Annotated in this window: 59 protein-coding genes (1 of these 59 running past the window's edge); 8 read left to right on the top strand and 51 right to left on the bottom strand. The window is 42.9% G+C overall.

What is annotated here, in order from left to right:
- The 3 genes from asnS to K1I56_RS00285 form a co-directional block, all read right to left on the bottom strand.
- Positions 1-1339: the 5' portion of an asparagine--tRNA ligase gene (gene asnS / locus K1I56_RS00295; RefSeq protein ID WP_155199679.1), read on the bottom strand. 8 nt of this gene lie to the left of the window's left edge; only the first 1339 of its 1347 coding nucleotides appear in the window; it begins with the start codon at positions 1337-1339; the stop codon falls past the left edge of the window.
- A gap of 148 nt (positions 1340-1487) precedes the next feature.
- Positions 1488-2666: a pyridoxal phosphate-dependent aminotransferase gene (locus K1I56_RS00290; RefSeq protein ID WP_003014756.1), complete on the bottom strand. Its 1179-nt coding sequence runs from the start codon at positions 2664-2666 to the stop codon at positions 1488-1490.
- Between the two features lie 16 nt (positions 2667-2682).
- A complete protein-coding gene (locus tag K1I56_RS00285) occupies positions 2683-3030 on the bottom strand; it encodes a cell wall elongation regulator TseB-like domain-containing protein (RefSeq protein ID WP_223324651.1) in 348 nt (115 codons plus the stop codon).
- A 357-nt stretch (positions 3031-3387) separates the two neighbouring features.
- Between K1I56_RS00285 and K1I56_RS00280 the strand changes: the two genes are divergently transcribed.
- Entirely contained in the window at positions 3388-3834 is a 447-nt protein-coding gene (locus K1I56_RS00280) for a MarR family winged helix-turn-helix transcriptional regulator (protein ID WP_003001765.1), read from the top strand.
- 118 nt (positions 3835-3952) lie between these two features.
- Here the strand turns inward: K1I56_RS00280 and yaaA are convergent, their stop codons facing one another.
- Entirely contained in the window at positions 3953-4678 is a 726-nt protein-coding gene (gene yaaA, locus K1I56_RS00275; protein ID WP_195529200.1) for a peroxide stress protein YaaA, read from the bottom strand.
- A gap of 66 nt (positions 4679-4744) precedes the next feature.
- Here yaaA and K1I56_RS00270 point away from each other — a divergent pair, with 66 nt between their 5' ends.
- The 3 genes from K1I56_RS00270 to K1I56_RS00260 all read left to right on the top strand — a co-directional run bounded on the left by K1I56_RS00270 (position 4745) and on the right by K1I56_RS00260 (position 7247).
- Positions 4745-5245: a DUF1836 domain-containing protein gene (locus K1I56_RS00270; protein ID WP_049498294.1), complete on the top strand. Its 501-nt coding sequence runs from the start codon at positions 4745-4747 to the stop codon at positions 5243-5245.
- The gene (gene trhA, locus K1I56_RS00265; RefSeq protein WP_003011253.1) at positions 5220-5867 is read left to right on the top strand and encodes a PAQR family membrane homeostasis protein TrhA; all 648 of its coding nucleotides are present in this window, start codon (positions 5220-5222) and stop codon (positions 5865-5867) included. Before K1I56_RS00270 ends, trhA begins: the two co-directional genes overlap by 26 nt.
- Before the next feature lie 63 nt (positions 5868-5930).
- Positions 5931-7247, top strand: coding sequence for an aminotransferase-like domain-containing protein (locus tag K1I56_RS00260; protein ID WP_223324650.1), 1317 nt, complete (start codon positions 5931-5933; stop codon positions 7245-7247).
- Positions 7248-7496: 249 nt separating this feature from the next.
- Here K1I56_RS00260 and K1I56_RS00255 read toward each other — a convergent pair whose 3' ends face one another.
- The 14 genes from K1I56_RS00255 to K1I56_RS00190 all read right to left on the bottom strand — a co-directional run bounded on the left by K1I56_RS00255 (position 7497) and on the right by K1I56_RS00190 (position 21224).
- A complete protein-coding gene (locus K1I56_RS00255) occupies positions 7497-7745 on the bottom strand; it encodes a hypothetical protein (RefSeq protein ID WP_223324649.1) in 249 nt (82 codons plus the stop codon).
- A 91-nt stretch (positions 7746-7836) separates the two neighbouring features.
- Entirely contained in the window at positions 7837-9591 is a 1755-nt protein-coding gene (locus K1I56_RS00250) for an ABC transporter ATP-binding protein (protein WP_223324648.1), read from the bottom strand.
- The gene (locus tag K1I56_RS00245; RefSeq protein WP_223324647.1) at positions 9578-11332 is read right to left on the bottom strand and encodes an ABC transporter ATP-binding protein; all 1755 of its coding nucleotides are present in this window, start codon (positions 11330-11332) and stop codon (positions 9578-9580) included. The genes K1I56_RS00250 and K1I56_RS00245 overlap by 14 nt, the downstream gene beginning before the upstream one ends.
- 1 nt (position 11333) lies before the next feature.
- On the bottom strand, positions 11334-11999 hold the full coding sequence (locus tag K1I56_RS00240) for an MmcQ/YjbR family DNA-binding protein (RefSeq protein ID WP_223324646.1): 666 nt from the start codon (positions 11997-11999) through the stop codon (positions 11334-11336).
- Between the two features lie 103 nt (positions 12000-12102).
- On the bottom strand, positions 12103-12738 hold the full coding sequence (locus tag K1I56_RS00235) for a copper homeostasis protein CutC (protein ID WP_223324645.1): 636 nt from the start codon (positions 12736-12738) through the stop codon (positions 12103-12105).
- 21 nt (positions 12739-12759) lie between these two features.
- Positions 12760-13362 (bottom strand): hypothetical protein, encoded by a 603-nt coding sequence (locus tag K1I56_RS00230; RefSeq protein WP_223324644.1) that lies wholly within the window; start codon positions 13360-13362, stop codon positions 12760-12762.
- A gap of 120 nt (positions 13363-13482) precedes the next feature.
- Positions 13483-14439: an ABC transporter permease gene (locus tag K1I56_RS00225; protein WP_021153355.1), complete on the bottom strand. Its 957-nt coding sequence runs from the start codon at positions 14437-14439 to the stop codon at positions 13483-13485.
- Positions 14439-15500, bottom strand: a complete 1062-nt coding sequence (locus K1I56_RS00220) for an ABC transporter permease (protein ID WP_049489017.1) — start codon at positions 15498-15500, stop codon at positions 14439-14441. Before K1I56_RS00220 ends, K1I56_RS00225 begins: the two co-directional genes overlap by 1 nt.
- A complete protein-coding gene (locus K1I56_RS00215; RefSeq protein ID WP_223324643.1) occupies positions 15493-17028 on the bottom strand; it encodes an ABC transporter ATP-binding protein in 1536 nt (511 codons plus the stop codon). Before K1I56_RS00215 ends, K1I56_RS00220 begins: the two co-directional genes overlap by 8 nt.
- A gap of 135 nt (positions 17029-17163) precedes the next feature.
- On the bottom strand, positions 17164-18225 hold the full coding sequence (locus tag K1I56_RS00210) for a BMP family lipoprotein (protein WP_023918305.1): 1062 nt from the start codon (positions 18223-18225) through the stop codon (positions 17164-17166).
- A gap of 75 nt (positions 18226-18300) precedes the next feature.
- On the bottom strand, positions 18301-18690 hold the full coding sequence (locus K1I56_RS00205) for a cytidine deaminase (protein WP_049498278.1): 390 nt from the start codon (positions 18688-18690) through the stop codon (positions 18301-18303).
- The gene (gene deoC / locus K1I56_RS00200; RefSeq protein WP_021153359.1) at positions 18677-19339 is read right to left on the bottom strand and encodes a deoxyribose-phosphate aldolase; all 663 of its coding nucleotides are present in this window, start codon (positions 19337-19339) and stop codon (positions 18677-18679) included. Before deoC ends, K1I56_RS00205 begins: the two co-directional genes overlap by 14 nt.
- A gap of 17 nt (positions 19340-19356) precedes the next feature.
- Complete coding sequence (locus tag K1I56_RS00195) at positions 19357-20634, bottom strand: pyrimidine-nucleoside phosphorylase (protein ID WP_201087727.1); 1278 nt, start codon at positions 20632-20634, stop codon at positions 19357-19359.
- Positions 20631-21224 (bottom strand): class I SAM-dependent methyltransferase, encoded by a 594-nt coding sequence (locus K1I56_RS00190; protein WP_070594890.1) that lies wholly within the window; start codon positions 21222-21224, stop codon positions 20631-20633. The genes K1I56_RS00195 and K1I56_RS00190 overlap by 4 nt, the downstream gene beginning before the upstream one ends.
- A gap of 90 nt (positions 21225-21314) precedes the next feature.
- Here K1I56_RS00190 and coaA point away from each other — a divergent pair, with 90 nt between their 5' ends.
- The 3 genes from coaA to K1I56_RS00175 all read left to right on the top strand — a co-directional run bounded on the left by coaA (position 21315) and on the right by K1I56_RS00175 (position 23153).
- On the top strand, positions 21315-22235 hold the full coding sequence (gene coaA / locus K1I56_RS00185; protein WP_070466090.1) for a type I pantothenate kinase: 921 nt from the start codon (positions 21315-21317) through the stop codon (positions 22233-22235).
- A gap of 96 nt (positions 22236-22331) precedes the next feature.
- The gene (gene rpsT, locus K1I56_RS00180; RefSeq protein ID WP_003007640.1) at positions 22332-22580 is read left to right on the top strand and encodes a 30S ribosomal protein S20; all 249 of its coding nucleotides are present in this window, start codon (positions 22332-22334) and stop codon (positions 22578-22580) included.
- Between the two features lie 66 nt (positions 22581-22646).
- Positions 22647-23153 (top strand): DNA topology modulation protein, encoded by a 507-nt coding sequence (locus K1I56_RS00175; RefSeq protein ID WP_223324642.1) that lies wholly within the window; start codon positions 22647-22649, stop codon positions 23151-23153.
- A gap of 33 nt (positions 23154-23186) precedes the next feature.
- On the opposite strand, the gene ldcB is transcribed toward K1I56_RS00175, so the two are convergent.
- The 16 genes from ldcB to hemW form a co-directional block, all read right to left on the bottom strand.
- Positions 23187-23966, bottom strand: a complete 780-nt coding sequence (gene ldcB, locus K1I56_RS00170) for an LD-carboxypeptidase LdcB/DacB (protein ID WP_070587317.1) — start codon at positions 23964-23966, stop codon at positions 23187-23189.
- Positions 23967-23975: 9 nt separating this feature from the next.
- The gene (locus K1I56_RS00165; RefSeq protein WP_223324641.1) at positions 23976-25763 is read right to left on the bottom strand and encodes a TcaA second domain-containing protein; all 1788 of its coding nucleotides are present in this window, start codon (positions 25761-25763) and stop codon (positions 23976-23978) included.
- A gap of 66 nt (positions 25764-25829) precedes the next feature.
- Entirely contained in the window at positions 25830-26966 is a 1137-nt protein-coding gene (locus K1I56_RS00160) for a DUF6574 domain-containing protein (RefSeq protein WP_223324640.1), read from the bottom strand.
- Between the two features lie 323 nt (positions 26967-27289).
- Entirely contained in the window at positions 27290-27574 is a 285-nt protein-coding gene (locus tag K1I56_RS00155; protein ID WP_129824572.1) for a rhodanese-like domain-containing protein, read from the bottom strand.
- 13 nt (positions 27575-27587) lie between these two features.
- Positions 27588-28079, bottom strand: a complete 492-nt coding sequence (locus K1I56_RS00150; RefSeq protein WP_223324639.1) for a prolyl-tRNA synthetase associated domain-containing protein — start codon at positions 28077-28079, stop codon at positions 27588-27590.
- 12 nt (positions 28080-28091) lie between these two features.
- Positions 28092-28676, bottom strand: a complete 585-nt coding sequence (locus tag K1I56_RS00145) for a uracil-DNA glycosylase family protein (RefSeq protein WP_045759544.1) — start codon at positions 28674-28676, stop codon at positions 28092-28094.
- Between the two features lie 52 nt (positions 28677-28728).
- Positions 28729-30135 (bottom strand): dipeptidase PepV, encoded by a 1407-nt coding sequence (gene pepV, locus K1I56_RS00140; RefSeq protein WP_223324638.1) that lies wholly within the window; start codon positions 30133-30135, stop codon positions 28729-28731.
- Between the two features lie 34 nt (positions 30136-30169).
- The gene (locus K1I56_RS00135; protein ID WP_003001591.1) at positions 30170-30775 is read right to left on the bottom strand and encodes a nitroreductase family protein; all 606 of its coding nucleotides are present in this window, start codon (positions 30773-30775) and stop codon (positions 30170-30172) included.
- A 148-nt stretch (positions 30776-30923) separates the two neighbouring features.
- Positions 30924-31766: a metallophosphoesterase family protein gene (locus K1I56_RS00130; protein WP_223324634.1), complete on the bottom strand. Its 843-nt coding sequence runs from the start codon at positions 31764-31766 to the stop codon at positions 30924-30926.
- Positions 31767-31861: 95 nt separating this feature from the next.
- Positions 31862-33694 (bottom strand): excinuclease ABC subunit UvrC, encoded by a 1833-nt coding sequence (gene uvrC, locus K1I56_RS00125; protein ID WP_223324632.1) that lies wholly within the window; start codon positions 33692-33694, stop codon positions 31862-31864.
- A 198-nt stretch (positions 33695-33892) separates the two neighbouring features.
- Positions 33893-34876: a CPBP family intramembrane glutamic endopeptidase gene (locus K1I56_RS00120; RefSeq protein ID WP_021153375.1), complete on the bottom strand. Its 984-nt coding sequence runs from the start codon at positions 34874-34876 to the stop codon at positions 33893-33895.
- A complete protein-coding gene (locus tag K1I56_RS00115; protein ID WP_223324792.1) occupies positions 34873-35493 on the bottom strand; it encodes a TIGR01906 family membrane protein in 621 nt (206 codons plus the stop codon). The genes K1I56_RS00120 and K1I56_RS00115 overlap by 4 nt, the downstream gene beginning before the upstream one ends.
- The gene (locus K1I56_RS00110) at positions 35486-36256 is read right to left on the bottom strand and encodes a TIGR01457 family HAD-type hydrolase (protein ID WP_070506200.1); all 771 of its coding nucleotides are present in this window, start codon (positions 36254-36256) and stop codon (positions 35486-35488) included. Before K1I56_RS00110 ends, K1I56_RS00115 begins: the two co-directional genes overlap by 8 nt.
- Positions 36257-36943, bottom strand: a complete 687-nt coding sequence (locus K1I56_RS00105) for a hypothetical protein (RefSeq protein ID WP_021153378.1) — start codon at positions 36941-36943, stop codon at positions 36257-36259.
- Positions 36933-37688, bottom strand: coding sequence for an acyl-ACP thioesterase domain-containing protein (locus tag K1I56_RS00100; RefSeq protein ID WP_223324627.1), 756 nt, complete (start codon positions 37686-37688; stop codon positions 36933-36935). Before K1I56_RS00100 ends, K1I56_RS00105 begins: the two co-directional genes overlap by 11 nt.
- Before the next feature lie 3 nt (positions 37689-37691).
- Positions 37692-38822 (bottom strand): radical SAM family heme chaperone HemW, encoded by a 1131-nt coding sequence (hemW, locus tag K1I56_RS00095; protein ID WP_223324619.1) that lies wholly within the window; start codon positions 38820-38822, stop codon positions 37692-37694.
- Positions 38823-39140: 318 nt separating this feature from the next.
- Between hemW and K1I56_RS00090 the strand changes: the two genes are divergently transcribed.
- On the top strand, positions 39141-40664 hold the full coding sequence (locus K1I56_RS00090) for an ATP-binding cassette domain-containing protein (RefSeq protein ID WP_223324617.1): 1524 nt from the start codon (positions 39141-39143) through the stop codon (positions 40662-40664).
- A 449-nt stretch (positions 40665-41113) separates the two neighbouring features.
- Here the strand turns inward: K1I56_RS00090 and proC are convergent, their stop codons facing one another.
- The 17 genes from proC to K1I56_RS00005 all read right to left on the bottom strand — a co-directional run bounded on the left by proC (position 41114) and on the right by K1I56_RS00005 (position 57069).
- Positions 41114-41929, bottom strand: a complete 816-nt coding sequence (gene proC, locus K1I56_RS00085; protein ID WP_195529671.1) for a pyrroline-5-carboxylate reductase — start codon at positions 41927-41929, stop codon at positions 41114-41116.
- A 3-nt stretch (positions 41930-41932) separates the two neighbouring features.
- Entirely contained in the window at positions 41933-43180 is a 1248-nt protein-coding gene (locus K1I56_RS00080; RefSeq protein WP_223324611.1) for a glutamate-5-semialdehyde dehydrogenase, read from the bottom strand.
- 10 nt (positions 43181-43190) lie between these two features.
- On the bottom strand, positions 43191-44300 hold the full coding sequence (proB, locus tag K1I56_RS00075) for a glutamate 5-kinase (protein WP_223324605.1): 1110 nt from the start codon (positions 44298-44300) through the stop codon (positions 43191-43193).
- 74 nt (positions 44301-44374) lie between these two features.
- The gene (locus K1I56_RS00070) at positions 44375-45265 is read right to left on the bottom strand and encodes an RluA family pseudouridine synthase (protein ID WP_003001835.1); all 891 of its coding nucleotides are present in this window, start codon (positions 45263-45265) and stop codon (positions 44375-44377) included.
- A complete protein-coding gene (lspA, locus tag K1I56_RS00065) occupies positions 45255-45716 on the bottom strand; it encodes a signal peptidase II (RefSeq protein WP_223324600.1) in 462 nt (153 codons plus the stop codon). The genes K1I56_RS00070 and lspA overlap by 11 nt, the downstream gene beginning before the upstream one ends.
- Before the next feature lie 3 nt (positions 45717-45719).
- The gene (locus K1I56_RS00060) at positions 45720-46622 is read right to left on the bottom strand and encodes a LysR family transcriptional regulator (protein ID WP_003001728.1); all 903 of its coding nucleotides are present in this window, start codon (positions 46620-46622) and stop codon (positions 45720-45722) included.
- A 127-nt stretch (positions 46623-46749) separates the two neighbouring features.
- Positions 46750-48156 (bottom strand): 6-phospho-beta-galactosidase, encoded by a 1407-nt coding sequence (lacG, locus tag K1I56_RS00055; protein WP_223324595.1) that lies wholly within the window; start codon positions 48154-48156, stop codon positions 46750-46752.
- Positions 48157-48258: 102 nt separating this feature from the next.
- Positions 48259-49959: a lactose-specific PTS transporter subunit EIIC gene (locus tag K1I56_RS00050; RefSeq protein ID WP_223324593.1), complete on the bottom strand. Its 1701-nt coding sequence runs from the start codon at positions 49957-49959 to the stop codon at positions 48259-48261.
- A complete protein-coding gene (locus K1I56_RS00045; protein ID WP_003007713.1) occupies positions 49959-50276 on the bottom strand; it encodes a PTS lactose/cellobiose transporter subunit IIA in 318 nt (105 codons plus the stop codon). Before K1I56_RS00045 ends, K1I56_RS00050 begins: the two co-directional genes overlap by 1 nt.
- 34 nt (positions 50277-50310) lie before the next feature.
- A complete protein-coding gene (locus K1I56_RS00040) occupies positions 50311-51144 on the bottom strand; it encodes a PRD domain-containing protein (protein ID WP_070506210.1) in 834 nt (277 codons plus the stop codon).
- A 451-nt stretch (positions 51145-51595) separates the two neighbouring features.
- Positions 51596-52576 (bottom strand): tagatose-bisphosphate aldolase, encoded by a 981-nt coding sequence (gene lacD / locus K1I56_RS00035; RefSeq protein ID WP_070587281.1) that lies wholly within the window; start codon positions 52574-52576, stop codon positions 51596-51598.
- A 1-nt stretch (position 52577) separates the two neighbouring features.
- On the bottom strand, positions 52578-53507 hold the full coding sequence (locus K1I56_RS00030) for a tagatose-6-phosphate kinase (RefSeq protein ID WP_021153393.1): 930 nt from the start codon (positions 53505-53507) through the stop codon (positions 52578-52580).
- Between the two features lie 10 nt (positions 53508-53517).
- The gene (lacB, locus tag K1I56_RS00025) at positions 53518-54033 is read right to left on the bottom strand and encodes a galactose-6-phosphate isomerase subunit LacB (RefSeq protein WP_003002763.1); all 516 of its coding nucleotides are present in this window, start codon (positions 54031-54033) and stop codon (positions 53518-53520) included.
- A gap of 16 nt (positions 54034-54049) precedes the next feature.
- Positions 54050-54475 (bottom strand): galactose-6-phosphate isomerase subunit LacA, encoded by a 426-nt coding sequence (lacA, locus tag K1I56_RS00020; RefSeq protein ID WP_003007724.1) that lies wholly within the window; start codon positions 54473-54475, stop codon positions 54050-54052.
- Positions 54476-54677: 202 nt separating this feature from the next.
- Complete coding sequence (locus K1I56_RS00015; RefSeq protein WP_049498245.1) at positions 54678-56153, bottom strand: PTS galactitol transporter subunit IIC; 1476 nt, start codon at positions 56151-56153, stop codon at positions 54678-54680.
- Positions 56154-56251: 98 nt separating this feature from the next.
- Positions 56252-56557, bottom strand: a complete 306-nt coding sequence (locus tag K1I56_RS00010; RefSeq protein ID WP_003002828.1) for a PTS sugar transporter subunit IIB — start codon at positions 56555-56557, stop codon at positions 56252-56254.
- A 35-nt stretch (positions 56558-56592) separates the two neighbouring features.
- Positions 56593-57069 (bottom strand): PTS sugar transporter subunit IIA, encoded by a 477-nt coding sequence (locus tag K1I56_RS00005; RefSeq protein WP_223324591.1) that lies wholly within the window; start codon positions 57067-57069, stop codon positions 56593-56595.
- Between the last annotated feature and the right edge of the window lie 233 nt (positions 57070-57302).

Below are 57302 nucleotides of genomic sequence, written 5' to 3'. Positions count from 1 at the left end.
TGATACGGTGCAACATGCGTGGGAATGGAATGGCTTCACGGATGTGTTTTGTACCAGCTGCGAAGGTTACCATACGCTCGATACCGATACCAAATCCACCGTGTGGAACTGTACCGTATTTACGAAGGTCAAGGTAGAATTCATATTCTGTGCGATCCATGCCAAGTTCATCCATTTTTGAAACGAGGGCATCGTAGTCTTCCTCACGCATAGAGCCACCGATGATTTCTCCATATCCTTCTGGAGCAAGCAAGTCTGCACAAAGCACGCGCTCTGGATTTCCAGGAACTGGTTTCATGTAGAAGGCCTTGATAGCTGCTGGGTAGTTCATGACAAATGTTGGCACACCAAAGTGGTTTGAAATCCAAGTTTCATGTGGTGAGCCGAAGTCATCACCATGTTCCAAATGCTCATAATCCGCATCTTCATCATTTTCATGCTCTTGCAAGAGATCAATTGCTTCATCATAGGTGATCCGTTTGAATGGTTCCGCAATGTAGCGTTTCAAGAGCTCTGTATCACGTTCCAAGGTTTCCAAAGCTTGAGGAGCACGGTCCAAAACACCTTGAAGAAGAGCTTTGACATAAGCTTCTTGCAAGTCAAGTGACTCATCGTGGGTCAAGTATGAATACTCAGCATCCATCATCCAGAACTCTGTCAAGTGACGACGAGTCTTAGATTTTTCGGCACGGAATACTGGACCAAAGTCAAAGACGCGACCAAGGGCCATCGCACCAGCTTCCAGATAAAGCTGACCTGATTGGCTCAAGTAGGCTGGTGTTCCGAAGTAGTCTGTTTCAAACAATTCAGTTGAATCTTCCGCCGCATTTCCTGAAAGAATGGGGCTATCAAACTTCATGAAGCCGTTCTTATCGAAGAACTCATAAGTTGCATAGATAATAGCATTACGGATTTGCATGACAGCAACTTGCTTGCGTGAACGAAGCCACAAGTGACGGTTGTCCATCAAGAAGTCTGTACCGTGTTCTTTTGGAGTGATTGGGTAATCTTGTGATTCACCGATCACTTCAATATCTGTGATATCGAGCTCATAACCAAATTTAGAACGCTCGTCTTCTTTAACAATCCCTGTTACAAAGACAGAGGTTTCTTGGCTCAAGCGTTTGATGGTATCAAATTTTTCAAGACCCACTTCTTCTCCGAATTTTTCGATAAAGTTTGGTTTAAAAGCCACACCTTGGAAAAAAGCAGTACCGTCACGCAATTGCAAGAAAGCAATTTTTCCTTTACCTGATTTGTTGGCCACCCAAGCACCGATGGTCACTTCTTGACCAACGTAGTCTTTTACTTCGATGATAGTAATCCGTTTTGTCATCATTCATCTTCCTTTTCTCGTTAAACTTGTCCGAAGACATTATCTTCTTAATTGTATCATAAAAAGGCTTTCAGTGCTAGGTTCTACCTGTGAAAACCAGATTTTTTTTAAAGAAAAAGATCCTCAGCTCATTACTAAGGATCTTGTAATTTTATTTTTCCATAAAGGCCTTGAGTCGGCGAACAGCTTCTTTGAGGGTATCCAAATCTGTTGCATAAGACAAGCGAACATTTTCAGGGGCACCAAAGCCAGCTCCCGTTACTAAAGCAACCTCTGCTTCTTCTAAAATTGCTGTGGTAAATTCCGTCACATCCGTATAGCCCTTCATCTCCATGGCCTTCTTGACATTTGGGAAGAGATAGAAGGCTCCTTGAGGTTTGATGGCTTCAAAACCAGGTACTTCATTCAACAAAGGATAAATAGTATTCAAGCGCTCTTCAAAAGCTTGACGCATGATCTCAATAGAAGATTGATCTCCTGTGAGGGCTTCGATTGCAGCATATTGGGAAACGGTTGTTAAGTTGGAAGTTGTTTGGCTGATCACCTTGGCCATGGCTCCAATAATCTCAGGATCACCCACTGCAAAACCAACCCGCCAACCAGTCATAGCATAGGTTTTAGAAACTCCGTTAATCACGATGGTTTGCTTGCGAATCGCTTCTGACAAGCTAGAAATGGGCGTAAAGGTATTGCCATTATAGACCAATCGCCCATAGATATCGTCTGCCAAAATCAAGATGTCATGTTCGACAGCCCAATTTCCGATTGCCTCGAGTTCTTCTTTACTGTAGATCATTCCTGTTGGATTGGATGGCGAGTTCAGCAAGACCACCTTGGTCTTGTCTGTCCGTGCTGCTTCCAGTTGCTCTACCGTAGCCTTGAAGTGATTTTCTTCTGTTGTTTGGAAAGTAACAGGTGTGCCTTCTACCATCTTGACCTGGTCTACATAAGAAACCCAGCAAGGGGTTGGAATGATGACTTCATCTCCTGGATTAATGACAGAAGTAAAGAAGGCATAGAGGATAAACTTGGCACCAGTACCGACCACTACTTCATTACGGTTCACAGCATAGCCATAAAACTCTTTCATATAATCGCTAATGGCATCCTTCAATTCTGGAAGTCCAGATGCGACCGTATAAAAGCTAGCGCGACCATCCTCAATGGATGCGACTGCTGCTTCTTGAATATTTTTTGGAGTCGCAAAGTCAGGTTGACCCAGGGTCAAACTTAAGATATCACGACCTTCTGCCGCCAAAGCTTTGGCACGCGCATTTGCAGCCAAGGTCACACTTTCTTCCATTTCCAATACACGATTTGATAATTTCATATTTCCTCCTCAAATCTTAAAAAACACCGGTGACTTTCCCAGTCTTGAAATCCACCACATAATAGGAGCTCCCAGCCTTGACTTCCCAGATCGGTTTGCCTTTAAAGCGTCCAAAAGTGACACGATCAATCGCGTCCTGACTCTTCTCTTTGACGACGGAAGCTGCCTCTTTGGAGCTAACTCCTTCTTTCAAAGGGTAGGTATAGACTGCTTCATCCGCCTGCCCCACCAAAACCGCTAGATCTTGCCCCTCTTGGTCCTTGCCAATAAAGGAAAGATAGGCTTCTCTGCCATGAAAGAAACTCTCCGTCTCAATGGTCGCAATCGAAGAGTGAGACAGAGCTATTTTTCTTGCTTGTGCCATTTGATCCTGCAAGCGATCAGAAGTTTTTTCAGCAAGAAATAGCCAAGAAAAAAGGACCGTCAACACTAAGATACAGATTCCTATTATATGTTGCCATATGATAAAAAGATTATTTTTCTGTTTCACTCCCCCATTATACACCAAAGCCACCTAGAATTCTATAGATTTTCAAGAAAGAATTGTTACTAATATTTCATACCTGTTACAATGTTTTAGTATAAAATTGTTTGATAAACAAACTAAAATTAACACCTTGTATATTTTATGTTCATAGTTCAATAAATTTGTCACAATTTTGTAACTAATTTGAAAATAAAATTAAACGACAGAAACACTATTTATTGATAAAATATAGATATGGAAAATTTAAAGAGATTATTCAAAGAAGCAAACGTAGATTTAAAAACCATGATCGTCTTCCACAAGGCAGAACGATTGATCCGTGCGTCTGAGGCTCATATCTTTAAAAAGCACCAGTTGACACCAACTCAATTCTCTGTACTTGAGACCTTGTACAGCAAAGGCGATCTCCGCATTCAAGATCTGATTGATAGCATTCTTGCGACCTCTGGAAATATGACTGTGGTTATTCGCAATATGGTCCGCGATGGTTGGATTACACGCGAAACCGATCCAGAAGACCGCCGTGCTTATCTAGTATCTATTACAGATGCCGGTCGTAAAAAGATCGAAGAAGCTCTTCCAGATCATATCAAAAATATTCAACGCTTGATGCAAGTCTTTAATAGTGGCGAGCAAGCTGAGTTGACAGAACTCTTGAAGAAATTCAAACATATCGCCTAAGCCTACTGCTCAAGACGATTCTGACTCCAAAATCCTCTATTTTGGAGTTTTCATCGTGCATTCTCTTTATCTAACAGATCAAAAAAATATTCCTGACGCTTCTCAGGAATATTTTTATTTATTCTTTCACAAAGACCCATTCCTTCTCTTGCGATAAATCCTTACGATAAGAGAAACCTGCCACTTCTAGTGATTTCAGATCTTCTAGCTGGGTGATTTCTTTCTTCATCATAGCTGTCACCATGGCCCCACGTGCTTTTTTTGAAATCGTCGAGTGAATCTTCAGTGTCCCACCACGATTCTCCATGAATTTGATCCGAGTCATTCGCTCACGAATAGCTTTTGAGAAGACCTGTTCAAACTCAGAAGACAAAAGGGATAAGATCTGTTTCTCACCTTCTACTGCCTGATCATAGTCCTCTTTCCAGAATGCCTTTAGAGACTTTCCAGCTGGTTTTAGCTTCATCATAAAATCTAAGCGATGGGGAGCAATTCCTTCATAGGCAGGTAGTACACCGTATAAAGCAGTCGTGATCAACAAATGTTCCTGCAGATAAACCTGCTCTTTTTGGGATAAGTCTTGACGCTCGATACTACGGTACATGAGGCCATCAAACAGTTCCAAAGCAGGATAGGTTTTAGCACTCCCAGCTAACAGAGCCTCAATTCTTTCTTTTTCTACTAGGGCTCTTTCTTCTGAGATGCCGTAAAAGGTCGCTAATTCTTCTAGGGAGAATGCCTTCAAAGCTTGAAGGATGGTTTTTGTGTTCTCTGACAAGGGTTGGGGCTCGACGATACGAGCCTGTTCGTTCAGTTCTTTGGCGGATGGAATTAATAGTTTCATAGGTCTATTGTACCATATTTTTCAAATTTTCTTGACAAGAGTTTTTATAAATGTTATTATCTAGTTATGAAAACTAGATTAAAGAAAGGTGAAGATTTCGTGTCCACTTTTTCCTATCCAACGTGGGAGCAACTGCCTGAGCTAGATCTCTATCTCGATCAGGTCCTTCTTTATGTCAATAAAACCTGTGCACCTGTTCTCTCTTCTTCTGACAAGGGCTTGACGGCTGCCATGATCAACAATTACGTAAAACATGGCTATGTCGAAAAACCAGATAAGAAGAAATACCAGCGTAGACAGGTGGCTCGCTTAATCGCTATTACAACCTTAAAAACGGTCTTTTCTATTCAGGAGATCGCTTCTACCTTAAATTTCTTGCAGGACCAGGCGAGTTCAGATCTTCTCTATAATAGCTTTGTCGCTTATCTCAATGAGCAAAAAGAGCCGATCGCTCCTATCATTCGCTCTGCCTGTCAGACCGTTCAACTTTATCTAGAAACCCTATCTTATATTCAACCAGTAAAAACGGAGGAAGAAACTGATGAATTACACCATGAAACTAAGTAAAAAATTATCCTTTGGAGAAGAGATCGCCAATAGCGTAACCCATGCTGTTGGCGCCCTCCTCATGCTGATCTTGCTTCCGATCTCTGCAGTCTATAGCTTTGAACAACACGGTCTGCTCAGTGCTTTTGGAACTTCTATCTTTGTGATCAGTCTCTTTTTGATGTTTCTGTCTTCGACCGTCTACCATGCTATGTCTTACGATTCACCTCAAAAGTATGTACTTCGCATTATCGACCATTCCATGATCTACATTGCGATCGCAGGTAGTTACACACCGGTTGTCCTCACCTTGATGAACAACTGGATGGGCTACAGCATTATCTTGATCCAATGGGGGACCACCATCTTTGGTATTCTCTACAAAATCTTTGCCAAAAAAGTCAATGAAAAGTTCAGTCTCGCTCTTTACTTGATCATGGGCTGGTTGGTCATCTTTATTATTCCCCAAATCGTTAGCCAAACCAATCCGATCTTCTGGGGTCTCATGCTCATGGGCGGTCTGTGCTACACGGTTGGAGCTGGCTTTTATGCTAAGAAAAAACCATATTTCCACATGATTTGGCACCTCTTCATCCTGGCAGCTTCTGCTCTTCAGTATTTAGCCATCGTTTACTTTATGTAATACGCTCACCACTCTTATGAGTGGTTTTTTTGTGATTTTTTCTGTACAATAGTAAAAAACTGTATGGGGACAGTCAAGATGAAGACGAGCAAATACCAACAAATTATTCATGTTCTAAAAAAAGCCATTCAAGATGGCGAACTGGAGACTGGAGAGAAAATTCCTTCTGTTCGCCAGTTAGCCGGTCAATTTTCTTGTAGCAAGGACACAGTGCAACGAGCCTTGCTGGACTTGACTTACCAGCACTTCCTCTATGCTAAGCCTCAAAGTGGCTACTATGTTTTGGAGCAAGAACCTGATCGACATGAGGATCTTCCACTAAAATTAGAGAAAGACCGCAACCAAGCTTTCGAGGACTTCCGGACCTGTATCAACGAAACCTTGATTGGACGGGAGAATTATCTCTTTAATAACTTTTCGGACCAAGCAGGGTTAGTTGAAGTACGCCAATCCATTCAAGGCTTATTAAAGGAAGAAGGTATTTATACGACTGCAGATCAGATTGTTTTGACTGCTGGTACCCAGCAGGCGCTTAATATCCTCAGCCAGATTGACTTTCCCAATAAAAAATCGCAGATTTTGATCGAGCAACCGACTTATCATCGGATGAACCAACTCTTAGATTCGCAGCAACTTGCCTATCGTACCATTCAACGTAATTTAACAGGGATTGATCTCGAGGAACTTGAAGAGATTTTCAAAAGTGGCTATATCAAATTCTTCTACACGATCCCTCGTTTTCACTATCCGCTTGGCCATAGCTATTCGACCAAGCAGAAAGAAGCGATCTTGCAACTAGCTGACCAATATGATGTCTACCTTGTTGAGGACGACTATTTGGGAGATCTTGATAGCAGTAATGCTCCATCTTTTCATTATTTGGATCAAAAGGACCGGGTCATCTATATCAAATCTTTTTCGACCAATCTCTTTTCTGCTCTTCGCATCACTTCCATGATCCTTCCCCAAGCCCTTCTTAAGCCGGTCTTGACCTATAAGACGATTCTGGACTATGATAGCAATCTGATCATGCAAAAGGCCTTAAGTCTCTACATTGATAACGGTATGTATCTGACCAATAAAAAGCGACTCCTAGCCAGAAAAAAAGAGGAAGAAGCCAGTCTAAAGACCTTGATGGCCCAGTCTACTCTTCTTCCCCATCTGACCCTGAACCACGACGGGATCCTTTTAGAACTCAGCCAAGTTCAATCTCTTGCTGCCGTAAAACACAGTGGACTCCCGCTTGATTTCTTTGAAGCAGCCTACATCACTTCTTGTCCTTATCAACTCGCCAAGATCAAATCAGCAGATGTGGCCAATGTTCTACCAAAGCTGACAACTTTTTTTGACTTGAATGTCGAGAATTGTTCATATAAATAAATCAAATTGCTTTTCTTTCATTCTTATTAATTAGAATAATTCAATATTATCTGAAACATTCCGCCGTGAAAAAGTGCCTGAAACTTAATGGTTTCAGGCACTCGGAATTATTGAGACCTTAGGCTCAATAATTAGTCATGGAACTTCGTAGAAGTTCGCTGACGTCCGTATTCACCTAAGGAAAGTTTCTTAGAAAATATTTTTCCAATCTGAAAGCTCGTTTAGTTAAATACTAGACGAGCTTTTTATCTATTTCTTTAATTGCTCATAAAGAAGTTTGGCATTTTGAAGGCCGATCCGATAATCGAGACGAATCAGGCGAATCGCTTCCATCTCCTGTTCTTTGAGGTACTTCTCTCTTTGTTCCTTGGAAATACTACCTGGTTTTAGAAGATAATGAGTGAATTGATTTCTGACTTTATTGAGCTCAACTTGAAGGGTGAAGTAGAGTCCAAATAAGACAATCACAACTCCCATCATGATCAGATCGTTTGACATGGTGTATGCTCCCTTTTCTATTCTTTTCTATATTTTACAGCTTTCAAAGAAGAAAAACAAGGTTAAATTTGCATTTAGACCTTGTTTGTCCTTATTTCATCATACCGGCCTGGAGGTCATACATTTTCTTATACGTTCCTCCTAGAGCAATGAGCTGATCGTGGTTGCCTGATTCGATGATTTTTCCCTTATCGAGAACATAGATGCAATCGGCATCTTGGATAGTAGAAAGACGATGGGCAATAGCAATGGTTGTCCGCCCTTGGCGCATCTTCTTCAGAGAGTTTTGGATCATTTCTTCCGTCTCTTGGTCAATATTAGCCGTGGCCTCATCCAAAATGAGGATCTTAGGCTGGGCAGCAATGGTCCGAGCAAAAGCCAGAAGCTGACGCTGACCGGTCGATAAGGTAGACCCCCGCTCTGTTACTGCATGATCATAGCCACCAGGTAAACCCTCAATAAAGTCTGCCACATCCACAAATGCAGCTGCTTGTCGGATTTCCTCATCTGTCAGTTCTTCATGGTACATCCGGATATTAGAAGCAATGGTTCCATGATAGAGAAAAGGTTCCTGCAGCACTAGACCGATAGACTTTCGCAAGGCTTCCTGGCTGTAGTCCTTGATATCCTTTCCATCAATCAAGATCCGTCCGCGATCAAATTCATAAAATCGCATAAAGAGATTGATAATGGAAGATTTACCAGAACCAGTATGACCGACAAAGGCGATGGTTTGTCCATTTTTTACCTCAAAGGAGATATCTTTTAGGACATCCCGTTTACCATCATAAGAAAAAGATACATGGTCAAAACGAATATTTCCCCGATCGATTTTTTTCAGGCTACTAGCTTGCTTAGGCTCATAGTCGTCTCGATCCATCATCTCAAAGACACGACCTGCAGAAATGGTTGAGGTTTGCAAGGTTGCAAAATTTTGAGTGACATCAATCAAGGGTTGAAAAAGCTGGCTTACATACTGAATAAAAGCATAGATGAGACCCGCTGTAAAGGCTGAGTTACGCCAATTTAGCCCGAAAAAGGTCAAAATGACCGCATAGGCCAGGACCTGTAAAAGGGTCATTGCTGGTCTCAAAAAGAGGGAATTGACATCTACAGAACGATTAGCATAGTCCAAATGCTCCCCATTAATCCGTTCAAATTCATCAGTCAAGCGCTTTTCTTGACGAAAGGCCTGCACAATCCGCATTCCCTCAATAGATTCTGATAATTTCACATTGATATCTGATAGTTTCTGTCTGGTCATCTTAACCAAGCGATTGGATAACTTGCGATAGAGACGGATGGAAAACCAAATGATGGGAAGAAAAGGCAGGATCCAAATGGTCAAATGCCAGTCCAAGCTAAACATAGTTACTAGAGTGACTAAAAAGAGTAAAAAGGATGAAACCAGGCTTGAAAAGACAGTAGAAAACATATCTGCAACTGCCTGGGTATCATTGGTCACCCGCGAAACAATCGAACCTGCTGCTGTCTGGTCATAAAAGGACATACCCAGCCTTTGAAGATTTTGGAAAATATCTAGGCGGATATCTCTTACGATAGAATTGGATACACGCGCAAAGGTTAACTGGCTCAGGTAAGTTGCTAGCACGCGCCCAATGAATAACCCATAGTAGAGAATCAAAAACTGAAAAGCTGTCAGTACTGGAGAGCCTGCTTCTGTTGGATCCACTAGGTGGTCAATATACCAGCGAGCTGCAAGAGGGATCGCCGTCAATAAAAGACTAGTCAGGAAGGTAAAGGCTAAGGCTAGGGCTGTTAACCACTTATAACGCCACATGTAAGTCAAGAGCCGCTTCATCACATGAGCTTCAGATGTTTTCATTCAGCTTTCCCTCCATTTCTTCTGATAATTGTTGGGCTTGGTAGGTTTCATAGTACCAACCTTTTTGAGCCATTAATTCCTCGTGATTTCCTCGCTCCTTGATCTGTCCATTCTCCATTACCAGAATCAAATCCGCATGAACGATCGCTGATAGGCGATGGGCTGTGATGATCGTTGTTTTCCCCTTGCGTTCCTGCTTCATATTTTCAATGATTTGGTGCTCCGTTTTAGCATCTACTGCAGACAGTGAATCATCCAAGATTAAGATCTCAGGATTCATGACCAAAGCACGACTCATGGCAATCCGTTGCTTTTGTCCGCCAGAAAGAGAGACCCCTCTCTCTCCCAGCACTGTCTCCATCTGGTCTGGCATGGCCAGAATATCTTCATAGACTCCACAAGTTCTCAGAGCCTTCATCACCTCTTCCTCCTTGATCTGTGGATCTGAAAAAGCGACATTCTCGCGAATGGTCATGGCAAAGAGAATCTGATCTTGAGGGACGTAGCCGATCAAGCTTCGAAGATCTTCTAAGCGATAATGTTTGATGGAGATTCCATTGAGCAAGATATCTCCCTGCTCCAAGTCGTGCTCTCTAAGCAAGAGACGCAACAAGGTGGTCTTTCCAGATCCAGTTGGACCCACAATTCCAAGGGTTTGCCCTTTTTCTAAATGAAAGACAACCTTTTCAAGGACAGGCTCTTTCTCATAGGCGAATTCTTCAATGTCATATTCCAGATCGCCATTTTGAATGTTTTTGACTGGTTGACTTGGATCTTGGATATCAGGTGTTTCTGCTAAAAGTGTCTCAATCCGATCATAGGAAACGCTAGCACGCTGACTAATATTAAACAAGAAGCCCATAGCTTGAAGGGGCCAGACGAGCATATTTAGATAGGTAATAAAGGTTACGATTTGTCCAACTGTCAGGCTCCCTTCCTGAACAAATAGCCCCCCGAAGTAGAGCGTCAAGACATAGGAGAGACCGACAAAAAGAAGAGTGGTCGGATCAAACAAAGCATTGTAACCGGCGGAAGTCATATTCTTTGAAAAGACCATTTGATTGGTCTTTTCAAAAGCCTGAATCTCATCTGCCTGAAAGCCAAAGGATTTGGTCACCTTGACTCCTGATACTGATTCCTGAACAAAGTTGTTCAACTCTGAGAAGCCTTCTTGGGCCTCTTTGAAGGCTTTGTGATTTTTGCGTCCAATGGCTGAAGTCACTACCACCATAACCGGTAGGGGCAAAATAGCCAAGAGGGTTAAGCGCCAATCAATCATGAAAAACATGCTGACTAGGGTCACCAAGGCTGTCACAGAAGCATCTACAGCAGACATAACCCCACCACCAGCAAACATGGTTACCGCATTGATATCATTAGTAGCATGGGCCATGAGATCCCCTGTCCGATAACGCTGATAAAAAGACGGAGACATGAGCGTAAATTGCTTAAACAAACGGTAACGCAAGATCCGAGCCAACTTATTGGCAGTTCCAAAAATATAGCGTCTCCAGACAAAACGAAGGCCATACATAGCAAGAGCTGCGAGGACCAAAAGAGCGATATCTACAACTAACTGCCCCAGCGTCAGCCTTCTTTTATCGATCAAATCGATCACAAGTCCCATGATTCTTGGAGGAATGAGATTTAAAAAACTAACCAAGATCAAAGACCCTATCCCGATCAAGTATCGCTTCTTCTCCAATTTAAAAAACCAAGATAATTTTCTTAACAGATGCATCTTATTTCCCCTTTTTGGTGAGTTGCCAGCTACTATCCACCAGAGCAAATAAGTCCTCATCAGTAATTGTTTCATCTAGAGGAATACTCACCCAATATTTTTTATTCATATGAAAAGCTGGATAAATCCCTTTCTGCTGGATGAAATGGGCTACTTGATCAGACTTAACATTCAAAACTTCTATTTTCCCAGACTTGCCAGCATCCAGTTTTTTCCAATCAATGGTCATAAAGACACCATACCACTTGAGGGTGTCTCGGTGGCGAATGGCACCCGATTCCGGAGATCTCTCCCACAAATACTCAATCGTTCCCTGATAGTTCAGGGAAATATAGGACATGAGACGCTTGGCTTGAGGATAGAGAAATTCTTCTACCTCAAAACAAGCTTGCCGAATCCTTGCAAGACTTTCCTGACAGGCTTCCCTGACTTGGCCGACGAAATTTCCTTGTAGCTGTTCCAGATGGATCTGGATATACTCGTCCCCTGTATCCTGATCATAGACCTGAAAAGAAATCTTCTGGTCGCAGACACGGACCTTTAAGAGAAAAGTGTCAGATAAGACGGGACACTGGTATGCATAGCCTGCCCCTCTCTTCTCAAATCCGTAAGCCAATCCCTTTTCTGGCTGAAAGGTGTACCGGTCAAAATAATGCTCTAAAAACATTTTCTCTCCCTTATTCATTTTTGCACTAGAAGAGGCTGGAAACAACGTCCCCAACCTTGATAACGGATCTTCAAAACTACTTCAAGCAGTGATCGTTTCTTCTTTAAAACACGATGCGCGTGCCATGCAGTTGACAAACGCCCAATTGCTCCAAAAAGAGCTGACGATTGTCAAGGGTCACACCTCCACCTGGCAGGATCTGAATTTTTCCCTTAGCCGCATCTAATAAACGATGATAGTGGGCAAAACGTTGCTCTAGTGGGTCACCTGGACTTCCAGCTCGTGTTAAAATGCGGGCCACACCTTGTTCAGAAAGCCACTCAATCGCTTCTAGCTGATCTGTATGAGCTAACTCATCAAAGGCCATATGAAAGACAACCTCTGCCTCTCCACAGGCTGCTAGTAAAAGCTGCATGATCCTCTGGTCCAACTTTCGATCGCTCGTCAGCGCTCCCAGCACAAAACAAGTAACCCCTATTTCTTTCGCAGCACGAATATCCGTCAGCATAGCTTCGACTTCCAGATCAGTGTAGACAAAATCGCCACCACGGGGTCGGATAATGACACATAGATCCACAGACTTCTCTCTTGTCAGTTTGATTGCTTCATTGATCACACCTATACTCGGTGTGGTCCCGCCTACTGCCAGGTTGTCGCACAGTTCAATGCGACCTGCCCCAGCAGCAATCGCCTTATCAATATAATTTAAATTCTCTGCACAAAATTCAAAGACAAGCATGACAACTCCAATTACAAAGACTTAAAACAAGGATATACTAACAGTTACCTTAGCATTGCCATTTTCCACTCTCGCTTTTGAGATACTATAGCCTGCTTGAGGGATCTCAAGGGTGATTTGATCACCATTCACTGTAAAGCCGCCTCCATTTTGATTGGATTGATCCTTCAAATAGTTGAGAACCAAGAATTTTGGAATGGGCATTTTCCCTAATTTAGCACCGGTCACAGTCAAATTCATGACATTGTTTTCAACTTGACCGGTCATGGTTAAATCTAGATAGCTATCAACTGGCCCTAAGGAAACAGGAACTTTGACGTGAAGGTCATTGCCATCCATTCCTAGTGCCATCTTTTGATAGTCAGAATTGTCAAGGGCAGAACCAGCACTTGATTTTACGACCTGACTTAATTGTACAGAATTGAGACTTAGCTCAGTTGAGAGTCCTTCCGTGCTCACAGAGGCGTTTGAAACAGCATTTTGAGCCAACTCAATCAAAGAACTCCCTGCCTGCACATTTCTCAGTTGCTCCCCTTCAGGGATAGATCCAGGAACCAACAAGATCACTAATAACATAAATAAAACGATCACCATGCCAATTAGGCGTCTCATCCACTTAAACATCTGCTCCTCCAATACGTGAAAAGTTGTATTCTTATTGTACCCTAAATCTAAAGAAATTGCGACTAAGAGGAGCCTTTAGAAAGCAAAAGAGACCGAGGAAACCTCGCATCTCTCTGTGCATTATTTCGATTTAATATAGTTAACACCATCTGCTTTTGGCGCAACTGCTTGTCCGAAGAAGGCTGCCAAGACAACCATGGTCAAGACATAAGGCGCAATTTGCAAGTAGATGGATGGGATACCTTTAAGCAAAGGCAATTGATTCCCGATAACAGCCAAACTTTGTGAAGCTCCAAAGAAGAGACTAGCAAGCATGGCCCCGATTGGGTTCCATTTCCCGAAAATCATAGCCGCAAGGGCGATAAATCCAGGACCTACAATTGTAGTTACTGCAAAGTTAACAGAAACTGACTGAGCGTAAATAGCTCCTCCGATACCTGCTAAGGCACCTGAGATCATCACTCCTAAGTAGCGCATTCTATAAACATTGATTCCCAAAGTATCTGCTGCTTGTGGGTGTTCACCTACTGAACGAAGACGCAATCCAAATTTCGTCTTGAACATGATAAACCAAGCAAAGAATGAAAATAGAATCGCAACCCAGCCGATGATGCTGGCATTGTTGAAGAAAATATCCCCAATGACCGGAATTTTAGATAAGACCGGAATGGATGTTTTCCCAAAGGCAACTTTGATATTATCAGTTTGCCCCTTGTTGTACATCGCTTTAACAAGGAAGACCGCAAGTGGAGGTGCCATCAAGTTCAATACTGTACCTGAGACGATATGGTCAGCACGGAAATGAATGGTTGCCACCGCGTGGATCAAGGAGAAGAGTACTCCAATCCCTGCAGCAACGATCAAGGACAACCATGGTGTCAAACTTCCTAACTCAGGCTCAAAAGTCAAGTTAAAGATAATACCTGAGAAGGCTCCCATAACCATGATTCCTTCCAGACCAACGTTAACAACCCCAGCGTGTTCTGAGTATGCTCCTCCGATACTTGTGAAGATCAGCGGCGCTGCATACACAATCATAGAGGAAACAAGAATACTTAAAATTGTTACAATACTCATTAGTTTGCTCCTCCTTTTTTAGCTGAACGCATCGAGATCATCTTTTCAATAATGTAGTGGGCACATACGAAGAAGATAATAGATGCTGTCACAATTTGAACGACTTCTTCAGGGATGGCAGCTGGCTTCATACCAACTCCCCCAATTTGAAGTGCACCAAACAAGAAGGCAGCAAATGGAATACCAATTGGTGAATTCATCGCAAGAAGGGCTACGGCCATTCCGTTAAATCCAACACTCATCGAGCTGGTTTGAACGTAGACATTTGAGTAAATACCCAGACCTTCTGCTACCCCACCAATACCAGCAAGAGCACCAGAAATGATCATAGAAAGGATAATGGTCCGTTTTGCAGACATCCCTGCGTATTCCGCCGCATTCGCATTGAGACCAACGGCACGGATTTCAAAACCAAGTGTTGTTTTCTTCATCAAGAACCAGATGACCACCACTGCGATGATGGCAAAGAAGATCCCGATGTTCATTTGTGATTTGTCCGTCAAATTACGCAACCACTCCGTCTGGTAGACAGCATTGGCTCCCACATCAATGGTTGAGTCCTTATTTTTCATCAAGGAAGCTGGGAAGCTATGAATCAAGGCATTCCCACCATAGAGAACAATGTAGTTCATCATAATGGTGATGATGACCTCACTGGTTCCGAGATAGGCACGAAGGAAACCAGGAATCGCTCCAATAAATCCACCTGCGACAGCCGCAATCAAAACGGTCATCGGAATCATCAGTAAGCGAGGCATATTTGGGAAGGAAAGGGCAAACCAAGTCGCCATGATCCATCCAGCAAAAGCCTGACCAGGAAGTCCAACGTTAAAGAAGCCGGCCCGGCTGGCTACTGAAAACCCAAGAGCAACCAAAATCAGTGGCCCCATGGCACGGGAAATATTTCCCCAACTCTTAATCGAACCAAAGGCTTTCTTAAACAGCAATTCGTATCCCCAAAGGGCATCATAGCTGAAGGCCCACATAATAATGGCACCCAAGACCAATCCTAAAAGGACAGACACCAACGGAACGGCAATTTGTTTTAAATTCTTATTCATTTGATGCTCCCTCCTTTACTTGTCCACCTGCCATGAGGATTCCAAGTTCTTGCTTATTCGTTGTTTCAGGGGTTACGATCCCTTGGATCTTCCCATCATGAATAACCGCAATACGGTCAGAAACATTCAAAATTTCATCTAATTCAAAGCTGACAACCAGAACGGCTTTTCCATTATCCCGTTCTTGAATCAAACGTTTGTGGATATATTCAATCGCTCCAACATCCAATCCACGAGTCGGCTGGCTAACGATCAAGAGATCTGGATCGCGATCGATTTCCCGAGCGATAATGGCTTTTTGCTGGTTCCCTCCAGAGAGAGCCTTAGCAGGTACCACTTCACTGGCTGCACGAACGTCAAACTCTTCCATCAACTTCTTGGCATAAGAGGTAATATTTGGATAATTCAAAATACCATTCTTGCTAAGAGGTTCTTTATAGTAGGTTTGAAGGGCAATGTTTTCAGAGATCATCATGTCAAGGACTAATCCATCCCGATGACGGTCTTCAGGGACGTGCCCTACCTTCATTTCTGTGATTTGACGTGGACGAAGTCCTACAACATCCTTGCCTTTAATCTTGATTGAACCAGATTTTACCTTCCGTAGACCTGTAAACGCTTGGATCAACTCAGACTGACCATTTCCGTCAATCCCTGCGATCCCCACGACTTCACCAGCACGAAGTTCCAGTGAAAGATTCTTAACAGCTGGGACACCCCGGTTTTCGTTTACAACCAAGTTTTCGATCGACAAGACGACTTCTTTCGGTTGAGAAGGACCTTTCTCCGTTTTAAAGGAAACAGAACGACCGACCATCATTTCGGCCAAGTCTTGGTTGGTAGCTCCACCAATCTCGACTGTCTCAATTGATTTCCCACGACGGATAACCGTTACCCGGTCTGAAACAGCACGAATTTCATCCAACTTGTGCGTAATCAAGATAATGGATTTTCCTTCATTTGCCAAGTTCTTCATGATTGTCATCAATTCTTCGATTTCAGCTGGTGTCAACACCGCAGTTGGTTCATCGAAGATTAGGATGTCGGCTCCACGATAAAGCGTCTTTAAAATTTCCACACGTTGCTGCGCACCGACGGAAATATCCTCAACTTTAGCATTTGGATCCACTGCTAAGCCATATTTTTTAGACAAATCAAGGATATCTTGACTGGCTTTCTTAAGATCCAAAATACCATGTTTAGTGGTTTCAGACCCAAGGATGATATTTTCAGCAACAGTGAAGGCTTCAACCAACATAAAGTGTTGGTGCACCATTCCAATTCCTAAAGAAGCTGCTTTTGAAGGTGAGTCTAGGTTAACAGTTTTTCCATTTACCACGATGTCTCCGCTAGTTGGTTCCAACAAACCAGCCAACATATTCATCAGGGTAGATTTCCCTGCACCATTTTCTCCAAGAAGTGCATGGATTTCACCTTTGCGCAACTGAAGATTAATCTTGTCATTTGCTACAAAGTCACCAAATTTTTTGGTAATCTCACGCATTTCGATGACATATTCGTGTGTCATGTGGGGTGTTTCCTTTCAAATCAATTTTTATTTCAATAAAACCTATTAAGACAGCTAATAGATTTTACTGAGACAAAAATGTCTCAATTTATTAAAAGGAACGGCCCTTGAAGGTCGGGCCGATCCAATCAATGATTATTTTTCAGGAACTTTAAGTGACCCGTCAAGGATCTTAGCTTTAGCGTCTTCGACAGCTTTTTTAGCTTCTGCAGAAAGATTGTCAGTTGTCAAGTCAACTCCACCATCTTTCAAGCTATAAGTAATCACTTTACCGCCAGGGAATTTACCATCAGCAGTTTTCTTAGCCAAGTCTTTTACAGATTCTCCGACTTTCTTCAAGCTTGAAGCCAATACAAAGTTAGATTTTTTACCATCTTTAGAAGTGTATTCACCTTCAGCTTTTTGGTCACGGTCAACACCAAGAACCCAAACTTTTTCGTCTTCATTTTTCTTCTCGTTCAAGTCTTTAGCTTCAGAGAAGACACCTGCACCAGTACCACCAGCTACTTGGTAGATAACGTCTGCACCTGCAGCATATTGTGCAGCAGCAATTGTTTTACCTTTAGCAGAGTCACCGAATGAACCAGCGTAGTCTACTTGAACTTTGATAGATGGGTCAACAGATTTAACACCAGCTTCAAATCCAGCGCGGAAACGAGTGATAACTTCACTTTCCATACCACCTACAAAACCAACTTGTTTAGTTTTTGTAGTTTTCGCAGCAGCGATACCAGCAAGGTAACCAGCTTCGTTATCGGCATAAACAGCAGATGCTACGTTCTTTTGTCCTTCAATACGGTCATCGATGATGACATAGTTCACATCTTGGTTGTCTTTTGCAGCTTTTTTAACAGAGTCGCTCAAGGCAAAACCAACACCAAAGATCAATTTGTAGTCGTTAGAAACAGCTTCATCAAGGTTTGTCGCATATTGAGATTCATCTGTTGATTGGAAGTAGTCAAATCCGTTCCCTTTAGAAAGACCGTTTTCTTTACCCCAAGCTTGCAAACCTTCCCAAGCAGATTGGTTGAATGATTTGTCATCCACACCACCAGTATCGGTAATGATAGCAGCTTTCAAATCTGTTTTAGATTCTGAGTTTGCGCTATCTTTTTTAGACGCACGATTTCCACATGCTGCAAGTCCGATAGCAGCGACAGTTACTAGACCAAGGCCTAGCCATTGTTTCTTGTTCATTACTGAACCTCCTAAATTATTGTGCAACATTGTTGCGAAGTATTGAAAGGGTCAAAAGACCGCCTCACAGACCTATTAAGTCAGGTCTGTAAAGGAATATGGAAGTAATTCCTTGACCGTCATCACGACCGTCGATTTATCTTTAGATACTAAGGTTACAGGAAGGTCTGGCTCAAAAAATTCAGCCATGACCTGGCGACAAGCACCACATGGAGAGATGGGCTTTTCTGTTTGCCCGTAGACAATCAGCTCTTTGAACTCACGAGCTCCTTCAGAAACTGCTTTAAAAATAGCTGTCCGTTCCCCACAGTTGGTTAAACCAAAACTGGCATTTTCGATATTGACCCCTGTATAGATTTCTCCATCCTTCGTTAGCAGTACAGCTCCAATTGGGAAATGAGAGTAGGGCACATAGGCTTGTTGACTCACTTCAACTGCTAAGTTGATCAATTCAGTAGTCGCCATGAGCCACTTTTCCTTCCATGATTGCTACACCAGAGGAAGTTCCGATACGGGTCGCACCAGCTTCGATAAATGCAAGAGCATCTTCATAAGAGCGAGCTCCACCAGAAGCTTTAACACCCATGTCTGGTCCAACTGTTTGACGCATTAAGGCTACATCTTCTACCGTCGCTCCTCCAGTTGAGAAACCAGTTGAAGTCTTCACAAAGTCAGCTCCAGCTGACTTTGCAATCTGACAAGCGACGATCTTTTCATCGTCTGTTAAGAGACACGTCTCAATGATGACTTTGACCAGCTTATCACCGCTTGCTTCGACAACAGCTTGGATATCTTCTTCAACTAGTGCTAAATTCTTAGACTTCAAAGCACCGATATTAATGACCATGTCAATTTCATCGGCACCATTTTGAATAGCATTTTTTGTTTCACACGCTTTGACAAAAGGGGTATTTGCTCCCAAAGGAAAACCAATGACGGTACAAACTTTTACATCTGAATCGCGCAAGCCCTCAGCCGCAAAATTCACCCATGTTGGGTTCACACAGACACTGGCAAAATCATATGCCTTAGCTTCTTCGATCAATTTTTCGATCTGTTCTTGTTGCGCATCTGGTTTTAAAAGAGTGTGATCAATATATTTATTTAACTTCATACAATCTCCTGAGCTACTTAAGATATTATTTCAATAATTTCTTTAACGCTTTCAGCCCCTTCTAGTATTTTAACATTTTTTTTGAATTCTGTAACGCTTTCTTGTGAATTTTTTTCATTCACGAAAATACGAGCAATGCGTTCCCCTTTTTTAACGTGCTCTCCCACTTTTTTGTCAAATACAATCCCTGTTTCATAATCAAGCGGATCCGATTTGACAGCACGGCCAGCACCAAGTCGCATGGCTAACAGGCCAAATTCCATGGCAGGTAAAGCTGCAATAACGCCATCTTGATCTGCTGTTACTTCAAGGACCTGATCTACTTTGACGGGACGATGCAAATCCTCTAAGTTTCCACCTTGTGCCACGACCATTTCTTCAAACTTGGCTAAGGCTCGTCCATTGCTCAAGTGTTCATGAATGGCTTCAATTGATTGATCTACATTGGCCAATTTCAACATGATTTGTGCTAATTCACAAATAAACTCTGTGACATCAGCACGCCCCTGTCCTTTTAGAATATCCAGGGCTTCCAAAATCTCTAAACGATTACCAATGCTGGTTCCCAAAGGTTGGCTCATATCTGTAATGACAGCGATGGTTTTCCGACCCACTGCATTTCCAAGATCCACCATGGTACGAGCTAGTTCACGCGCCTCTTCAATGGTCTTCATAAAGGCCCCTTCTCCAACGGTGACATCGAGAAGAATGGCATCAGCACCAGCTGCAATTTTCTTACTCATGACGGAGCTAGCAATCAAAGGAATGGTGTCCACTGTCGCTGTCACATCACGCAGAGCATACAAGAGTTTGTCTGCTTTTACGAGTTGGTCGGATTGACCAATGACCGATAAGCCGATCTCCTGCACCTGCTGGATAAATTCCTCTTGGTTCCGTTCAATCTGGAAACCTTTAATGGATTCCAACTTATCGATGGTCCCACCTGTGTGGCCTAAGCCACGACCACTCATTTTTGCAACCGGCACTCCGAAACTTGCAACCAAAGGCACCAAGACCAAGGTTACCTTGTCTCCTACACCACCAGTCGAGTGTTTGTCCACCTTGATTCCTGGAATAGCTGACAGATCAAACTGTTGCCCCGTTTGGACCATCTTCATGGTCATATGAGAGATTTCTTCCGTCGTCATCCCTTTAAAATAAACAGCCATAGCAAAAGCGGACATTTGGTAATCTGGAACCGTTCCAGCAACATAGCCCTCAATCAGCCATTCAATTTCTTCCTTGTTTAAGGCAAGACCATCTCTTTTTTTCTGAATGATATCTACTGCTCTCATGATTCTTTCTCACTTCTTAAAATATAATAGCCTTTGTCTTTTTTTACGATTTCACAATTGCCAAACGTCTCTTCCATCTTGGCCTTAGCGCTCGGAGCCCCTTGTTTTTTCTGAATGACAATGGTCAAGTCTCCACCTGGTTTCAAATGTTCAAAACTACCGGTGATCACTTGGTGGACCACTTTCTTACCAGCTCGGATCGGCGGATTACTGATTACATGGTCAAAGACCCCTTCGACTGCTTCATAGACATCCGAAGAAAAGATCTGAACTTCCACGCCGTTTCGGCTAGCATTTTTCTTAGCCAAGTCTAGTGCCCTCTCATTGACATCGACCATGGTCACTGCGACTCCCTGGGCTTTAGCTAGAGAGAGGCCAATTGGACCATAGCCACAGCCAACATCGAGGACACTTTCCCCTTCTTGAAAATCCAGGGTTGATAAGAGCACCTGGCTTCCATAGTCAATCATTTTTTTACTAAAGACGCCGGCGTCCGTATAAAAATTCATCTTTTGTCCCAATAAAACAACAGCCAGATCATGAATATCATGGGCTGCATCTGGGTTTACATCGAAATACATTTTACTCATAAGGTTATTTTATCATAATTCACTCCTTTTTTAAATCGTTTACATGACCTCTAAAAATTGGTATACTAAAGACTACAATAGGAGTGACATATGGACAAAGAATTTCTACATTTTGAAAAAATTAATCGGGAAACCTGGCAAAATTTGCACCGCAAAACCACCCCACCACTCTCTCAAACAGAGCTCAATTCTATTAAAAGTTTTAACGACCGCATCAACCTCCAAGATGTACGTGACGTCTACCTGCCTTTGACAAACCTGATTGGAATCTACAAGCGTTCCAAAGAAGATTTGGCCTTCTCAAAAGGTATTTTTCTTCAAAAAACGAGTGAGCGCCAACCCTTTATCATTGGTGTTTCAGGAAGCGTAGCGGTTGGAAAATCTACCACTAGCCGTTTACTTCAAATCCTGCTGTCACGAACCTTCGAAGGCTCGACTGTAGAGTTGGTAACAACGGATGGTTTTCTCTATCCAAATGCTATCTTAAAAGAACAAGAGATCCTCAATCGAAAAGGATTTCCGGAAAGCTATGATATGGAATTGCTCCTTGATTTTCTCAATCAAATTAAAAACAACAAGAGAGTAGAAATCCCTGTCTATTCCCACGAAATATACGATATTGTCCCAGATGAGAAGCAAACCATTTTACCGGCTGATTTTGTCATTGTCGAAGGGATCAATGTCTTTCAAAATCCACAAAATGACAGTCTCTATATGACCGATTTCTTTGATTTTTCGATCTATGTGGATGCCGCGGTCGACGATATCGAATCTTGGTATATCGATCGCTTCCAAAAACTCCTTGCATTAGCTCAGAATGATCCTAATAACTACTACTATCGATTTACAGAGCAACCCCTAGAAGAAGTTTTAAGCATGGCCCATCAGGTCTGGGAATCCATTAATTTAGTCAACTTGCAGCATTACATCCAACCAACCAGAAACCGAGCTGATCTGATTCTCCATAAGGCAACCAACCATGAAATCGACGAAATTTATCTCAAACGCTAGAGAAAATGGCCTTTTAACGGTACTTTTTTAAGGAAAAGCTATTTTAGGCTTGTCAAATCTTAACTTTTCATATATAATGAGATAGTTAGATTATCAATGGAGGTGAATAACTTGGCAAACATTAAATCAGCTATCAAACGCGCTGAATTGAACGTTAAACAAAACGAAAAAAACTCAGCTCAAAAATCAGCTATGCGTACTGCAATCAAAGCTTTTGAAGCAAACCCATCTGAAGAACTTTACCGCGCTGCTAGCTCAGCTATCGATAAAGCAGAAACTAAAGGTTTGATCCACAAGAACAAAGCTAGCCGTGATAAAGCACGTCTTGCAGCGAAACTTGGTTAATCAAGAACAGCATAAAAATCAAGCTCTCCGGAGCTTTTTTTGTGCCTAATTTTTTAAAAGGTGCTTATGAAAATCGTTATTATCGGCTATTCTGGCTCAGGTAAATCCACCTTGGCTGAAAACTTAGCCCGCCACTACTCCATTCCAAAGCTCCACATGGATACCCTTCAATTTCAACCGGGCTGGATAGACAGTGACCGGGATTGGATGGAGAAAGAGATGAGACAGTTTCTCGGCGATCATAAAGACTGGGTCATTGATGGCAATTACTCTTGGTGCTGCTATGAGGAAAGAATGGAGCAAGCGGACCAGATTATCTTTCTCAACTTCTCTCGTTGGAACTGCCTCTTTAGAGGCTGGAAACGATACCGCCGTTATAAAGGCCGAGTCCGTGAGAGTATGGCGGCAGGTTGCCCCGAACGCTTTGACTGGGAATTCATCCGTTGGATCCTTTGGGACGGTCGCCAAGCTAGACAGGTCACACGCTATCAGACTGTCAACCAAACCTATCCAGACAAATTTATCTCTCTTAAAAACCAAAAAGAACTGGATGCGTTTCTAAAAAACATATAATAAAAAGGTTGGGATATCAATCCCAACCTTTTCTTATTTATCAACGTAATCGCCACCGGTGAAGCCATAGTATTCTTCCAGACTCAAACCTGAGTCCGCGATATCTTGCGCTTCTTTTCCGATATAGCGGAGATGCCAGCTTTCTGGCATGTAGCCTGTCACTTTTTCTTTTCCTTCTTGGTAACGAACCACAAAGCCATATTTAGCAGCATTCTTGAGCAACCACTTACTTGGTCCAGGTTCGGTTACCAAATTACCACTGGTATCGATTAAATCAAAGGTCAAACCAGTTTGGTGTTCACTATAACCCGGTCTTGCAGAATAACGATCGGCGGCTTCCTGACCATCTTGATTGACATAGTTTTGGTAGAGGCCAACTTGGGTATCGTAGCTACGAAAACCACTATATTGGTCACTGATCGGATATCCTTCTGCCTGCATGGCTGCGATCAATTCATGAAGGGCTGAAACAGCTTCAGGATCTTCACCTGGGTTAAAGTCAGGCGACAAGGGATAATGTTTGTTGGCGATCATAACCTCACCATATTTCCCTTTGACACTATAGTAAGAACCATTATAGCTGACACCAGAGTCCACTTTGACATCTGACTTACCAGCTTTTGAAGACTCTTCTTTGCCAGTCTCTTTTGACGTATCCTTTGCAGAAGACGTTTCTTTGGAAGACTTGGTTTGCGTTTGTTTGCTTTCTTCTTTTGCAGAAGATTTAGAACTAGTGGAATGAGATTGGGAGCAAGCTGTCAGGGTTAACAAGGCAACTGTCACCAAAGTTAATTTGGAAAATCTTGCTTTCATGGGAATCTCCTATGATTCTTTTGTTACGACAATATCTGTAATCACATAACTTGCACCTACTTTTTTCAAGGTGTAGGTCTTGTACTTGCGGTTTTGTGAATCTGGATGGCTATCTGTATAATGCACGGTAAAGTCTTCATAAGTCTTGATCGTTACCACACCATTTTCTTCCGTGACACTTTGAATGTCCAAAGCTCCTGGAGTATAGTAGTCAATCTTAGCCTTTCGAACACCATCACCAGTTGTGAACTCAACCATGTCTTTGTAGGCTTGACTTTGTGTGTCATAGTATTTAGAGTAGGTGTTATTTCGATTTGAAACGGAGCTAAAGACAGCGTCGCGGTACTCTTTCAAGAATTCTTCCGCCAAGGTCCGATTTTGTTCTTCTTTGGCAGCTTGCGCTTTCTTAGCATCTTGTGCACTCTTGATGCGTTTTAGGGTATCTTTGGCTAGTTTAAGTTCGATCGGATCGTTCTCACCCTCTTCAATCGTCACCTTAGCCTTTTCAGTTGTATAGGTTTCCCCATTCATGTTGAAGACGGCATGTACTTCAATTTCTTGATAAGGAATGCTGTCTACTTCAAAGGTCGTGCTGGTTCCGACTTCTTTGCCGTTGACCACAACCTTCACATCCGTTGGGTTTTCAACTTCATCTGGGAACTCAACTTCTAAATTGCGTTTTTCAGAATTCAACTGCAATTCTAAATTATTCTTTGTTGCTTTTTTAGGATTGAGATGGATCTTAGAAGTAACATTTCCGACCTCTGTTTTAGCAGTCAATTCCATTTCTTTTGTATTGTAATGGAAATAACCAAGGTCTGTCACTGCATCTTTCTTCAAGGTCACTGTTTTATTGGCAGCCACTTTGAGTTTGGCTTGATCCAAATTGGTCTTGACCTTCACTTGCACTGGATAGCTGGCCACACGGTATTCTTGGAAGATTCCAAATTTCTTGTCCGCTTTTTCCAAACCAAAGATCTTGTTTCCAGATTTATCCGTATAGCTGCCTTCTCCACCATTATCAATGATCTTGTTCAACTCTGTGCCGATATCGACCCCTTGATCTTCCATGCTGGTAATAAAGCTTTCGGCTTCATCCTTTGTCCATTTATCGTTATCGGTTGAAAGCAGATCTGCTGCTTCGCGATAATCCTTGGTGTCCACTGCCTTAATAAATTTATCTGCAGTCACTTCGACACGCGTTGTTGACTGGAAGTAAAAGAAGGCTGCTACCAAAGCTATCACAAGGACTGCAATAGCAGAAATAATCCCAATTTTCTTCTTGGAAAGTTTCTTTTCACCCTTCGTTTTAGGGGCCTTTTGTTTTTTCTGAGCTGGGCCTGCTTCTGTAACATTTGGACCAGCAAAGACCTGCGTTTGCTCAGCGGCAAGTGGAGCTGTATACTCTTTAGTTTGCTGTTGAGGGACATATTCCTGTGTTTCTTCTGTTGAATCTGGGGTCGCAAATTCTGCTTCAGGCACAGGTCCTACAAAAAACTCGAAGTTTTGACTTTTAGCCGCGGTAAATTCTTCTGCACTTGGCTTGCGGCCATAGGTTTCTTCAAAATGTTGCAACCAAGCCTGTCGAGGTGCTAGAAGTGGATCGACATTCTTCACTTCTTCAACTGGTTCAACCACTGGTTCCTCGACAGGAGCTACTTCCTCTGCTGGGGCATTCCCAGCGATATACTGAATTTGTTTCAAATCAAATCCACAAGCTTTCCCAGCCATAAACTCTTCTGGTGACGGTTTGCGACCAATCACTTTTTCAAATAATTCAACCCATTTCTTTTGCATGGATCTCTTCTCCCTCATTATAAAATAGGGAAAGTGGGTTCCCCCACCTTCCGTTTTGTGATATTGTTAGAATCCAAAGTTAGAGAAATTTGGAGCACTTGGAATAAATCCTACGGCTACTTGTTCTAAAATACGAGCATTCACATAAATGACAAAGATGGCAATGAGAAGCAAGACAACAGATGATGCTACTAGAAGCAAGAATTTATCTGCTTTAAAGCTTGTCTTGTTCAACCCTTGATGAACGACATAGCATGTTCCAACAAAGAACAAGAAGAAAATAAGGAAGTTTACAAAGCCATAAAATTCATAAACTTTTACAAGACCTACTAAGAAAGCAAGGAGGGCAAGTGGCAATGTGTAAACAGACAAACGTCCAAACTCTTCAAATGAACGACCGTAACTGTATTCCTTATCTTGAAGAACCACACGACGAACAAAGAATCCAGCTACTTGGAAGGCGTAAAGGCTAAAGAATAGGGAAATCAATGTCAACATAAAGGCACGGAAATCCATTCCATAACCACCTGTAAATCCACTAGCTGTGAAGAATGTCCCCAAGGTCAAGACAAAGGCAGTCAAGACATACTGTAAAATTCCGTTAAGTGCTTTTGGATTTTCTACAGCCGTTGGACGTTTCAAAGCTGAAAGGAACCAATTCCAGTAACCACCAACGGCTACACCAAATTGACTTGGTTGGGCAGGATAAGGTTGTCCTGGTTGACCTTGGTAAGGAGCTTGTTGATAAGCTGCTTGAGTAGGTTGTTGGTAGGCTTGCTGTGGAGCTTGAGGGGCAGGCTCTTGAACTGGAGCTGCGACTGGTTCTTCTGTAGGAGCAGTTGGAGCTGCAGAAGCTGCTGGTGCTGCAGGAGCTGCAGGAGCTGCTGGTGCTGCTGGTGCTGCAACAAACTCTGGAGCTTGAGGAGCTGCGACTGGTTCTTCAGTAGGGGCAGTTGGCGCTGCGACAAAGTCTGGAGCTTGTGGGGCTTCTGGCGCTGCAACAAACTCTGGGGCTTGTGGAGCAGCAACTGGTTCTTCCACAGGTGCAGTTGGTGCTGCGACAAATTCTGGGGCTTGTGGGGTTTCTGGAACCACTACTTCTTCTTGAAATTCTCCTGCAGCCAGTGCTTGAGCAATTTCTTCTGCACTAGCAGAACGACCATTTACAGCTTCGAAATAATCCAGCCAATCTTGTTTTGACATAATGAATCTCCTTAACTATTGTTTATACTAGGGTATTATACAAAATTTCTGAACCATTTTCAATGAAAGACTGGAAAATCCCTGTAATATCTTTTGAAAAACATACAAATTCTACTCATTTTTAGAAATTAGTAAAGAAAAAGAGGCTGGGCAAAAACTGTCCAGCCTTTGATGTTTGATAGGAATAAGTGCAAGACGCAGTGGTTGAGTGGGCTCTACTACGCTGATTGCATCAGCTTTTACAGCCCTACTCAACTGTGCGGAGGTGGGACGACGAAATCGAATTCTAACGAATTACCGATTTCTGTCCCACTCTCTTTTTATTAGGATTCAAATGCATCCATGCCACCTTGGACGTTGGTCACATCGTAGCCTTGCTCTTCCAAAAATTGGCAAGCACGTGCTGAGCGTCGACCAGACTTGCAGATGACATAATAGGGCTGATCCTTCTCTAATTCCTGGAAGCGATCTGCTAACTCAGATAAGGGAAGAAGACGAACCCCATCTAAGTGAAGGGCATCATACTCTTCCTGCTCGCGTACATCAAGAACGTGTAAATCTCCTTTTTGATAAGCTTGGTAAAAGCTTGAAAATGGAATTTCTTTCATGATTTCTCCTTTGTTATGGAAGGGTTAGAATTTGATAGCTAAAGTCAATTGACTCTAAAAATCGGAACAAGTCTTGGGTTTTAATAAAGATCGTTTTTTCGTTGGTATTGGGATGAAAGGTCATGATCTCCTCTGACACAATGTCTTTATCGAAATAGACTCGAATATCTTTTTCTTCATTGTTCAATAAACCAAATGGAGAAACTGTTCCTGGCGGTAATTGCATTTTTTCAGCTAAAGAATCTGCTGAAGCCATGCGGATCCGGTTGGCTTCCACTTGCTCTTTGAAATCATCCATATCCAATGGCTTCTGGTCATCCATGATGAGCAGATAGTATTGGGTTTTCTTCTTGTTGGTCAAAAACATGGTCTTAGTCCGGATACCTTCTAAGCCTTCAATATAAGAATCCGCCTGCTCCGTCGTAAATGCAGGTGGGTGTTCCACCACATCAAATGAAATTCCCAACTCATCTAATTTTTCTTTAACTTGTTGATAAGGATCCATCTTCGCTCTCCTTTATTTTTGAATGATCTCTTGTACTAAGGTTTGCAATTCTGGGACCACTTCTGCCTCAAACCAAGGATTTTTAGCCATCCAGATTTGATTGCGAGGGGAAGGGTGAACAAGTGGAAAATAGGTTGGCAAATAATCTTTAAAATGGTGAACCCGTTCGGTTACCTTGCCACTAACCTTTTCATGAAGGTAGTATGCTTGGGCATATTGTCCAATTAAGAGGGTCAATTCAATATCCGGACACTCCTTGAGAAGTTGAGGGTGCCACTTTTCCGCAAAGCCTTTGCGAGGTGGAAGGTCACCAGATTTTCCATGCCCTGGGAAATAAAAGTCCATGGGGATGACCGCAAACAAACCAGAATTATAAAAGGTGTCTTCGTCAACTCCTAACCATTCGCGCAGGCGGTCACCACTCTTATCCTTCCAGTAAATACCAGCTTCTTCTGTCTTCATCCCTGGAGCTTGTCCGATAATATTGATACGAGCTGTCTTTGGGGCTGCAAAGAGTGGCTCGATCCCTTTCTCTGTATATTCTTTATTTTGAGGATCTGCCATAATGGCTTGTTTAATGCTTTCAATCGTTGACATAAGTCCTCCTTCTATGGAAAAACTCAGCCAGAAAAACTGGCCGAGTAGTAGATTATTTGATTAGTTCATAGATGGCTTCTGCGTAAATAGCTGCTGCTCGATAGAGATCTTCAACATCTGCGAACTCATTAGCTTGGTGCATAGTATTGACATAGTCTGGGAACATAGCACCAAAGGCAACCCCACGTTTCAAGAGACGACCAAAGGTACCACCACCGATCACTTGTTCATGTCCTTTGAGACCCGTTTGTTTTTCGTAAACACGCAAGAGGGTGGATACCAATTCATCATCCATCGGAACATAGTGAGGTGTGTGACCGTGGGCTGACAAGCTTACTGTAGCCACTCCTTCGATCTTTTCAAGGGTGGATTTGATGGTTTCAGGATCTGTACCTTGAGGGTAACGGATATTGAGGGCAATAGTGTTGTCTGCTTGGCTTTCATCAAAATGGAAGACACCTGCATTCATGCTCAATGGTCCCATTTTGGCATCTGTATGGGCAATACCTAATTTTTCACCGGCAAAATCTTCGTGAAGAAGCGAAGCTGTCACATGAAGGTAAGCCTTAGCAGCGCCACCAAAATCAAATTGGTTCAACAAGAGCGCTAAGTAGGTTGCACCATTGATCCCATCTTCAGGAGTTGATCCGTGAGCCGATTTCCCAATAATCGTAACGGTATAGGTTTCTTCATCCACGGTTGAGATTTCATACTGAAGCTGGTGTTCCTTGGCAAAGGCATCTAAGAGGCCAGCAAGATCTGGAAGTTGTCCAGAAACGACTGCAGTCGCTGACTCTGGCACCATGTTTTCACGAAGGCCACCTGTAAAGCTATGAAGATGGGCACTTCCTGTGTTGTCATTTCCAAAATGAAGGTACTCAGTGATGTTTCCTTTTTCCCCATTGATGATTGGGAATTCCGCATCTGGTGAGAAGCCAAAATCTGGCTCAGGAAGTCCGACATGTTTGAAATAGTAATCCATGTCGCCCCATCCTGATTCTTCATCCGTACCGACAACAAAGCGCACGCGCTTAGAAACAGGGAGTCCTAGGTCTTTAATGATCTTCAAACCATAGTAGCAGGCCATTGTAGGCCCTTTATCATCAGACGAACCACGCGCATAGAGCTTGCCATCGATAATTTCTGGTTTGTAGGGATCCGTCTTCCAGCCACTACCAGCAGGCACGACGTCCATATGGGCAAAGATTCCAAGCTCTTCTTCTCCTTCACCAAAGGTAAAGTGACCGGCATAATTGTCGACATTCTTAGTTTCATAGCCATCACGCTTGGCAATTTCCAAGAATTTTTCAAGAGCTTTTACAGGACCAGGTCCAAAAGGATGCTCCGCATCTGCCTTGCTGTCATCGCGTTCAGAATTGATTTCCAAGAGGCTGTATAGGTCAGCCATCATCTCATCGCGACGTTTTTCTACTTCTGCTTTAAAGTCAACTGTTGTCATGAATTCCTCCTCGATCTTCTATTTGCTAAATGGCTTAGCGTTTGTCAATGATTTCGTCCACTGGTAAGCGATAGCTTGGCTCTACTTTTTCAGCGGCATAGCCAACCGTAATCAAGACTTCCGGACGGAAACGCTCTTCGATGTCCAATACTTCATTGATTTTTGATTTATCAAATCCCAAGATAATATTGGTTCCAATGCCTTGGTCCGTCAAAGCAAGTACCAAGTTCATAGCCACAAGACCGGCATTCAAAGCCAAGTAATCACTTGTTTGTTGGGCATCATAGCGCGCAAATTCAGCAGGAAGATTTTGCATAAAGTATTGCAACTGCTCGTCTGTGAAGTTTTTCACCCCACCGACACGCGCAATCTTGCGAGCCCGTTTTTGCAAATCGGTATCTGTAAAGAGGGCGATGGTCACAGGTGCTTCCATGACTTGATCGTAGTTTGCACCATAGGCTAATTTTGCCAATTCCGCATTTTTTTGACGAACGACCACAAATTTCCAAGGCTGGCTATTGTGGGCACTAGGGGCCAAGGTTGCGATCTCAATAGCAGTCCGTACATCCTTTGGATCGACCGGTTGGTCAGTGAAATGCTTGATCGCATGGCGTTTTTTATTGAGCTCTAGAAATTTCATAAGCTTCTTCCTTTTCTATTTCTGTTACTCCTATTTTAACACAAAATGAAAGAGCTTGCAGGGTTTTACAGCCTAAGATTGTGAAAAAAGAAGCGGACATTTTGAAGTTCCGCTTCTTTTTTATAGGTTGAATACACAAGAGATCCACCTATGATTCATTGGAAAGATTGAAATAGTCAGCTACTTCTTTGGCATAACCGTATTTCTCAATTAAGCTAGTTAGGAGCTCGATGTTATGGCCCCGATAGTTATCCTCGCGTCTCAATTCTTCGTACATCTCAATAAAAGGAAGATCTTTGTCCTTAGCATCTTGGAGCTCTGCTTCATAGTCATAGGCCACCTTACGAAATTGCAGGTTGGTCACCCCATCTTCTTCGACATCGATCAGAGCATATTGAGCTCTGTGGTTTTGAATTGGTTCCCAGTCAAAATAAGGCATGCCAATAGTCCCCGGATTGAGGATCTGCTGGCCCTGACTGCCATAGCGAAGCAACTGCTTGTGGACATGACCGTAGATCGCCAGATCCGTCTGATCATCCAGCAGTTGGTCAAAGTTCTCCGTCGCATTAGCTGGACGCAAATCTCCACCATAATTCTTTTCTGGCAAGTTGTGGGTCAGTGAAAAACGAATGCCATTGACCTCCTTCTTCTCTACCAATGGAAGGGAACGAAGCCAATCGATCCGCTTAGGATCCAATCCTTCCATGAGGTACTGAGTGAGGCGAAGAAGTTGGATCTCCTGCGGATCCTCTAACCCGTACTCGCCATCCAAGGCCTCTAGGACACAATCGTCCCAATTTCCTCGAACAGCTGCTGTAATGGGAATTGCATCCAGCAACTCAAAAAGGTCCTCTCTTCCAGGCCCCGGTAGCAAAACGTCTCCTAAAAGCCAGTATTCCGTCGCGCCTAGAGCACGCGCATCCGCAATCACTGCCTTGAGGGCAGTCGTATCTCCGTGGATATCAGAAATAATAGCGATTCGATGGTTCATTATTACACCTCATTTGAAATTTAATTAGATTTGAATCTAGTATAACAAAATTAAGAGTAAAACGTAAAAACCATCCATGAAAATGGATGGTGAAATTACTTAAATCCTTGGGAGGGCTCCGCCACTTCCATCAATGGACTTTCTTCTTCTTGTTTTCCTTGATGGAGCTTGGCTTGCACTGCCTCCGCGACTGCTCGCGGAACACCGACTGTGACAATTTCATCTACAGTGGCCTCTTTGATCTTGGTCAGTGACTTGAAGTGTTTCATCAGCAACTGCTTGCGTTTTGGTCCCAAGCCTTCGATCCCATCCAGCTGGGAGGAGAAGGAATTCTTAGACCGAAGCTGGCGGTGGAAGGTGATGGCGAAACGGTGGACCTCATCCTGGATCCGTTGCAGGAGGAAAAATTCCTGCGAGGTTCGAGAAAGTTCGATGACTTGGAGAGGATCACCGAAGAGCAATTCATGGGTTTGGTGCTTGTCATTCTTTTGCAGGCCTGCGATGGGAATGTCCAGCCCAAACTCTTCTTGGATGACTTGCTTAGCGACATTAACCTGGCCCTGACCCCCATCGATGACGATTAGATCTGGTGGCGTCAAGCCATCCCGCATGACCCGACTGTAGCGTCTGCGAATGACCTCCCGCATGCTGGCATAGTCATCTGGTCCGACAACGGTCTTGATCTTGTACTTGCGGTAGTCCTTTTTACTTGGCTTCCCATTGACAAAGACCACCATGGCTGAAACCGGACTGGTCCCCATGATGTTGGAGTTGTCAAAGGATTCAATGCGCACAGGAGTTGGAATTTGCAGGAGTTTTCCAAGATTTTCAATGGCACATTGGGTCTTTTCCATGGATTTTTCAAGGAGATTGAACTTCTGCTCCAGACTGACACGCGCATTCTTGATGGCTAGATTGACCAACTGCTTCTTCTCCCCACGTTGGGGCTTGAGGACCTTGGTATTCACTAGGGCCTTGACCGCTTCCTCATCGATATCTTGAGGGATCAGGATTTCATTGGGGATCAGGTGAGATTTCTCCTGGTAAAACTGCCCTACATAGGTCAAGAAATCCTCGTCCGGATCATTGTAGTAAGGGAAGAGGTTGACATCCCGCTCGATCAGCTTGCCCTGACGGACAAAGAAGACCTGCACACACATCCAGCCCTTGTCTACGTAATAGCCAAAGACATCCCGGTTCTGCAAATCCTTGGCCATGACCCGCTGTTTGGTCCGCAGGGTCCCGATGGCCTGGATCAGATCCCTATACTCGGCTGCCCGCTCGAATTCCATGTTTTGCGCAGCCGTAGTCATCTTGAGCTTGAGCTCATCGATAATCTTGTCATCCTGCCCCTTGAGGAAATCAGAAACCTCCTGAGCCATGCCCTTGAAATAGGCCTCATCCTTATGGCAGACCGTGTGGGCCATACACTGCCCTAGATGGTAGTAAAAGCAGACCTTGGAAGGCGGATTGGTACACTTGCGGAATGGGAAAATTCGGTCTAAAAGTCGCTTGATCTCATTGGCCGCCCCTACATCCGGATAGGGACCGAAATAGAGCCCGCCATCCTTTTTGACCTGGCGCGTGATAATCAGACGCGGATAGCGCTCATTGGTAATCTTGATGAAGGGATAGGACTTGTCGTCCTTGAGCATGATATTGTACTTGGGCTTATTCTCCTTGATGAGGTTGATCTCAAGAAGCAAGGCCTCAATATTGGACTCGGTGACGATAAACTCAAAATCCACAATCTCAGATACCAGCGCTTCCGTCTTGGTATCGTGGCTCCCTCTGAAATAGGACCGCACCCGATTGCGAAGATTCTTGGCCTTCCCCACATAGATGATGGTACCGTTCTTATCTTTGTGAATGTAACAGCCCGGACTCGTCGGCAAGAGCTCGAGCTTGGATTTAATCAAGTTATTCATACTCTCTATTATAGCAAAAAAGAGAGGTCTTGGCCTCTCTCTAATATGTTTGTATTATTATCCACCTTCACCAAGTTAAAAATAATTTTTAAATTATATATCAGACCCTCATCCTCAATCCTTTATCTTCACTTGCCCTTTTTCATAGCAAAAAAGAGAGATCTAAAAGGATCCCCCTTTACTAGCAATCGATAATCTTTATCCTTTGAGATTAGCCATCTGGAAGAGCGGAATCACATAAGGAACAATAGACATCAGGATAGTGAATAGCACGAAGAACCAGAACCAGAAGGAAGCGAGGGCACGCTGGAAAACTCCTGGCTGTGGTTTATTGGCCTGAATATAAGCCTTGATAGCTGGCCATTTGGTCGCAAGAACCACTATCATGACAATGGAACCAATGGCTAAAACACCAATTTGGAGCCAATTCGCTAGTCCCTCGTCCACATGATAAGCTACATAATGCAAGCCTTGGGAAATGACAAAGTTATTGAAAATGTGATAGAAAATTGCCCACCAGATATTGTATTCAAAGGCAATGTAGCCGAATCCTAGACCAATGATACCTGCGAAAAAGAGCTGGTCAAAATTAGCATGGAAGAGGCCGAATAAAATAGCCGTCATGACAATGGCAAAGATTTTGCCATACCGTTCCAAGCCTCGCAAGCCGGCCCCACGGAAGAAGAATTCCTCTGTGATAGGACCAAAAAATCCAGCATACAAGAGCATGGTCCATGATCGCTCAATCGTATCACCTAGATCGGGTGTTGGAGAATGAAGGCCAATGGTCTCAAACATGCGCTCAATCACTTGTGTCATCACAGATGAAAAGACTTGAGAAAAGCCAAGAAAGGCGAGAAGAATAAAGAAGACTGAAAGAGTCATCTTACGTCCCTTGTGCTTAAGATCATATTTATAAAGGGCCTTCTTGCGATAGGCATTAAAGAGAAAGAGTCCAATGGAAATAGAGATAAGGTAGGGAATACCAGCCCAAACATTCAGGGCATTGAGTTTTTCCGTTACTTGACTTGGATCTTTTCTGAGAGAGCCTGCTATGGTCAATCCAAGGAGGACTTCCCACAGGACGGTTACCAAGGTCATTACCAAGAGATAAATGGCAAGGGTCCCGGAATACCTTCCTATATCTTTTTTAGGGTCTAATAATCGGTTGTATTGGTTCATTTCTTCCTCCTAGAAAATAGATAAAAACTCGCACACATTCCTTCGTATAAGACAAAGAAAATCAAAAAGGCATGCATAAAGTAGTCTTCTGGTAATGCAAGAATAATCGAATCCACGCGCGGATCAAAGAGCCAAGTATTGTCCCCAGCAAATAAGACCTGATGAAAAAGCGTAAAGAATTGATCAAAACCAATTATAACAGTCATCACTGCAAGCACTACTGGTAAAACCATCATCCAAAAGAAGAGACTTCGGTACAAGGCCAGGTAGCCTTTTTTGACGACTGTCCGCATAAAATGGATAAAACCAGGTAGAGTGACCAAGAAAACGACCGTCAGCAAATGAAACAGGTACTTGACAGCCTCAAAATGGTGCAAACCATTTTTTGAAGAGGGGAATTGAGGCATCTTCAACACCCATTGAAAAGGATTGGTCAAATAGTTCATCAAGACATTAAAATTCTTCATGATGACTGAAGCCGAAAAACCAGTTCGACTTTGAATCCCCAACCAATGAATCTCCACGGGATAGAGGGCCCAAGCGAGAGCAATGGTGAGAAGAATCGTAGCTGACAAGATAAAGAAAAATTGGTTGATTGATTTCAAACTTCTAAGCATCAAAATCCCACTCCGCTAAACTGGAAACAACATGTGTCGGTGCAATTGGTAAGGTCGGCACTTCTTCTGGTTTGGTAAAACCTGTCGTCACCAAAAGGGTTGGAATCCCATTGTCAATACCAGCACGAATATCTGTTAGATAATTATCCCCTACCATAACGACTTCTTCTCTTTCAAACCCCAGATGTTCAATAGCCTTATCCATGATGATGGCCTTTGGTTTCCCAATGATCACTGGCTCGACCCGTGTCGCTGCTTCGACAAGGGCAATCAGGGATCCTGCTCCTGGCATCAAGCCACGCTCTGTTGGAATGTTCAGGTCCGGATTGGTCCCAATAAAGTGCGCTCCTTTTTGAATCGCCAAGGTCGCAAGAGCAAACTTCTCATAATCCACTTGCCAATCCAGTCCAATCACCACATAATCAGGTGCTTCTTCATCCATGATATAGCCAGCTTCTTCAATAGCATCTTTGAGCCCCGCTTCTCCGATCACATAGACCTTTTTGCCCAAATTTTGGTCATTCATGTAGTCAATGGTCGCAAGGGTAGCTGTATAGATAGTCGAAACTGGGGTTTCAATATTGAAATGAGTGGCCAGCATATCCCGAACAGTCTCTGGTGTGCGGGTTGTATTGTTGGTCACAAAGAGATAGGGAATCTCACGCGCCTGCAGTTCATGAACAAAAGCTTCTCCTGCAGGAATTCGTGATTTTCCTTTGTAAATAGTGCCATCCAAATCAATCAAATAGCCCTTATAGTGCATTTATTCTTCCCTTTCTGTGTCAGCTTCTTCATGAAACTTCTCTGCATCGACTCGTCCACCAGAACCATATAAGAGCAATGCTCCAGCATAGAGGACAAATTGTAACACCAAACCTGTAAAATTAATCCCTTGACTTCCCGATTGGGTGAACAAGAAGGATGCTACCATGAGGATCACAATGGTCAATAACAAGCCTATCACGGTTGCCTGATCCACACTGATTTGATAAACCGTGCGTTTAGTGCTCCGATTTTTCCCGTCAGACTTAGTTTCTGGTTGCAAATTCTCCACAAAATCCGTCACCAAGGTCGCAGCGAGGCTGACTGTCGTGCTAAAGAGCACGCCTTGAGACAAGCGGTGATAGAAATTGGACCAGAAGGATCCTGATTGGCTAGTAATCCCAATCGAGAAGATCATGACCGGTAAAAGAAAGGCCAAGGTGAAATGGATCCAGACCCGATACCAGCGTATATCTTCTCTTAAAAAGCGATTAAAACTCTCTAAATTCAAGCGATAGCGGAAAAATTTATAAATTTCCTCTACCAGGATGATGCCCAAAGCACAAAGAGTCAAGAGCCAATCTCCCAACATGTACAAAGGGTTCTTTTGACGCTTGGCATAGGCCACAACCCGTTTTTGATAGCTTTCAAGTTCCTGTTTTTTATTTTTTAATCTTCTACTTTCCATAATTCCAACCCTTTTCTTCTACTTCTTCCCACTCAATTTCAGCTTGGGCATTGATCTGACTATCTGAAGTAATTTGGTGCTGAGTTTTCAAGCCCTCTTGTTCATATTGAGAGGTGATGAGACCTCCTGCTAGCACTTCTTTGACATATTTTAGATGAACTTTTTTAGGGATATGATGGGTCAAGAAGTCTGCTCCCATCACCTCAAAAACCCAGTCCAAGTACTTGCTATTGTTGACATGTCCGTTCATATCCAAGTCGTAAAACCGAACCCGGTATTCTTGTTCGACGCCGCCTTCTAATTCTTTGAAACGGGGACCGCGGAGCATGGTTTTTGAAAATTCAGAGTCAAAGGGATCCGTGATTTCACTCATAACAGGATGAACCTTGCGCGTATCCCGATCCATCAAGACAAAGGTCGCGACCATCTCAATGATGGTATTTCCTGCTCCGTCCTTGATATTAAAAGCCCGGTAGCAGAAAAGGCGATTGTGACTCTTGGCATAGGTTTCGATAGTGATTTTCTCATCAAAAACAGGGAGACGCTCGATCTTCATATTGTAATCCGTGATAATCCAGACCAGGTTGTAGTTCTCTAAAATGTACATATCACTCATACCCAGCTCAATCGATTGCATGCCCGATACCTGTAAAGACAGCAAGATCAATTGGGGAATCTTAATATAACCATTGACATCACTCATATCAAACGGAATTTTCATGCTGTATTCAAATGTTTTTGCCATCTTCTACTCCAAAATAAACTTCTCTGCTACAGTGTCTCCTAAAAAGAGACCTTTCTTGGTCATTCGAACAATGTCCTTGTCAGGTACCAAAAGTCCCTGCTGGGTCAATTCCTCAACCACTAGTCCATATTGTTGGTCAAAATTCACACCAAACTTTTCTTCAAAACGCTTCTTGGAAACGCCTGTTTTCTTACGTAGTCCTAGAAACATCTCTTCTTCCATCATTTCTGTCTGAGTCAAGTGCTCTTCTTGGACACGCGCATTTCCCTCGTCAACAGCCTGCATATAGTGACGGATAGGCCCATGATTCTTGTAGCGAACACCGTTGACATAGCCGGATGCACCAGCTCCTAAGCCATAATACTCGGCATTATCCCAATACATGAGGTTGTGGCGACTTTCAAAACCAGGCTTGGAGAAATTAGAAATTTCGTAATGCTCAAAGCCTGCACGCTCCAACTCCTGAATGATGTATTCAAACATCTCCGCTTCCAGCTCCTCTTTAGGTAGTGGAAGCTTGCCCCGTCTCATGCGGTTCATAAAGACTGTGTGATTCTCCAGAATCAAGCTATAAAGACTCATGTGGGGAATGTCAAGGGCAAGAGCCTTAGCGACATTTTCCTTGACCTGCTCCATGGTTTGCGTCGGAAGCGCATAGATGAGGTCAATCGAAATATTGTCAAAACCAGCCAGTTTCAGACGGTCGATATTGTCATAAATGTCCTGCTCTTGGTGGCTTCGACCAATCTTCTTGAGCAAACGATTATCAAAGGTCTGCACTCCCAATGAAACCCGATTAACCGGCGAATCCTTTAAGACCGCAATCTTATCCGGATCCAAATCACCAGGATTGGCCTCGATCGTCAGCTCTTCCATCTGAGACAGATCAAGCAACTTGGTCAGCTCCTTGAGCAGATAGGCTAGCTGATCTGCAGATAAGGCTGTCGGTGTCCCACCCCCAATATAGAGAGTCCGTAAGTGTGAGATTTCTTCCCGACGAAATTCTTGGATCAAATGATCCAAATAGGCATCGACTGGTTGGTTCTTAATAAAGACTTTCGAAAAATCACAATAAAAACAAATCTGGGTACAAAATGGGATGTGGACATAAGCGGACGTTGGTTTTGTATGCATACCTTTAATTATACCATAAAATCCCCCCGAGTCCGAAAAGAAAAGGGAATAAGAAGCAAGGAATTCCTTGACAATAACGAATAAAAGGAATAGAATAAACCTAATCATATTCGGAGGTAAGGAGATATGAACAACTAAGTTTCGTTAAATAAAATACTTTATTTAGTGGACTGCTTGTTCTATCTCTTTTTGTGTACCCTCTTGCCTATTTTCCAACTTTTTTTGGCTAAATAAGGTCTTTTTCTGCCTGGGTTCCACTTGAATACAGCTCTACTAAATAGGTAGAGCTGTTTTTTTGCCCCAGTAGAAAGGAATCTTATGCTAAAACTATCCCACCTTACCATCCGCCATACAAAAGATTTACGCGATCTGGTTCGTGATCTGTCCTTAACCATTCATGAAGGAGAAAAAGTTGCTATTATTGGCGAAGAAGGGAATGGAAAATCTTCCTTGCTTCAGGTCCTTATGTCCCCAAAATCCCTACCAGATTATCTGATAACGGAAGGAGAAATCACCACTTCCTTTCACTCCTATGCCTATATTCCCCAGGCGTTGCCGGAAACATTGAAGAGGAAAACCTTGGAAGAATATTTTTTTGGAAAGGACGAGCTAGACTATGCCAGCCTCTACAGACTGGCTGATCAATTGCATTTTAATAGCGACCGATTTGCAAGCGATCAAGCTATCGGAAGTCTATCTGGAGGAGAAGCCCTCAAAGTTCAACTGCTTCACGAACTTTGTTGTCCTCATGAATTGCTATTTTTAGATGAACCTTCAAACGATCTGGATTTGGAGACCTTGGATTGGCTCCAGCAGATGATCCAAACGAGTCCCCAAACCATAATATTTATTTCCCATCATGAGGATTTTTTGACTCAGACGGCGGATACCATCATACACCTCAGACAGATCAAACACCGCAAGGAAGCTGAAACCATCGTAGAGCACCTAGGCTATCAAGACTACAGTAGCCAGAGGGAGCAACAATTCAAGCAACAGACTCAGCAAGCGGCCAACGATCAACGAACCTACCGAAAAACAATGGAGAAGCACCGTCGTATCCGTCAGCAAGTCCAAACTTCCTTACGAAATACCAAAGATAGCACTGCTGGACGTCTCCTGGCAAAGAAAATGAAGTCCCTCCTCTCACAAGAAAAGCGCTACGAGCGAGAATTCCAATCCATGACTTCCCAACCCTATGATGAGGAAATCATCAATCTGCATTTCCCTTCCCTCACTCCCTTGTCTCCTCAAAAACGATTCCTTCTATTAGATCAGGAAGAACTCGCCATTGGTGACCGGGTCCTGGTCAAGAACCTCTCCCTTACTCTTCTAGGACAGGATAAAATAGGGATTATCGGTTCCAACGGTGTGGGGAAATCCACTTTCCTAAAAATGATATGGAAAAGTCTACAGAAGAATGAAAGTATTCGCACTGCCTATATGCCTCAAGATTACACTGAACGCCTTCCTTTGACTCAGACACCGGTTCAATTTCTACAGCATTCAGGCGATCGCGAAGAAATCAACACCATTCAATTGCATTTAGCCTCCCTCAACTTTACTTATTCTGAAATGCACCATCCTATCTCTGAACTTTCTGGTGGCCAGCAAGGCAAACTCTTTCTCCTTCAATTAGTACTCACAAGTCCCCAGTTTCTGCTCTTGGACGAGCCTACTCGCAATTTTTCCCCCACTTCCCAACCAGAAATTCGTCGCCTATTCGCAGACTACCCAGGCGGACTGGTTACAGTATCCCACGATCGGACCTTCCTCAAGGAAGTCTGCCAAAAAATCTATCGTCTGACTGAAAATGGTTTGGTAGAAATAGAGTCGCTCTAACGTAAAAAAGATTGGCCAAAACCAATCTTTTACATTGAAAATAAAGTCCTCTTAGAAACTTTCCTTAGGTGAGAACGGACGTCAGCGAACTTCATAGAAGTTCCATGACTAAATCAAGATACAGAGGGCGTCTGCGGATAAAGTCAAAATAGGAAGTTTGACGCAGAATCTTTAGATTCTAGGAGAACTTATCTTTTTGACACAATCCGCAGCCCGTGTTCAATTCGTTTTGAACCCCTTCGCTTTTCAATTTTTAGGCTCAGGCTAAAACAGTTCCCCGAACTGTTTTACTCTCAAAACTCCCGAGTGCTTGAAACCATTAAGTTTCAGGCACTTTTCTCACGGCGAAAAGTTTCAATAGAGGATTGGATAACTCTGAATTTGTTAGATTTGTATAAAAGAACAGTTCGTCAACGTTCTCCAAACTTGGTTTTGACCAATTATTTTATCTAATTTTGTCCTGCCTCTTGTCCCATTTCTTGGGTGCGTTTGTAGGCTGCTTCCACACCTGCAATAATATCGCCCCGAAGGCCGACTTGTTCTAAGCGATTGACTCCTGCTATGGTTGAGCCACCTGGGCTACAAACTGCATCCTTCAAGCTTCCAGGATGTTGCCCCGTCTCTAAGACCATACTGGCAGCCCCTTTGAAGGTCTGAGCCGCCATCTGAAGAGACTGACTACGTGGTAATCCCAAGGCTACTCCTGCATCCGCCATGGCCTCGATCATCTGATAGACAAAGGCTGGACCACAGCCTGCAACAGCCGTTGCAGGATCCATCAATTTTTCTTCGATTTCATAGAGAACTCCTGCTCCTGCTAGAAGCCGGTTGACTTGGGCTAGCTGTTGGTCTGTCACTACTTGGGAGCGGGCTAAACTGATGACACCCTGACCAATAGCTACGGGCGTATTAGGCATGATGCGGATGAGACCCACCCGCTCATTTTTAACTACACTTGCCATTTGCTCCAGTTCCAGACCTGCTGCCATAGAAACCAACAGGAGATTGGAACGTTGGCCCAAAATATCCTGGTACTCTTCAAGTAAAGGGCAGATTTGGTAGGGTTTGACACCTAAAAAGATGACCTCCGCCTCTTGAAAGACTTGTTCAAGATCAGACGCCGTTCCCCCATACTGGCTGATAAACTCTTCCACCTTTTGTGGGGAACGATTGACCAAGAGCAGGTCTGTGCTAGCCACTTCTTTTGCGACCGCTTTGGCCAGACTAGCTCCCATATTTCCAAGACCGATAAATGCTACTTTCATGACTTACCTCACTTGACCATTTCCACTGACGATATACTTGTAACTAGTCATCTCCCGCAGTCCCATTGGTCCACGCGCATGGAGTTTCTGCGTCGAGATCCCCATTTCACAACCTAGGCCAAATTGACCCCCATCTGTAAAGCGTGTAGACGCATTGACATAAACGGCTGCTGAATCTACTTGCTTTGTAAAATAAGCGGCTGTCTCAGGATTTTCAGTCACAATGGCATCCGAATGATGGGTGCTGTGGGCTTCTATGTGGTCCACCGCTTCCTCAACTCCATCAACGACCTTGACTGCTAATATATAATCTAAAAATTCGGTATCAAAATCCTGCTCCTGTGCTGCTGTTCCCGAAATAATAGCCTGTGCGTCCTCATCTAGACGCAACTCAACCGATCTTTCCCGCTCATCCACTAAACGCGATTTGACCAAAGGCAAGAAGTCAGACGCGATCGCTCGATCCACCAACAAGACCTCCAGGGCATTGCAGACGGATGGGCGGCTTGTCTTGGCATTTTCAATAATGGCGAGGGCTTTCTGGAAGTCAGCCTCCTTATCCACATAGACATGGACGATCCCAGTTCCTGTCTCGATAACGGGGACAATGGCATTTTCAACCACCGCTTGGATCAATCCAGCACCACCACGTGGAATGAGCAAGTCCAGATAGCCCTTAGCCTTCATCATAGCAAGGCTAGAAGCTCGACTCGTATCTTGGATCAGTTGAAGAAGATCTGGATTCAGTCCGGCTTCTTCCAATCCAGCCTTGAGGGCTGTCACGATCGCTTGGGCAGAATGAAAGGCATCCTTTCCAGTACGAAGAACCACTGCATTTCCACTCTTGATGGCAAGCGCTGCAGCATCCGATGTCACATTTGGCCGGCTTTCATAAATGATGCCAATAACACCCATGGCAACGCGAACTTTCTGGATTTCAAGACCATTTTCCAAGAATTCCGTATCCAGCACTTCCCCAATTGGATCTGACAAGTCTATTAAAGCACGAATTCCTTGTGCCATACCGGCAATCCGCTCTTGATCAAGAAAGAGGCGATCCAGCATGACTTCAGAAATCTTGCCGCGTGCTGCTTCCATATCGATTTGATTGGCTACTAAAATGGCTTCAGTCGCTTTCAAAAGCTGGCTAGCCATGGCCTCCAAAGCCTGATTTTTAAGAGCTGTACTGGCTGTATTGATGCTTTTCTTAGCTGATCTCGCTATGGCTAATTGTTCTTGTGTTGTTCCCATACGTTTTCCTCTAGAATTCTGTAAAGAGTAGGTCAATCTCAGGAGTTACCGAGATCCAATCATCCCGGTGGATAAGGATTCCCTTAGCTTTTTTAGATTGGAGTAGATCGCGCACAGCTGATTGGCCGAGACGGACCTTGCCTTTTCCTAGTAATTGACCAGTCTCTTGATGATAGACGCTGACGATGTCGTGATAAGAGAAATCCCCTTCTGCCTTGGTCACACCAGAAATCAATAGACTCTTTCCATGATCCAACAGAGCTTGCGCTGCTCCAGCATCCACCCAAACGGCACCTTTGCTTTCTGCATAAAAGGCTAGCCATTGCTTCTGGGTTTTTAAACCCTTATCCTCTGCAAGGAAGTAACTGCCATTTGCTTGCTCTTCTGCTGCTTCGATCAAGGCATCCGGCTTGAGAGACGAGCAAATATAGACGGGAACCCCTGACTCGGTCGCAAGGGTCGCTGCCTTGAGTTTAGTCAGCATTCCACCAGTTCCGTTGCTACTGCCAGCACCACCAGCCATCTCGATCATCTCACGAGAAATGTGTTCGATTCGATCCAAGCGCTTAGCACTTGGATCCTGAGAAGGATTGGCTGTATAGAGGCCATCTACATCTGTTAAAAGGACCAAAAGATCCGCTTGAACCATGGCTGCAACCTGCGCACTCAAGATATCATTGTCTCCTACTTTTAACTCGGCAATCGAGACCGTATCGTTTTCATTGATAATCGGGATGGCCCCACGATTGAGTAGGACAGAAAGAGCCTGGTGGGCATTCTTATAGCGACGCTGGTCCGCAAAATCATCCTGGGTCAACAAAATCTGCGCAGAAACAATGTTGCGCAAGAGCAGGTTGGCTGTGTATTCTTCCATCAGTAAGCCTTGACCAACTGCCGCAGAAGCTTGCTTGTCTGCCACCTTGGTCGGCCGTTTCTTAAAACCAAGGGCACCAAATCCAGCAGCAACTGCCCCTGATGAGACCAAGATCAACTCATGATCTGATTCATGTAAGAGAGCCAACTGCTGCGTAATGACCTTGACCTTCTGTCTGGAGAGACTTCCATCAGGATTGGTCAACGACGAGGTCCCTACTTTAAAGACGATTCGTTTTGCTTTCATCGCTATGATTCTTTCTAATACTATTTATTTCGTATCTAAATGAAAGTGACTGAATCTCCATTCAGCCATCTTCATTATCCTTTTCGAAGGTCTTCCAGCGTTTTTTCAAAGATCGCTGGCACTTCTGCTGTAAATTCCAAGGTCTCGCCTGTGCGAGGGTGGGTAAAACCGAGTGTTCGCGCATGAAGAAACTGTCCTTGTCCTTTAAGGGTCTTCTTAGGACCATAAGCAGGATCTCCAGCCACAGGATGGCCAATATAGGCCATGTGCACCCGAATTTGGTGGGTCCGACCAGTCTCTAGTTGTAACTCTACCAAGGTGTAATTCCCAAAGCGTTCCAAAACTTGAAAACGGGTCACTGCAGGTTTTCCTTTAGCCGTCACCGCTTGTTTTTTCCGGTCCTTTTCACTACGACCAATGGGTGCTTCAATCATGCCCCGATCATTGGGAAGGTTGCCATGGACAATGGCCCAATACTTCCGTAGTGACTTTTTGTCTTTTAGTTCTTCTGCTAAGGCGACGTGAGCTTGGTCATTTTTTGCGACCATCAAGAGACCTGACGTGTCTTTGTCGATCCGATGAACGATCCCTGGACGCAATTCTCCATTGATCCCTGAAAGGTCCTTGACATGGTATAAGAGCGCATTGACCAAGGTCCCACTGGTATGACCCGCACTTGGGTGAACAACCATGCCTTGAGGTTTATTAACCACCACAACATCTTGGTCCTCATAAACGATGTCTAAGGGCAGATCTTCTGCTTCATAGCTGACCTCTTCTACTTCTGGAACTTCATACTGGATGATGTCCCCTTCTTTGACCGTGTACTTGGCTTTTTTCACAGTCCCATTGACCAGAACTTTTCCTTCTTTGATCTGCTCATTGGCCACAGCTCGTGACAAGGGAGTCAAATCCGCCAAAGCCTTATCCAGTCGCGCACCGGCTACTTCGATTTTAATTTCCATGCGTTTCCTCTTTCAACATCAGGATCAGGAGCAAGAAAACTCCAACTGTCAAATAGCTATCTGCTACATTAAAAATAGCAAAATTCATAAAATCCAGGTGGAACATATCGACCACAAAGCCCTGACGCAGGCGATCAATAAAATTCCCCAATCCACCTGCAATAACCAAGGTCAAGCCTGTCACCATCCAAAGCGACCCCTTGAGATGCTTATAGAGATAGTAAAAGGCACCTACCATCACGACTAGAGTGATGAGGGTAAAGAACCATTGCTGATTTTCAAGAAGCGAAAAAGCTGCACCTGTGTTTTGAAGATAAGTCAGACTAACCACATGGGGAATAAAAGATTTGACGACCCCCATTGGAATGTTCTTCACCACATACCATTTGACCAGCTGATCCAGTAGGACCAATAGGACGATCGCTACTGGGACCATTGTTTTTCTCTTCATTTCTTACCTCTTTTGATCAAAATATTCTACCATGACCTCGACAAACTTCTCTGCTACAGGAGAAAGATCCATCTCTTCGCGTTTGACATAGACCATTTTATTGTCCAAGTTATCTTCCAAAGGAATCACGGTGATCCCATTCACGGACTGGCTATCTAAAAAGCCTGATCCCGTCGCATAAGCATCTGTCCGCTCCAAGATCCCATTCAAAGTGGCCCGGTCGGTTACATTGAACATTTGGGAGCTCGAACTGGTATCGACAAAGTTCTCTGAATAATAGAGGTACTCATCTTTTTCTTGGGTAAAGCGAACAGTTGGCAACTGAGCTAGATCTTCCATGACCAGTTTTTTCTTCTTAGCCAGAGGGTGTCCCTTGCGAAGGTAAATATGAGTCTGAAAAGGAATCAAATCCACCACTTCAAGTCCTAATTTATCAACCCGTTGCATAATCCCCTTGGTATTTTGACGGTTGAGATAAATAATCCCCAACTCACTATGCCCTTGAGCCACTTCATCCAAAATTTGGACCGTCGTTGACTCAAAGATGCGGAAGTTTTTATTTTCCGGATAACGAATCGAGAATTCCGTCATCAAAGGCGGCAAAAAGTCATAGTGTTGACTAGAAATAGAGAATTCTTTCTTCTCTTCTTCAGGACTGGCATATTGATTTTGAAAAATATCAAACCCTTTGACCACATCCTGCGCTTTTTCATAAAATTCCATTCCCCGACGGGTCAAAAAAGTCCCCGAACTGGTCCGACGAAAAATCTTAAAGCCCAATTCTTTTTCCAGATCTCTGACGGATATGGACAAGCTCGGCTGACTCACATACATTTTTTCAGCAGCCTCACGAAAAGTACCACTATTGGCAATCGCCACTACATATCGTAATTGTTGTATATTCATTCTATTTTCCTTATTACAGTATCGATCTATTATACCATAAATTAGGGGCTGAAAGAAGAAATGCGTTTAAGAGACCTTCATCAAGTGAAAATAAAAAAACTGGAACTAAAACAGTTCCAGTTGATACTTATTCAATCACTTGAGTTTCAGCTACTTTCTTGTACCAATGAGCCGATTTCTTCGGATAGCGCTCTTGGGTTTCAAAGTCTACATAGAAGAGACCATAGCGTTTTTCATAACCATTTGACCATGAGAAGACATCCATCAGGGACCAAATGAAGTAGCCCTTGACGTTTGCACCATCAGAAATCGCATCCGACAAGACTTCCAAGTGTTGTTTCACATAATCGATCCGGCCATCATCGTAAACCGTGTTGTCCACAAATTCATCTTTGTATCCAAGTCCGTTTTCAGTGATGTAGATCTTCTTGTAGTTTGGATAATCTTTCTTGACACGCATGATTTGATCATACAAACCTTGAGGGTAGATGATCCAGTCCCAATCCGTCCGAGGAACATAGTCAGGAGCTACACGACGTCCAACACCTTTGATTTGGTATTTAGAGCTTCCTTTTTCCCCTTTACCATTGTGGATGATTTCAGTTTCGCCATCAAAGGCTTCCATCCAGTCACTCATGTAGTAGTTAATTCCAAGGAAGTCGTTCAAATCTTTAGCTGCTTCAAGTGCTGCAAAGTCTTCGTCACGAAGATCCAAGCTACCACCATTGACGGATAAGATGTGGTTTACACCTTCCATGGTTGCATCTGAATAGTGTCCAAGGTAAGTCGCATCCAAGATAAATTTGTTGTGTATGATATCTTCCAACTCAGCAGCCCGAACGTCTGCAGGATTTTTAGGATCCAATGGATACTTAGTTGGAAGGGCGTGAACAACCCCGATTTCACCTTTGTAGCCTTTGTCTTTGTACAATTTCACAGCACGTGCATGAGAAACCATCATATTGTGGTGAGATTGGAAGACTTTGGCAAGGTCATATTGAATACCTGGTGGGAATTTACCAACCAAGTATTGACCATCACCGATTGGGCCAATTTCATTGAAGGTTGTCCAGTAGTTTACTTCTGGGAATTCTTCAAAACAGAAAGCAGCATAATCTACAAAGTGTTCGATATTTTCACGATTCAAGAAGTCTCCATTTGAGTGAAGAGCTTCAGGAGTATCAAAGTGGTGAAGAGTTACGAATGGTTCTACATGACGTTTATGACATTCTGCAAATAACTTATGATAGAATTCTACCCCTTTTGGATTGACTTCACCATAGCCAGTTGGGAAAATACGTGACCAAGCAATAGAAATACGAATTCCGTTTACGCCATATTCTTCTGCCAACTGTAAGTCTACTGGATATTTATGGTAGAAATCACTCGCTGGTTCAGCAGTATACCAATAGTTGTCTGCTAAGTATTTGTCCCATGCAACTGGTCCTTTACCATCTGTATGAGTTGCACCTTCAGCCTGATATGCCGCTGTTGCGCCACCGAAAATAAAATCTTTAGGTAATGTTTTTGACATAAGTTTCCCCTTCTCAATCATAAAATAAAAACAAAGCAAGATGGAGAGGAGTCAGTGAGCAATCCTTCTCCATCTCACTTTAATCAACAGTAAATGTATTTATTATTGAAATTGTTCTTGAACGAATGCAAGAGCGCCTTTACCATCACGAGTCAACTTGATGTATTGAGCTCCTTCAGTCTTAGCCAATTTGATTCCAAGTTTATCTGTTTCAGCCTTCATATCTTCATAGTTTGAAGCTACTTGAGGAGCAAGAATAACAAGGTCAAATTCTGGCAACATTTCACGGTGAGCACCGTAACCACCAGCAGCAGCCTTCACAGGAACATTGTATTCTGCAGCAGCTTTATTCAAAGCGTTGGCAAGAAGTCCACTAGTTCCACCACCGGCACAAAGAACCAATACGTTTGTTTCTTTTGTGATATTGTTTTGAACTGGTTCACCTTCAACACCAGCTTTTTCAAGAATAGCATCTGCTTTTGCAGTGTTAAAGTTTGCAGCAACTTTTTCTTTCAAGCTATCGTTTGATTTACCTGAACGTTCTTCTTCAAGAATTTGTTCATCGTAAACTTTAAGGAATGGGTAGTAAATAACTACGTCCACTACGATAAGTAATGCAGCAAGGATGAATGAAAGTACTTGGAAGTTCGTACCAAGAACAATACCCAGAGGTCCAGGAGTTGTCCATGGTAGGTTAGAAGTAAATGAGTTCATTCCCAAGGTATCAACAAAGAATTTGAAGATCCATACGTTTGCAATTGGAGCAAAGATAAATGGAATGAAGAAGATAGGGTTCAATACAATTGGAGCACCGAACAAGATTGGTTCGTTAACACCAAAGAATGTAGGAACAACAGAAGCACGTCCAATGGCACGGTTACGTTTTGATTTCGTTAACCACATGAACATGAATGGAACGACAAGAGTCGCACCAGTACCACCCAAAGTAACGATAAACATTTGAGTACCTGAAGTAAGGATCTTATCTGCGTGCATTCCTTGTTGAATCAACTTCAAGTTTACTTCAGCATTTGCATAAGTAATCGCTGCGATAGCTGGTTCTACGATTGAAGGACCATGGATACCTATAAACCAGAAGAAGGCATAAGCACCAAAGATGAAGGTAATACCAAGGTATCCGTCTGCAGCTGAGAAGAGTGGAGCAAGAAGAGTACCGATTGATTCAGCAACCGTTACATGAAGGCCTGCTTTAACAACTAATTCAAGTGCATACAAGAGTACAACTGATAATGTAAATGGAATCAAGTCTTTAAATACTTGTGAAATATTTGGTGGAACCTCGTCCGGCATGCGGATGGTCACATTGTTTTTCACACAGACTTTGTAAACATTAACAGTAATGAATGCAGCAATAAAGGCTGTTAACAACCCTTTAGTCCCCATGAAGGCTGTTAAGAATCCACCTTCTTTAGCAGGTTCAGCAGCCATGAGCAAGAAGCCAACCATAGAAGCCAACATTGTTGAAATGTAGTTGATTTGGTTGGTTGCTGGGAGGTCACGGTTCATTGAATCTGTCAAACCCTTAGCCGTTGTCCCAGCAACGAAGAAGGCCAAGATGCCCATAGAATAGCTATATGGAGTCATCAAGAAAGTTTCAATATCTTTAGACCAATGGAATCCCCATGCGTTTGGTACATACGCAATTAGGATGAAGATAGATGAGAATAAGATTACAGGCATCCCTGCAATGAAACCATCACGAATCGCTCGCAAATATTTGTTTCGAGAAATCTTTTCAAAGAAAGGTTTCCCTTTTTCAATCAGTTCAATCAGTTTATTCATTATTTCGCTCCTCTTTTATATAGTTCAATCAGATGGTGAATCACGTCTTTTAATAGGATCGTTGTCATGAGATGGTCTTGACCATGCATCATGGTAATGCTATAGGGGATTTCTTCTCCTGCTGCTTCATGCGCTAGCATGGTCGTTTGAGATTTGTGAGCCTCAGCGATACAGGACCCTGCTTCTTCTACTAAGGATTCTGCTTTAGCAAAATCACCATTTTCAGCAGCTTTTAAGGCTTCCACTAATTTTGATCGAGCGTCACCGGCATAAGCGACAATTTCAAAGCCAAGTAATTGGACTTCTTCTTTATTCATGTTGGTTCCTCCTTATGATACCTTTTGAAAATTTTTATAATAGACGTTGAATATGAAGGGCTAAATAGACTTTTTCATTAGGAGATATTTTGGCTCCTGTCTGTTCAGCGATGGTTTGGTAGATTTGATGACTAATCTCATAAGCCTTTGGATAACTTAGCTGAATCAGTTGTTCCATCTCGCTCAAACCTTCTGGATCTTCTCTTCCCTTATCTAGCGAATCTAGGAAATAATTGAGATGGATCATAAAGCGATCATAGAAATGACTGTTTTCTTCTTTCCGTTTCAAGCCATTTTGAGCTAGTTTTTCTTCTACAGCTTTCAAAATAACTTGTCGGTCCTGGACATCTGGATCTTGCTCATGAATCATTTCCCCTTGTGCATTAATGAAATGATAAGCGATACGATTCACTTCATCGTCAGGAAGTTGATCCAAGAGCCGCTTTCGAAAGATCTCAATCGCTTCTTTTGCGATTTTATAGGGAATCGGGTGCATAGCAGACGCATCAGGAAGGTCACTGTGTTTGTATCTTCCCTGTTGAACTGCCTGGTAAGAACAAAAGATGTGATCTGTTAATGTCACATAGATATATTCTTGAACAGGATAGGCATATTTCTTAGACAAGGTATCAATCACTTCATAAGTGGTTGTAATGAAATCAAGAGGAACATCCTTTAGAAGGGCCATAAAGTTTTCTCTTGACTCATCCGTGTTTAAACGAAATACTTTTTCGACCTTATCATCAGCTACTAGATCATTTTTCTTTTTCCCAAAAGCAATCCCACTCCCAATAACAATCAACTCTTGTTGTAGTTCATTTTGAACCAAAGCAACATTATTGTTCATTGGATGGATAATACGATACATGAGGCTCTCCTTTGTAAAATTTGTTAAAAGCAAATAAAAATGACCACGAAGCAACTGAAAAAACTAGCCTACACTAATTGTTCAGTCTACTTGTGGTCACGCCTAATCTAACTTAGTAACGCTCACTGCTATTCAACTTATAAACTTATTCTATCATAAGTTTTTTGTTTTGTAAACCCTTACAGCAAAAATTTTTAAACATTTTTTTATAAAAAATAAACAAGACCTTAAAATAATGAAGAGGCTGGGATATAAGTCCTAGCCTCTCAATCATCTTTGGATTGTCGAGCAAGACGCAGTGGTTGAGTGGGCTCTATTACGCTGATTTCATCAGCTTTTACAGCCCTACTCAACTGTGCGGAGGTGGGACGACGAAATCGAATTCTAACGAATGACCGATTTCTGTCCCACTCTCTAACTGTTGCTTTAGGAGGCAATAACGATTTGTTTCTTACACGCGTTCTGTCCAAGGTGTTGCCACTTTAGCCAAGACCGCATTCAATTCTTCAATATTTTGACGACCTTCTGTACGAAGCCATTCACGAGCAGCTGCTTCTCCATCTTTGATGTAAGCTTCTACTGAACCTGCCCATGTCGCACGTCCACAAAGAACACCGTTGAAGTTAGCACCTGATTCATGAGCAAATTCCAAAGTTTCTTGGAAGAGTTTTGCTGATACACCAGCACTGAGGTAGATGTATGGAAGGTTAGTTGCTTCTTCTTGTTCTTTAAAGAAGGCAGCCGCTTCTTCACGACTATAGACAACTTCACCTTCTCCAAATCCTTCCACGTAGTTGACATTGACAGGAACTTCTACTTTCAATACATCGATATTGAAACGAGGATCTGAGAAGACTTTCATAGCTTCAATGACTTTACGAGGTTTCACTTTTGCATATTCAGCAGAGGTTGCATCTGCAATTCCTTCGTCATAAGCCAAGATTTCAAGGAAGAATGGAATGTCCTCTGCCACACATTCTGAACCAATGCGTTCGATGTAAGCTTGTTTTTCTTGGTTAAGTTCTTCTGCACTATCTACATCGTAGTAGAGCAAGAATTTCACAGCATCAGCACCTTGTTCTTTAATGCGTTTTGCTGACCAAAGGTTCAAGCAGTCAGGCAAGCGTTTGGTGCTAGATGTATCGTAGCCTGTCTTTTCGTATGCAAGCAAGAGACCAGCATCTTTGTCCAAGGCTTTCGTAGCAGGCAAACCATATTCTGGGTCCAACAACATTGATGAAGCATATTTTGTCAATTCATCTGCTACAAGAACTTTCAATTCTTCCATTTGTGCTACAGTTGGTTCAGTGTCTTGGTATTTGGCCATCAAGCGTTTCAAAGCCCCACGTTGGTCGAATGCCAAAGCTGAAATAACACCGTCTTTTGTACTAAGACGTTCCAAATAGTTGCGTTTTTGTTCTGTTAATACCATTTTATACCTCTTTTACGATTAATTGTTGATACAAGGCATCATAGTGCCCCATGTTGACATGTCCTGTTTGTGCTTCTTGCGCATTTAACATTCCAAGAACATTTGCTTTCTTGAGCAAGTCTGCGTCACTCTCATGATGATAGAGACCAGATGCAATCCCTGCAACAGTCGAATCACCCGATCCAACTGGATTGACGACATCGATCATAGGAATATCTACCTTATAGAAGACATCCCCATGCTTAGCGAAAGCGCCATTTGCACCAAGGGAGACAATCACCCATTCGATGCCATCAAAGAGAGAATCCTGAAGAACTTCTTTTAAGTCTTCCACATTCTTACTCACTTCTTTTCCTAACAACTGAGATAATTCTTCATTGTTTGGTTTAATGACCGTAGGCTTGACAGTTGCTTGAATGGCAGCTTCTAAAGAAGCTCCCGAGCAATCGAGTACGACTGGTTTCCCAGCTTCCCTTGCAATCTTGACAAGGCTAGCATAGTAGTCCACTGGTAAACCAGCAGGGAGACTTCCAGAGATGGCAACAACCTCTACTTGGTCAACCAAGTGACGATAATGGTCGAGAAAGTCTTTCCCTTCTTTCTCAGAAATGGTTGGACCTTTTTCTAAGATTTCTGTTTGCTTGCCTTCGTGAAGGATGGCGATACAATTACGTGTATCTCCAGCAATTTCAAAGAAACGTTCCTCTATCCCTTCTCCTAAATGATCGAGAATGAATTGCCCCGTCCGACCACCAAGTAGGCCAGTCGCTGCCACTGGATCCTTTATCTCAGAAAGTACACGGGTAACATTGAGACCTTTTCCACCAGCTGTCTTACTCACCTCAGCTACACGATTGACTGTATCCAACTGGAGTACATCCAAAGGATAAGAAATATCAATCGAAGGGTTCATCGTGACCGTTAATATCATACGTCACCTCTTAGTCGTGGTATTCACCACGGTCCCATTTTTCAAGGAATTCTGTAAAGAAATCAGCATCCGCTTGATGAGCATTATGGGTTTCCACATGTTGGATCTTAGCGATCAATTTTTTATTTTCTTCAGTTGGTTTGTATTCAGCGTGGATGAATGCTTCAATGATATCGCACATGAGCAATTCACCCGTAATTTTACCCCCAAACCCGATGACATTCGCGTTCAATTCTTCTTTTGCATAAAGAGCAGTTGTCATATCGCGTACCAAGGCAGAACGGATACCAGGTACTTTGTTAACAGCATTGTTAATCCCAACACCAGTACCACAGATACAAACACCAAGATCTGCTTGGCCACTTGCTACGGCTTCACCGACTTTCTTACCAAAGATTGGATAGTGGGTACGTGTATGGTCATAAGTCCCAAAGTCGAGCACTTCGTATCCTTTTGATTTCAAAAAATCAGAAACAGCCATTTTTTCATTTGTCACAATGTGATCACAACCAATTGCAATTCTCATTTGAATTCTCCTCTCATTAGCACATCTTATTCAACATATCAACACGGATTTGGTGACGGCCGCCGTCGTATTTACCATTGACGAAGCCTTTGGCAATGTTTTTCGCCAATTCATCCCCAACAATTTCAGCTCCCATGGTAATCATTCGAGAATTGTTGTGTCCACGTGTCATATAAGCAGAACGTTCATCTGAAACTTCTGCTGCCACCATTCCTTTGATTTTAGTCGCAACCATAAATGGACCAGCTCCATAAGCATCAATCACGATTCCAAGATTTTGATCGTTTTTGTTCACTTCGCTCGCAACTGCAAGTGTCACATCTACAAAATCTTGACCTTCAGCGGTTACATCTACAACATCGAAGTTTTCTTTTACAAGAAACTCTTTCACGAGATCTTTTAATCTTAATCCTGCAGCATCTGCACCAATTACAATAGACATGTCCTGTCCTCCTTTTGTTTATTTCAGCAAATATTCCTGTTGTTAATTTTTCACAAAGAAACATTTTCTTACTTTTGATATTATATTACACCTATTTCGAACGAAAGTCAACATTAAATTGTTTATTTTCGAACATTTTTTTAAAATAAAAACACCATATCTAGAAAAGATATGGTGTCAGTTTTCAAACTACATGCAACGATTATTTTGCATTTGCAGCATATTCTTCGTTACGTTTGATCATTTGTTTTCTGTACCAAGCGAAGATTCCGATATAGAATGCCAAGAAGACAACTACACCAAGGATCGCTTTGATATCACCTGTTGTTGCGTTACCGATTGTCCAACCGAGCAATTTTTCAACTGGTCCTTCAAGAGTTGAGTGAGTGATCAATTGAGTAGAAGCTACCCCTTTAGGGAAGGCATCAACACTCTTAGCCAATTGAGTTGCAAATGGTGCAATCAATGTACCTGAAAGAAGGAAGAGTGGCAAGAGAAGGCTTCCGAAGATGATCATACGGATCAATTTACCGCGTGTTACAACCAACAAGGCTGGAGTTACACCCATAGCGATGATCCCTGCAAGTGGCAAGATACCATTTCCGACTTTAGAAAGAAGCACTGCTTCGATCAACATGATTGGTGCAAGTACGTTAGCACAAGCCCAGATTTCAGCACGACCAGCGATAAATGGCCAGTCCAAACCGATGTTGAATTTACGTCCTTGAAGACGTTTAGTAGCAACGTTTGTAATACCTTGTGACAATGGTTCTACTGCTGCGATGAACCAAGAACCGATCAATGAGAACAATTCCAAGCAGACACCGGCAGTCAAACCAAGGCTCAACCAACCTTTAATAACCAATTCCCATTTGTCAGCATCTTGTACACCAGCAACTGGATGTGGAGTACCCATGATACCGATGACGATTCCAAGAAGGAAACCGATAAAGAATTTAGATCCCCAGAAACCGATCTTCTTGTTCAATTTAGCAGCGTCGAAGTCGTATTTATCAAGACCTGGGAAGAATTTGTCAAAGATTTTATCCAAGACCATGATGATTGGGTTCATCATGTAGTTCATGTGAGTAGATGTCATAGGTGATGAACTTGGTGCATTCAACAAATCATCAAATGTTGGTTTCATCAAGTCTGAGTTGATGATTTTCATAACCCCTACAAGGACAACGGCAAGAGTTGCAACGAAAAGTGAAACTCCTTGGCTGACACCGTTATTGTCAGCATACCATTTGATCAAAAGACCAGTGATAGACAAGTGCCAGATATCGAAGATATCGACGTCAAGCGTATCCGTTTTCTTGATCGCAAGCATGATAACGTTGACGATCAACATAATCAACAAGAAGTAAAGTGTCCAGGCAGACCCCCAAGTAATGGTCGCAAGAGGCGCCCAACCAACGTCTGTGATATTCAATTGAATACCAGTATTCTCAACGAATTTTGCAAGAGATGCTGAGAAAGCTCCATTCAACATACCGATGATAGCACCGATACCAGTAAGGGCGATGGCAAGTTTAATACCACCTTCAAGCGCTTTGGAGAATTTCACTCCAAACAAAAGTGCCAATAGAGTTAGGACGATCAACATGATGATCGGAGCACCCATGTCTAGGATGGGTTTGAAAAACTTATTGGCAAAATCAATAATGCCATTCATAATAAATCCTCCCGATTTATGAATTTTTTTGTAATTTACAGCAGAAAGTGTTTCCAATTTTATAATTGGATAACGCTTACAATCATGTTAAAAAAATATTAACTTAATCCATGTTCTTTAATGGCAGCTTCGATGTTATCAAAGACTGGCGCACTCATCGCTGGAATACGGAACAAGATTGGTCCTGCTTCTACCACAGGAATACCAGGATCGAATCCCAAATCAGTCGCAGCAATTGGAGTAAAGATGTCATAACCAGAAATCAAATCTTCATTGACGTCTTTGACCATGACAGCGTCACAACGCACATCATAACCACGGTTTGACAACTCTTCTTCCAACGCATTCTTAATTTGGTGGCTAGAGTTAACGCCTGCACCACAGGCAGCTAAAATTTTAATCATTTGGATGTCCTCCATTATAAATATTTACGAATGTTTTAGGAAATAGTTTCCGTAATGTATTGATAAAGCTTATCTTCACTATCTAATTTTGATAGAGCTTCGAGATTTCCATTGGATGTAAAGAAATCCATCAGTTGGGCCAAAATATTGGTTTGGCTTGAGCTCGTATTATTGATAATAAAGAATAAGAGTGAAACTTGAACTTCCTTATCTGGAGCAATCATATTATGAAAAGTTACGGGTTGTTCCAAACGAACCACAACCACATTCTCAGTGAGATTATGGACAATGTCTGTGTGCGGGATCGCCACATTTGGTAAGTCCTTACCAAGAAAATCCATATCTAATCCAGTCGGGAAAGACTTTTCACGCTCAATCAAAGCGGAACGATAGGTTGGTGTCACAATCTGTCGCTCTTCCAATAAGCTTGCTACCTGCTCAAAGAGATCTGTTTGATCCTTGGCATGTAGGCAAAACACAAGATCTTTGTTAAAGAGTTGATTTAATCCCATTGTTGCCACCTCCTTATCTAACTATTTATTTTATAGCTTCAGTATATCACTATATTGATTGAGTGTCAATCATTTTTTGTCTAAATTTGTTTAATTTTGTTTGTATATCGCTCTAAAGCGCTTTCTATCCGTCATTTTCCAACATCATTAAATCAGTAAAAAGAGAGTGGGACAGAAATCGGTAATTCGTTAGAATTCGATTTCGTCGTCCCACCTCCGCACAGTTGAGTAGG

The sequence above is a fragment of the Streptococcus parasanguinis genome (assembly GCF_019929185.1).
Taxonomy (GTDB): Bacteria; Bacillota; Bacilli; order Lactobacillales; family Streptococcaceae; genus Streptococcus; species Streptococcus parasanguinis_O.
The sequence above is the reverse complement of the archived record's forward strand: the minus strand, read 5'-3'. Positions and strand labels throughout refer to the sequence as shown.

What these genes read in the sequence shown, in the direction of transcription:
- K1I56_RS00290 (WP_003014756.1), bottom strand. Translation starts at nt 2,666, where the DNA reads ATGAAATTATCAAATCGTGTATTGGAAATGGAAGAAAGTGTGACCTTG.
- K1I56_RS00285 (WP_223324651.1), bottom strand. Translation starts at nt 3,030, where the DNA reads ATGGCACAAGCAAGAAAAATAGCTCTGTCTCACTCTTCGATTGCGACC.
- K1I56_RS00280 (WP_003001765.1), top strand. Translation starts at nt 3,388, where the DNA reads ATGGAAAATTTAAAGAGATTATTCAAAGAAGCAAACGTAGATTTAAAA.
- yaaA (WP_195529200.1), bottom strand. Translation starts at nt 4,678, where the DNA reads ATGAAACTATTAATTCCATCCGCCAAAGAACTGAACGAACAGGCTCGT.
- K1I56_RS00270 (WP_049498294.1), top strand. Translation starts at nt 4,745, where the DNA reads ATGAAAACTAGATTAAAGAAAGGTGAAGATTTCGTGTCCACTTTTTCC.
- trhA (WP_003011253.1), top strand. Translation starts at nt 5,220, where the DNA reads ATGAATTACACCATGAAACTAAGTAAAAAATTATCCTTTGGAGAAGAG.
- K1I56_RS00260 (WP_223324650.1), top strand. Translation starts at nt 5,931, where the DNA reads ATGGGGACAGTCAAGATGAAGACGAGCAAATACCAACAAATTATTCAT.
- K1I56_RS00255 (WP_223324649.1), bottom strand. Translation starts at nt 7,745, where the DNA reads ATGTCAAACGATCTGATCATGATGGGAGTTGTGATTGTCTTATTTGGA.
- K1I56_RS00250 (WP_223324648.1), bottom strand. Translation starts at nt 9,591, where the DNA reads ATGAAAACATCTGAAGCTCATGTGATGAAGCGGCTCTTGACTTACATG.
- K1I56_RS00245 (WP_223324647.1), bottom strand. Translation starts at nt 11,332, where the DNA reads ATGCATCTGTTAAGAAAATTATCTTGGTTTTTTAAATTGGAGAAGAAG.
- K1I56_RS00240 (WP_223324646.1), bottom strand. Translation starts at nt 11,999, where the DNA reads ATGTTTTTAGAGCATTATTTTGACCGGTACACCTTTCAGCCAGAAAAG.
- K1I56_RS00235 (WP_223324645.1), bottom strand. Translation starts at nt 12,738, where the DNA reads ATGCTTGTCTTTGAATTTTGTGCAGAGAATTTAAATTATATTGATAAG.
- K1I56_RS00230 (WP_223324644.1), bottom strand. Translation starts at nt 13,362, where the DNA reads ATGTTTAAGTGGATGAGACGCCTAATTGGCATGGTGATCGTTTTATTT.
- K1I56_RS00225 (WP_021153355.1), bottom strand. Translation starts at nt 14,439, where the DNA reads ATGAGTATTGTAACAATTTTAAGTATTCTTGTTTCCTCTATGATTGTG.
- K1I56_RS00220 (WP_049489017.1), bottom strand. Translation starts at nt 15,500, where the DNA reads ATGAATAAGAATTTAAAACAAATTGCCGTTCCGTTGGTGTCTGTCCTT.
- K1I56_RS00215 (WP_223324643.1), bottom strand. Translation starts at nt 17,028, where the DNA reads ATGACACACGAATATGTCATCGAAATGCGTGAGATTACCAAAAAATTT.
- K1I56_RS00210 (WP_023918305.1), bottom strand. Translation starts at nt 18,225, where the DNA reads ATGAACAAGAAACAATGGCTAGGCCTTGGTCTAGTAACTGTCGCTGCT.
- K1I56_RS00205 (WP_049498278.1), bottom strand. Translation starts at nt 18,690, where the DNA reads ATGGCGACTACTGAATTGATCAACTTAGCAGTTGAAGTGAGTCAACAA.
- deoC (WP_021153359.1), bottom strand. Translation starts at nt 19,339, where the DNA reads ATGAAGTTAAATAAATATATTGATCACACTCTTTTAAAACCAGATGCG.
- K1I56_RS00195 (WP_201087727.1), bottom strand. Translation starts at nt 20,634, where the DNA reads ATGAGAGCAGTAGATATCATTCAGAAAAAAAGAGATGGTCTTGCCTTA.
- K1I56_RS00190 (WP_070594890.1), bottom strand. Translation starts at nt 21,224, where the DNA reads ATGAGTAAAATGTATTTCGATGTAAACCCAGATGCAGCCCATGATATT.
- coaA (WP_070466090.1), top strand. Translation starts at nt 21,315, where the DNA reads ATGGACAAAGAATTTCTACATTTTGAAAAAATTAATCGGGAAACCTGG.
- rpsT (WP_003007640.1), top strand. Translation starts at nt 22,332, where the DNA reads ATGGAGGTGAATAACTTGGCAAACATTAAATCAGCTATCAAACGCGCT.
- K1I56_RS00175 (WP_223324642.1), top strand. Translation starts at nt 22,647, where the DNA reads ATGAAAATCGTTATTATCGGCTATTCTGGCTCAGGTAAATCCACCTTG.
- ldcB (WP_070587317.1), bottom strand. Translation starts at nt 23,966, where the DNA reads ATGAAAGCAAGATTTTCCAAATTAACTTTGGTGACAGTTGCCTTGTTA.
- K1I56_RS00165 (WP_223324641.1), bottom strand. Translation starts at nt 25,763, where the DNA reads ATGCAAAAGAAATGGGTTGAATTATTTGAAAAAGTGATTGGTCGCAAA.
- K1I56_RS00160 (WP_223324640.1), bottom strand. Translation starts at nt 26,966, where the DNA reads ATGTCAAAACAAGATTGGCTGGATTATTTCGAAGCTGTAAATGGTCGT.
- K1I56_RS00155 (WP_129824572.1), bottom strand. Translation starts at nt 27,574, where the DNA reads ATGAAAGAAATTCCATTTTCAAGCTTTTACCAAGCTTATCAAAAAGGA.
- K1I56_RS00150 (WP_223324639.1), bottom strand. Translation starts at nt 28,079, where the DNA reads ATGGATCCTTATCAACAAGTTAAAGAAAAATTAGATGAGTTGGGAATT.
- K1I56_RS00145 (WP_045759544.1), bottom strand. Translation starts at nt 28,676, where the DNA reads ATGTCAACGATTGAAAGCATTAAACAAGCCATTATGGCAGATCCTCAA.
- pepV (WP_223324638.1), bottom strand. Translation starts at nt 30,135, where the DNA reads ATGACAACAGTTGACTTTAAAGCAGAAGTAGAAAAACGTCGCGATGAG.
- K1I56_RS00135 (WP_003001591.1), bottom strand. Translation starts at nt 30,775, where the DNA reads ATGAAATTTCTAGAGCTCAATAAAAAACGCCATGCGATCAAGCATTTC.
- K1I56_RS00130 (WP_223324634.1), bottom strand. Translation starts at nt 31,766, where the DNA reads ATGAACCATCGAATCGCTATTATTTCTGATATCCACGGAGATACGACT.
- uvrC (WP_223324632.1), bottom strand. Translation starts at nt 33,694, where the DNA reads ATGAATAACTTGATTAAATCCAAGCTCGAGCTCTTGCCGACGAGTCCG.
- K1I56_RS00120 (WP_021153375.1), bottom strand. Translation starts at nt 34,876, where the DNA reads ATGAACCAATACAACCGATTATTAGACCCTAAAAAAGATATAGGAAGG.
- K1I56_RS00115 (WP_223324792.1), bottom strand. Translation starts at nt 35,493, where the DNA reads ATGCTTAGAAGTTTGAAATCAATCAACCAATTTTTCTTTATCTTGTCA.
- K1I56_RS00110 (WP_070506200.1), bottom strand. Translation starts at nt 36,256, where the DNA reads ATGCACTATAAGGGCTATTTGATTGATTTGGATGGCACTATTTACAAA.
- K1I56_RS00105 (WP_021153378.1), bottom strand. Translation starts at nt 36,943, where the DNA reads ATGGAAAGTAGAAGATTAAAAAATAAAAAACAGGAACTTGAAAGCTAT.
- K1I56_RS00100 (WP_223324627.1), bottom strand. Translation starts at nt 37,688, where the DNA reads ATGGCAAAAACATTTGAATACAGCATGAAAATTCCGTTTGATATGAGT.
- hemW (WP_223324619.1), bottom strand. Translation starts at nt 38,822, where the DNA reads ATGCATACAAAACCAACGTCCGCTTATGTCCACATCCCATTTTGTACC.
- K1I56_RS00090 (WP_223324617.1), top strand. Translation starts at nt 39,141, where the DNA reads ATGCTAAAACTATCCCACCTTACCATCCGCCATACAAAAGATTTACGC.
- proC (WP_195529671.1), bottom strand. Translation starts at nt 41,929, where the DNA reads ATGAAAGTAGCATTTATCGGTCTTGGAAATATGGGAGCTAGTCTGGCC.
- K1I56_RS00080 (WP_223324611.1), bottom strand. Translation starts at nt 43,180, where the DNA reads ATGGGAACAACACAAGAACAATTAGCCATAGCGAGATCAGCTAAGAAA.
- proB (WP_223324605.1), bottom strand. Translation starts at nt 44,300, where the DNA reads ATGAAAGCAAAACGAATCGTCTTTAAAGTAGGGACCTCGTCGTTGACC.
- K1I56_RS00070 (WP_003001835.1), bottom strand. Translation starts at nt 45,265, where the DNA reads ATGGAAATTAAAATCGAAGTAGCCGGTGCGCGACTGGATAAGGCTTTG.
- lspA (WP_223324600.1), bottom strand. Translation starts at nt 45,716, where the DNA reads ATGAAGAGAAAAACAATGGTCCCAGTAGCGATCGTCCTATTGGTCCTA.
- K1I56_RS00060 (WP_003001728.1), bottom strand. Translation starts at nt 46,622, where the DNA reads ATGAATATACAACAATTACGATATGTAGTGGCGATTGCCAATAGTGGT.
- lacG (WP_223324595.1), bottom strand. Translation starts at nt 48,156, where the DNA reads ATGTCAAAAACATTACCTAAAGATTTTATTTTCGGTGGCGCAACAGCG.
- K1I56_RS00050 (WP_223324593.1), bottom strand. Translation starts at nt 49,959, where the DNA reads ATGAATAAACTGATTGAACTGATTGAAAAAGGGAAACCTTTCTTTGAA.
- K1I56_RS00045 (WP_003007713.1), bottom strand. Translation starts at nt 50,276, where the DNA reads ATGAATAAAGAAGAAGTCCAATTACTTGGCTTTGAAATTGTCGCTTAT.
- K1I56_RS00040 (WP_070506210.1), bottom strand. Translation starts at nt 51,144, where the DNA reads ATGTATCGTATTATCCATCCAATGAACAATAATGTTGCTTTGGTTCAA.
- lacD (WP_070587281.1), bottom strand. Translation starts at nt 52,576, where the DNA reads ATGGTATTAACAGAACAAAAACGCAACTATTTGGAACGTCTTAGTACA.
- K1I56_RS00030 (WP_021153393.1), bottom strand. Translation starts at nt 53,507, where the DNA reads ATGATATTAACGGTCACGATGAACCCTTCGATTGATATTTCTTATCCT.
- lacB (WP_003002763.1), bottom strand. Translation starts at nt 54,033, where the DNA reads ATGAGAATTGCAATTGGTTGTGATCACATTGTGACAAATGAAAAAATG.
- lacA (WP_003007724.1), bottom strand. Translation starts at nt 54,475, where the DNA reads ATGTCTATTGTAATTGGTGCAGATGCTGCAGGATTAAGATTAAAAGAT.
- K1I56_RS00015 (WP_049498245.1), bottom strand. Translation starts at nt 56,153, where the DNA reads ATGAATGGCATTATTGATTTTGCCAATAAGTTTTTCAAACCCATCCTA.
- K1I56_RS00010 (WP_003002828.1), bottom strand. Translation starts at nt 56,557, where the DNA reads ATGATTAAAATTTTAGCTGCCTGTGGTGCAGGCGTTAACTCTAGCCAC.
- K1I56_RS00005 (WP_223324591.1), bottom strand. Translation starts at nt 57,069, where the DNA reads ATGGGATTAAATCAACTCTTTAACAAAGATCTTGTGTTTTGCCTACAT.